The following is a 50,026-nucleotide window of genomic DNA, read 5'->3' as shown; positions in this document are numbered from 1 at the left end:
GTCGTTCGTGGTGAGCCACGGCTGGTTCATGCAATGAGCGAACTCCATAACGTGGATGGCGGGGCGCCGTCCACGCCCCCGAAGCGCGGCAAGGCCGCCGGGGCGACGCACACGCATCACGCGCGCTGCCTCGACTACGAAACCGTCGCGCTCGTACTGCAAGGCGGCGGCGCGCTGGGCGCGTATCAGGCCGGCGTGCTCGAGGGGCTGCACGAAGCGCGCATCCCGCTCAACTGGGTCGCGGGCATTTCGATCGGCGCGCTCAATACGGCCATCATTGCCGGGAACGAGCCGTCCATGCGGGTGCCGCGGCTGCGCGCGTTCTGGGAGACCATCTGCAAGCCGGGGTTCACGCCGGCGTTGCCCGTGACGTTCGAACAGATGCTGTTTGCGGCGTCCGACGCAACGCGCTCGATGCTGACGGCGCTCCAGGCGGCCAGCGCCGCCACGCAGGGCCAGCACGGCTTTTTCGCGCCGCGCGTGCCGATGCCGCTACCGTGGCAGGCGAACGTGCCCGAGCGCGTGAGCTGGTACGACACCACGCCGCTCAAGGCCACGCTCGAGCGGTTCTGCGATTTCGGACGGATCAATTCGGGCGAGACGCGGGTGTCGGTGGGCGCCGTGAACGTCGCGACCGGCAACTTCGTCTATTTCGACAACACGCGCACGACGCTGCGCGCCGAGCATTTCATCGCTTCGGGCGCGTTGCCGCCGGGTTTCGCGCCTGTGGAAATCGACGGCGAGTTCTACTGGGACGGCGGCGTGGTATCGAATACGCCTTTGAGTGAAGTTCTCGGCGCCTTGCCGCGCCGCGACACGCTCGTGTTCCAGGTCGATCTCTGGTCCGCGCGCGGGCCTGTGCCGCAGACGCTGGAAAACGTGGGCGTGCGCGTGAAGGACATTCAGTATTCGAGCCGCACGCGCCTCGTGACCGACATGCTGCAACGCGAACAGCGCTACCGGCACCTGTTGCGCGAATTGCTCCAGCGCGTGCCGCAAGCTGCGCGCGAAGGCGACCGTCTCTGCAAGGTTGCCGAGAATCTCGCTTGCAGCAAGCGCTATAACGTGTTGCAACTGATCTATCAGCAACAGAAGTTCGAGCGCGGCGACAAGGACTACCAGTTCGGCAGGACCACCATGCAGAGTCACTGGGATGCGGGGCTGAGCGACATTCGCCGCACGCTCGGCAACGACACCTGGCTCGATTTGCCCACCAATCAAACGGGCTTCGTCACGCACGACATTCATCGCGTCGGCGAATAAGGCGAACGGCGCCGGCGTTCCATGCCGCCTTATTGCGCTTGTTTGCGCTTATTGGTGGCTTATTTCACGGCCCCGAGCGCGAGCCCCTTGACCATATAGCGTTGCAGCCACGCGAACACCACGGAGACCGGCAGCGTGGCCGCGAGCGTGGCCGCCATCACGAGCTCCCATTCCACGGTGTATTTGCCGGCCACCATGTCGGTGACCTGCACGGTGAGGGTTTTGTTCTCGGGCGAGCGGATCAGCGTATAGACCACGGCAAACTCGTTCCACGCGCTGATGAACGTGAAGATCGCCGTCACCACCACGGCGGGCACCGCGAGCGGCAGAAACACGCGCAGCACGGCGCCGCTGCGGCTGCAGCCTTCGAGCCATGCGGACTCCTCAAGATCGCGCGGCACGGTCTGGAAATACGACGACAGCATCCACACCGCGAATGCAATATTGAACGCTGCATATGAGACGATCACGCCGAGCTTCGAATCGACGAGATTGCCGTCGCCATAAGGGATCATCGCGGCGAGCCGGAACAGGCCGACCACCAGCAGGATAGGCGAAAGCATCTGCGTGACGAGCAGGAACTGCCGGTAGAGCCCGCGTCCGCGAAACGGAAAGCGCGCGAGCGCGTAGGCGGCGGGCAGGCTCACGGCCAGCGCGAGCGCCGTGGAGAGGCACGAGATCACGATGCTGTTGCGCAGCGCGACGCCGAAGTTCGCGGCCTGCCACATGTCGACATAGTTCTCCCAGCGCCAGTGCATGGGCAGCCAGCGCGCCGGATAGACGAACACTTCCGAGGCGGGCTTGAACGAGGTGAAGAACATCACCGCGAACGGGAACAGCACGGCCACCACGAGCGGCGAAAGCGCGAGCCAGCACCAGATCGAACGTTTGAGCTTGCGGTTCATGCCAGGTCTCCTTCTGCGTTGCCACCGCGCTTTGCCTGCACACGCAGGTAGACCACCGAAAAGGCGAACAGGATCACGAGCATGATGAGCGAGACGGCGGCTGCTTCGCCGGGCCGGCCCAGGCGGAAGCCCAGCTCGTAGAGATAGGTCACGAGAATGTGCGTGCTGTCGTCGGGGCCGCCTTGCGTCATCACCCAGATGATGGGGAACGAGTTGAACACGTAGATCACGTTGAGCAGGATCGCCATGTTGATGAAGGGCTTGAGCAGCGGCAGCGTGAGCCGGCGGAACTGCTGCCAGGCGCTCGCGCCGTCGATGCGCGCGGCTTCGTAGATGTCGCCGGGCACCGAGGAGAGGCCGCCCAGCAGGATCGTCGTGGTGAACGGGATCGAGACGAGAATGCCCACGGCGATCTCGACCGGAAACGCGTATTGCGGCGTGGCGAGCCAGTGGATCGGCCCCGAGATCATGCCGAGGCGCTGCAGCGTGACGTTGACCATGCCGTAGTCGTCGTTGAAGGCCCAGCGCCAGACCACGGCGGTCATGGTGAGCGAGACCGACCACGGCAGCATGACGATCGTGCGGGCGATGCCGCGTCCGTAGAAGTCCTGATTGAGTATCAGTGCGACCGGCACTGAGATCAGCACGGTGCCCACCACGACGCAGAACGTCCAGATCAGCGTGTTCTGGAGCGCGCTCAGGAACACCGGGTCCGCGAACACGTTGTAGAAGTTCTGCAAGCCGCTGAAGCCGCGAATCTGGCCGAAGCGCGAAACATCGTGCAGCGACTGGTACACGATGTTGAAGATCGGATAGCTGATGATGAAAAGCGCCAGCACCAGGCTCGGCACGATCAGGAGCCAGGGGGCGCGGGGCACGGCGACGGCACGTTGTGAGCGGCTCATGCGGTTCGTTGGGCGGGTGGGTTCGGGCGTCACGCCCTTTGCCGGACCGGCTGGCGGCGTTTGCTTCAGAGGACCCAGAGTCATGGCGTGGCGCGTCCGGTATTGCGGGTTGTTGCGGGTTGTTGCGAGCCGTTGCATGGGCGAACCGGCGCGCCGCGTAGCGATTGCCAGGCTACGCCGCGCGCCGGTTCTTGCGGCGATCAGGCGCCCGGCGCGTTGCCGGGCTGCGCGCCGCGAGTTACTTGCCGAGCGACTTGTTGGCGTCGGCGGCGGCCTGGTTCAGCGCGTCGGCGGGCTTGGCCTTGCCGAGGTAGATCGCCTGCATCGCGTTGGTCACGGCCTTGGCAGTGTCTTCCCAGCCCGTCACGGTCGGCGCGAAGCGTGCATGCGGCAGCAGCGCGACGAACGCCTTGGTGTCCGGATCCTGGAACGCCGGGTCGGTGGCCTCGGCCTTGGTCGTCGGCAGGAAGCCTTCGGTGCTCGTGAACTCCACGCGCGGCTGCTTGGTGAACAGGAAGTCGAGGAACTTCCAGGCGCTCTTCTTCACCTTCGAGTTCTTGAACATCATGATCGAGTCCGTGACCGCATAGGTCGCCTGCGTCGTGCCCACCGGGATCGGATCGATGCCGTACTTGATGTTCGGCGCTTCCTTCTTGAGCTGCTTGGCGAGGAACGGCGCCGAGATCATCATCGCCACGCGGCCCTGCTTGAAGAGGTTCTGCACGTCTTCGCGGCTGTAGCCGGTCACGCCCGGCTCCGTGAGCCCTTCGTCGATCATGGTCTTGTAGAGCGTGGCGGCCTTCACGCCGGCCGGCGAATTGAACGCGGCCTTGCCGTCCTTGCCCACCACGTCGCCGCCGTTGGTCCACAGCGCATAGTAGAAGTACACGTCGGTTTCGATTTCCTTGCCCTGCAGACCGAAGCCCGCGATGCCCTTGGCCTTGAGCTTCTTCGAGGCGTCGATCACGTCGTTCCAGGTTTTCGGGCCGTTCGGATAGCCCACCGAAGCGAGCATGTCCTTGTTGTAGTAGAGCGCGCGCGCGGAAGCCGCGATCGGCAGGCCGTAGATCTTGCCGTTGATTTCGCCGGGCGCGAGGAACGGGCCGATGAAGCGGTTCTTGAAGTTCGCGTCCATGTAGGGATCGAGCGGCTCGGCGATATCGTCCTTCACGAAGTCGAGCAGCCAGCGCGTGCCGATGATCGCGAGGTCGGCGTTTGCGCCTCCCGAGATGTCCGTTTGCAGCTTCTGTTGCAGCGAGTCCCAGTTCACGTCTTCGATCTTGATCGTGGTGCCGGGATTGGCGGCCTCGAATTGCTTGGCCATTTTCTCGAAGTACGGCGCCGTGGCGTCGCTGTAGTGGGCGACGGTCACGCGGACGGTGTCGGCGTGCGCCGCGGCGGCCATGCCTGCCGCCGTGATCCCGACCGTGAGCGCGGCGGCGAGCTTGCCGAGCGTGATAGATGCACGTGCCTTAAACGCCATTCTCAGTCTCCTGTGTTGATGGGGAGCGGGTGCTTGAGCGCCTCGTCCCATCCCATGCGGGGTGGTTGCTGGTTGGTTTTTCGGTTCTTGCCGCCGCCGTGGACCCGGCATCGCGTGGTTCGTCGCGTCGTTCGTATTGCGTTGTTTGAAAAAATCCTACAGGATGAAAAAAGCGTTGTCACCTGGGAAACGCGAGATTGTTTTCTGCTCCTGAATTTGCCTAACATGCCGTAAAACATGGGGTAAATTGCGCGATCCACTATGTGGGACGCCTGCGTGTAAACCCGCGTTCGTTTGAACATCGAACGATATGAAACGTGTGATTGTTGGAAATTTACAGAGCCTTGAGCCGGACTGGCGGGGTTGGCCGGATCGCCGGCAAGCGCTTTGAACCGATATGCGGAGAGTTCGAACATGAGCCGGGTGGTGCTGGTGACGGGCGCGTGCGGCGGCATTGGCCGTGCGCTATGCAAGCGGTTTCACGAGGCGGGCGATACCGTGTTCGCGCTCGACCGCGACGCGTCGGGCGTGCAGGCGCTGGCCGATGAATTCGGCGCTGCGCGCCTCGAGGCGCTGGCCGCCGACGTGAGCGATCAGGTCGCGGTCGAAGCCGCGGTCGCGCGCGCCGTGGCCGCGCGCGGTCCGGTGGACGTGGCCGTGGCCAATGCGGGCGGCGCGCTCGGCACCACGCTCGCGCATACCGACGCCGCGAGCTGGCGCCGCGACATCGACCTGAACCTGAACGGCACTTACTACACGGTCGAGTCCGTGCGCGCCTCGATGATCGAGCGCGGGCGCGGCGTGCTCGTACTCGTTGGCTCGGTGAACGGGCTCGCCGCGCTCGGCCATCCCGCGTACAGTGCGGCGAAAGCGGGGCTCGTGAGCTACACGAAGGCGCTGGCGATGGAGCTCGGGCCGCACGGCATTCGCGCGAATATCGTTTGCCCCGGCACCGTGAAGACGCCCGCGTGGCACGCGCGCGTGACGCAGCATCCAAAGATATTCGAAGAACTAAAGAAATGGTATCCGCTCGGCGACGTGGCCACGCCCGAGGACATCGCCGACGCCGTGCAGTTTCTCGCCTCGCCGCAGGCGCGCGTGATTACCGGCGTGGCGCTGCCGGTGGACGCGGGCCTCATGGCCGGCAACCGGCTGATGGCGAACGAGCTCACGCTCGATCCGTTCTGAGGCGAGAGCGCAGAGCGCGCAGCGATAAAAGCACGAACCCACCCGCACGGCAAGCAACGACAGCACACGAGGACAGCATGGCAGCGGTACAACTGAACGGCATCTACAAGCGCTACGGCGACACCCAGGTCGTGCACGGCGTGGACCTCGACATCGCGGACGGCGAGTTCGTCGTGCTGGTCGGGCCTTCGGGTTGCGGCAAGACCACGCTGATGCGCATGATCGCGGGACTCGAAGACATCAGTGGCGGCGATCTCACCATTGGCGGCACGCGCGCGAATACGCTGCCGCCGCAGCAGCGCAACGTCTCGATGGTGTTCCAGAGCTACGCGCTCTACCCGCATCTCTCGGTCTACGACAACATCGCGTTCGGGCCGCGCATCCGCAAGGAGCGCGAAGCGGGCTTCAAGCCGCGCATCGAGGCCGCCGCGAAGATGCTGAATCTGTCGAGCTATCTCGACCGTCTGCCGCGCGCGCTTTCGGGCGGCCAGCGCCAGCGCGTCGCGATGGGCCGCGCCGTGGTGCGCGAGCCTTCGCTGTTCCTGTTCGACGAGCCGCTCTCGAATCTCGACGCCAAGCTGCGCGTGCAGATGCGCACGGAAATCAAGGCGCTGCATCAGCGCCTGCGCAACACGGTGGTCTACGTCACGCACGACCAGATCGAAGCGATGACCATGGCCGAGCGCATCGTCGTGATGAACGCGGGACGCATCGAGCAGATCGGCAAGCCGCTCGATCTCTACGACCGGCCGGGCAATCTGTTCGTGGCGAGCTTCCTGGGCTCGCCTTCGATGAATTTCGCCACGGGCAGCGTGATGAGCGACGCGCGCGGCACGGCGCTCGTGCTCGAAGACGGCGTGCGCATTGCGATTCCCGAGGGCCGCGCGCAGGCCGGCGCGCGCGTGACGCTGGGCATACGCCCCGAGCACATCGAAACGCAGGGCGGCGAGGTGCCGTTCAACGTCGAGGTCATCGAGCCGACTGGCGCGGAGACGCACTTGTACGGGAAAATAGGCGGCACCACATGGTGCGTCACGACGCGCGCGCGGCCCGGCATCGAACCGGGGCAGCGCATGACGCTGGGCCTGCCTCTCGCGCACCTGCATCTGTTCGATACCGAAAGCGGCAAGCGGCTCGATTGACGAAAAGGGTGCACGCGGGATCCATGCGGGCTGCGCGGGCGACCTTGCGATCCATGCACCTTCCACGGCTCATCCACGGACAACAGCTTGCCGGTCTCCAACCTGATCCATCACATCCGCAACGTAGCGGAGTCGCTGCGGCCCGCCGAACGCAAGGTCGCGGAGATGGTGCTCGCCGACATCGACTTCGCGATGCGCGCGAGCATCACCGAGCTCGCGCTGCGTGCCGAGGTGTCCGAGCCTTCGGTCACGCGCTTTTGCCGCGCGGTGGGTGCGCACGGCCTGCGCGACTTCAAGATGCGGCTTGCGCAGAGCGCGGCGGGCGGCCTGCCGTTCGCCGCGGCGCGGGAAGTCGCGAGCGGCGACACCACGCGCGTCGGCATGCTGCTCGACAGCGTGGCGGAGCAGGTGGTGCAGGGCGTGAAGCACGCGCGCGCCTCGCTCGATCCGGCCGTGTTCGAGGCGGCGGTGGCCGCGCTCGGCAGCGCGCGGCGCGTTTATTTCTTCGGCGTGGGGGCGGGCTCGGGGCTCGTGGCGCAGGACGCGGCGCTGCGCCTGCTGCGCCTGGACATTGCGGCGAGCGCGTTTATCGACGCGCAATTGCAGCGGCTCTATGCCGGTTTGCTCGAACCCGGCGACGTGGCGTTCGCGATCTCGCAGTCGGGCCGCAGCGTGGAGGTGAACGAGAGCATCCAGATCGCGAAGGAGCGCGGCGCGACCACCATCGCGCTCACGAATGCGGGCTCGCGGCTCGCATGGGTGGTCGACATCCCGCTGCTGTTGCGCGTGCCGGTGGCGGAAGAGCCGCAAGCGCCCGGCGTCTCGCGCATCGCGCATCTCGCGGTGATCGACGCGCTCGCGATGGGCGTGGCGCTCGGGCTTGGCCCGAAGGCGCTCCAGAAGATGCGCGATGCGCAGACGCGCAGCGGCGAAGAGGACATCGAAGTGAAGGAGTGAGCCGCACGCGGCTGATGGCTGTTTATCGCCGCCGCTTCGTGAGCTTCACCGGCATGGTGTCGGGCACCATCGTGAACGCCGAGACCTCGTTGATTTTCGCTGGATCGATGGCCATCTCGATCGAGAATTCGTTCATCAGCATCGAGAGCGCGAGACGCATTTCCACCGTCGCGAGATGGCGTCCCGGGCACACGCGCGGCCCCGCGCCGAACTGCAGATACGCACGCACGTCGTGCGCGCCGCCGTTGGACTCCTGCGCGCCGCCGCGTTCTCCCTTGTGCATCCAGCGCCAGGGATCGTAGCGCTGCGGATCGGCGAAATGCTTCGCGTCGATCATGGCGGGTCGCGCCACGAAGAACATGCGCGTGCCCTTGGGCAGCGCCACGCCGTCGAGCACCACGTCTTCGAGCGGCTCGAACGAATGCACGGCCGCCACGGGCCGCAGACGCGTCGCCTCGATGCAGATCGCCTCGAAGATATCGAGCTCCTTGAGCGTGGCGTAGTCGGGGCAGACGGGAGCCTCGCCGAGCACGCGGTGCGCTTGTTCGCCCAGATGCGTTTGCAGGTGCGCATCCGCCGCGAGACAGGGCAGCGTCCACGCGATCGAATCGGCGGTGGTGTCCTCGCCCGCGAGCAGGATCGTCAGGACGTTGGCACGGATCTGCGCGTCGGTGATCGGCGCGGCGCCCGGCTCCGCCTGGGCCTGCTGCTGTTGCACGAGCATCGCTTCGAGCAGGTTGCGCGGCGTTTCGGCGGCCTCGTCGCGCATGCGTTCGCGTGCGCGCGCCATCATCGCGTCGACATAGCGATGAACTTCGGATAACGAATGATCGAGCTTGCGGTCCGCGGGCAGCTTGAAGTAGCGCCAGTACGGAAAGAGCGCGTTGATGCGGCCCATCACGCTCGGCAGGATGCGCTCCAGATGCTCCTGGATCACGCCGTGATCGCGCTCGAGCGTGCGCGGGTCTTCGCCGAACGCGAGCGCGCTCGTCACGTCCACCGTGAAGCGCTTGAGGTCGTCGGTCATCTCGACGGTCTCGCCGCGCTCGGCCGCGCGCAGCCAGCGCGTGCGCAGCCGCGCCGTGATTTCGGCGAGCGTGGGATAGAACGCCTTGATGGTGGGAATCGAGAGCGCCTGCATCACGAGGCGGCGCTGCGGCTCCCATGCCGCGCCTTCCGCCGAAAAGAGCCCGTTGCAGCCCATTTCCTCGAGCACCGCCTCGACGGGCTGATAACGCCGGTAGCGGTGCGGACGCTCGCGCATGATCTGCTGGATCAGCTCGGGGTCGGTCCAGATCGTGATGGGGATGCTGCCTACCTGGAAACGATATGGAGTGCCAAGCTCCTCGGCCCAGCGTTCGAGGATCAGATGCAGCCGCGCGGGCGAGAGCTGCAGCAGATTGCCGACGAGCGGCAGGCCGCGCGGGCAGGGCAGGTCGGCGACCGAGCGCTGCGCCGCGTGGGAACCGGTGGAGGCCGTGCTCATGAGCGCTTCCTTTGGGGGCTGCGGGTTGGGTTGCGCGGGATTGCCTTGCTGCCGTGGCAGCCGATTATAGCGGCGCGGTTCCGGCCACGTAGCCGAAGCGGCGCGACAGACGCTCGGCCGCCGCGGTCAGCCGCTGCGCGCTGTCGCCGTGGTTCGCGGGGTCGAAGTTGCCGGACGGTCCCATCAGCGCGAGCACGAGGCACACCTTGCCGGTGTGATCGAACACGGGCGCGGCCACGGTGCTGATGCCGGGGATCGGATTGCCGAGCGCCGTGTCGAGCCGTTGCGCGCGGATCGCCGCGAGGCGTTCGGCGTAGCGCGGGTCGGAGGTTGCCTGTTGAGATGACGACGGCGCGCCGGCCAGGCGCAGGCCGTCTTGCGCGAGCAGCTCGGCGCGCACGTCGTCGTCGAGCCATGCGGCGAATACTCGGCCGATGGCCGTGTTCACGATCGACATGACCGTGCCCGGCCGCAGGCTCACGTGCAGGGGCCGCGGCGACTCTTCGAGGCGCACGACCGTGGGCCCGAGCGGCCCCGGCACCGCGAGCGCCACGCTCATGCCCGTGCTGGCGGCGAGATCGACCAGCTCGGCATCGGCTTCGCGCACGGGCGAGAGGCGCGCGAGCCCCAGCAAGCCCAGTTCGAGGCTCAAGGGGCCGGCTTCGTAGCGGCCCGCTTCGTCGCGCGCGAGCAGGCCCGTCTTCAGCAGGCTCACGAGGTGGGGGAAGGCCTTCGCGCTGGGCATGCCAGCCGCCGCCGCGAGGTCGCGCAGCGAGAGCGGCGTGCCGGCCGCGACGAGTGCGGCGAGCAGCTCGCCCGTGACGTCGAGCGCCTGGATGCCGCGCTGCGGCTTGTCGGCGGATTCCGGCTGCGCGGAAGGATCGGCGCGGGCTTCGTCCGTCTCGGCGGACGGGGTGCGGGCTCGGGGCATGGTGGCGGGTTCAGTTCTAATTTGACGCGGAGGACGCGGAAGAAGCAGGGAAGGCGGCCTCGGCGATCTCGCGCGCGGCTTCGCACAGCGCGCGCACGAGCGCGCCTGCCGGGCGCACGTCGAGCGTACCGCTCGCGCCGATGGCCGTGAGCGTGAGGCGCAGCGCGCGCTGCGCATCGAGCACCGGCACGCAGACGCTGCTCACGCCGGGGCTGGGCGCGTCGATGCCCGATTCGAAGCCGCGCGCGCGGATGGCGTCGAGCGTGGCCGCGAAGGCCGCGTCGCGTTCGGGCGCGGCGGCTTCGCTCGACGTCGCTGCGCTGGCGGCGCCGCTGTCCGCCGTGCCGCGCCAGACCGGCTGCGCCGTCTGGTTGGCCCACATCGCGCGCAGCGCGGCTTCGTCGAGGAACGCGCAGAACACGCGGCCCGTGGACGTGGCCGGCAGCGACATCACCGTGCCCACGTGCAGGTTCACGTGCAGCGGCAGGCTCGCGTGCTCGTAGCGCACGATGGTCGGCCCCTGCGGACCCGCGATGCAGAGCGCGACGCTGCAGTTGTGCGCCTGCGCGAGCGCCGCCGCGCGCGGCACGGCCTCGCGCAGCGCGGGCTCCTGCGCCAGATGCAAGAGGCCGAGGCGCAGCGCGAGCGGCCCCGCCTCGTAGCGCCCGGAAAGCGCGTCGCGCTTGATCAGGCCGAGCCGCGTGAGGCTCACCAGATAGGCGTGCGCCTGGCTCGACGCGATTTCGGCGCCCGCCGCGAGATCGCTGGGCGCGAGCGGCACGCGGGCGTCGGCGAGCACGCGCAACAGGCGCGCGCCCACTTCCACGCTCTGGATGCCGCGCTGCGTCTTCCCGGCGCCGGCGTCCGCATCGGGCGGGGTCGGCTGCGACGGCGTGGCGGCGCGCGCGTTGCGAGGAATCTTCACTCGTTGTCTCGGGCTGAAAAAGGGTCCATGTTAACCGAACGGCGCGCGAACACACGCCGCCTCGGTATTTGCATATGGCTAGTGTATTCGCTATTGACAAATAAAAACGGGCGGGCGATCATGGCCTCACCCCGGCAAAACAGCGGCTCATTCACAACCAGACGGGGCGAGACAAACCGGCGGGCGCCCCGCGCGCCCGGCCATCGGCGCCTGCTCGCGCAGGCGGTGCTGCCTCGCTCCGTTGTTCGTTCCCCAACCGATACGGAGACTCAGATGGCAAAGGCGTTCGCATCGCAGGCCGATCTCGAAGAGAAGCAGGTCACCTTCACGCAGCTCTCGGAAAACGCCTACGCGTACACCACGGAAGGCGACCCGAACTCGGGCGTCATCATCGGCGACGACGGCGTGCTGATCGTCGACACCACGGCCACGCCCGCGATGGCGCAGGACCTCATCGCGAAGATCCGCAGCGTCACGGACAAGCCCATCAAATACGTCGTGCTCTCGCACTATCACGCGGTGCGCGTGCTGGGCGCCTCGGCGTATTTCAACGAAGGCGCGCAGCAGATCATCGCGAGCCGCGGCACGTACGAAATGATCGTCGAGCGCGGCGAAGCCGACATGAAGTCGGAAATCGAGCGCTTCCCGCGCCTCTTTGCAGGCGTGGAGACGGTGCCGGGCCTCACGTGGCCCACGCTCGTGTTCGAGAAGGAAATCACGCTGTTCCTCGGCAAGCTCGAAGTGAAGATCGCGCACCTGGGCTCGGGCCACACGAAGGGCGACACCGTGGTGTGGCTGCCGCAGCAGAAGGTGCTGTTCTCGGGCGACCTCGTGGAATACGACGCGGCCTGCTATTGCGGCGACGCCCAGCTTGCCGAATGGCCTTCCACGCTCGAAGCGCTGCGCTCGCTCGGCGCCGAAAAGCTCGTGCCGGGCCGCGGCCCCGCGCTCGTCACGCCCGAAGAAGTGAACCAGGGCCTCGACTACACGAAGGACTTCGTGACGACGCTGCTCTCCCAGGGCCGCAAGGCGGTCGAGCAAAAGCTGGATCTCAAGCAGTCCATGGCGCTCACGCGCGAAGCGATGGACCCGAAGTTCGGCCACGTCTTCATCTACGAGCATTGCCTGCCGTTCGACGTGTCGCGCGCTTATGACGAGGCGAGCGGCATCACGCATCCGCGCATCTGGACCGCGCAGCGCGACAAGGACATGTGGGACGCGCTGCAGGATTGAAGCGGAGATTGGGCGGATCTTGAGGACCAGGTGGGTGGAGACAAAACAATGATCGATTATCAGACGCTGACCTTCGAATACACGCGTTGTAGCGAGCAACACCCGGACGCCGCCGCTGGCGTGCGTCCGGTCGTGGTGGTGGGCGCGGGGCCGGTGGGCCTCGCCACGGCGATCGACCTCGCGCAGCACGGCTTGCCCGTGGTGCTCGTGGACGACGATTGCACGCTCTCCACGGGCTCGCGCGCCATCTGCTTTTCGAAGCGCTCGCTCGATATCTTCGACCGGCTCGGCTGCGGCGAGCGCATGGTCGAGAAGGGCGTGAGCTGGAACGTGGGCAAGGTGTTCCGCAAGGACGAGCTGGTCTACACCTTCAACCTGCTGCCCGAAAGCGGCCACCATCGGCCTGCGTTCGTCAATCTTCAGCAGTACTACGTGGAAGGCTTCCTGCTCGAACGCGCGCAGGCATTGCCCAACCTCGAGATTCGCTGGAAGAGCAAGGTCACGGGCATCGCGCAGCGCGGCACGCCGGGCGCGGCGCAGGGCCCGGAAGCGGCGCACGTGGCGCTCGAGATCGAGACGCCCGACGGCCCGTACGAACTGCTCGCGCGCTACGTGGTGGCGGCGGACGGCTCGCGCAGCCCCGTGCGCAAGCTCATGGGTCTCGACAGTCACGGCCGCACCTTCAAGGACCGCTTCCTGATCGCCGACGTGAAGATGGAAGCCGACTTCCCCACCGAGCGCTGGTTCTGGTTCGACCCGCCGTTCCATCCGAACCAGTCGGTGCTGCTGCATCGCCAGCCCGACAACGTCTGGCGCATCGACTTCCAGCTCGGCTGGGACGCCGACCCGGTGCTCGAAAAAACGCCCGAACGCGTGATCCCGCGCGTGCGCGCATTGCTCGGCCCCGACGTGAAGTTCGAGCTGGAGTGGGTGAGCATCTACACGTTCTCGTGCCTGCGCATGGACAGCTTCCGCCACGGCAACGTGCTGTTCGCGGGCGACTCGGCGCACCTTGTTTCGCCGTTCGGCGCGCGCGGCGCGAACAGCGGCTTCCAGGACGGCGAAAACCTCGCATGGAAGCTCGCGATGGTGCTGGAGCAAAGCGCATCGGACGCGCTGCTCGACACCTATGCGAGCGAGCGCGAATACGCTGCCGACGAGAACCTGCGCAACTCCACGCGCTCGACCGATTTCATCACGCCGAAGAGCGCGGTGAGCCGCGTGTTCCGCGACGCCGTGCTGACGCTCGCACGCGAGCACGCGTTCGCACGGCAACTGGTGAATAGCGGACGGCTTTCGGTGCCTGCGGTGCTGCACGAGTCGACGCTCAATACTGCCGACGAAGACGCCTTCGCGGGCCAGATGGTGCCGGGCGCGTCGTGCGCCGACGCGCCCCTGGTCGACGCGCAGGGCGCGCCGCAATGGCTGCTCGCGCAACTCGACGGACGCTTCACGGGGCTGCTGTTCTGCCGCGCCGGCTCGGCGCTCGAAAGCGGGACGCGCGCGGCGCTCGACGCGCTGGCGCGAGGCCCGGTGCCGATGCACTTCGTGGCGGTGCTCGATGGCGAAGGCGCGGCGCCCGAAGGCTTGCCGCCGGGCACCGCGGTGATGCACGACGCCGAGGCCCTGGCCGCGCAACGCTACGGCGCGCAGGACGGCGCGTTCTATCTGATCCGGCCGGATCAGCACGTGTGCGCGCGCTGGCGTCATGCCGACGCGCCGCGCGTCGAGCACGCGCTCAAGCGGGCGCTGTGCGTGGCCGGTACGGCTTGATGCGGCGAAGCAAGGCGGCGCGCGCGATCTGCCGCCGCCTTCCGGTTTCATCGCGCGGACGAAAAGAATTCAGCCTTGCATGGAGACAACGATGCTCAACACCCAACCCAACCTCACCCGCCCCGACGACTTCTACGAGGCGCTCATCGACATGCATCGCGATCTGGACGACGCGCAGAGCCAGTCGGCCAATGCGCAATTGATCCTGCTGCTCGCGAATCACGTGGGCGAGCACGAGGCGCTGATGGATGCGATCCGCTTCGCGCGTGCGGGTGCGATCGCGCCGCCCACGAACGGAGCTGTCGGCAAGCTTGCCGCCTGAGCGCGAGCATGGCCGGGCGCATCGCGCGTCCGGCCATTAATCCGCACGGTTGTGCTTTGCGCAGGTTTCTCAGGCGCAATCGTTTGCGCTTGCCGATTTCGCCAGCAAACGCGCCGCGCGCATCGCATCGCGCGTAATCCCGCCTTCGGTCTGCCCGCGAGCGCTGCGCGCAGCAACGCACGCCGATTCAAGAACCCCCGTCCGCGAGCCGTAAACGGCATTGACGAGACCCCGTTCGACCGCGCCGGCGCGGGCCGGCCAGCTTACGGGATCGACAAAAAAGACATCCGCTTACGGGGTATTACCTTGAATCGCAGTCAAACATGGTCGCGCACCGCCGCGCCGGGCGAAGTGATCTATTCGGAGGGCTTCGCGGGCGAGCGCGTGCTCTTCGTCATCGCCGAAGGCAAAGTCGAAATCTCCACACGTTGCGACGAAAAGCGGGTCGTGACGGCTACGCTCGGCCGGGGCGAATTCTTCGGCGAAAGCACGCTGCTGGGCACCGAGCCGCGTCCGAGCACAGCCAAGGCGCTCACGTTCTGCCAGTTGACGGTCGTGCCCGCGAGCATCGTCGAGGACGAGCTCGAGCGCGTTTCGCCGCTCCTGCGCCATGTCGTGCGCACGATGATCCGCCGCACCAAGGCCAAGGACGATCTGCTCGCCACCTACACGCACGCCGACTTTCTGCCGGGCGTTCTCTCGTATGCCCACGTGCTCTCGCTGCTGGCCGGCGCCGAGCGCACCGAGCGCGCCGACGCGAAGGGCGGCTGGTCACGCCAGGGCAGCGCCGCGGGCGAGGTGAGCGTCGCGCTGGCCGAGGTGGTGCACAAGTGCCGCGCCGTGGCGGGACATTCGCGTCCGCACGTGATGGCCATGCTGCGCCGCATGGAAAAACTCAATCTCGTCGCGATCGAGTCGGGCCTCGTCTCGTCGCATCTGGCGGGCGGCGATGCCGGTGAAGGCGCGCTGGGCCGCCAGGTCGTCACGTTCGATCCCGTTCGTATCGTCGAGCGCGCCGCGATGGTGGCCGATCACGATCTCGACGTTTCGATCAACAGCGAACTCGAGCTGATCGAGCTCGCCGACCTCGAAGCGCTGATCGGCGTCGAGCGCAAGCTGCTGCTCAACAAGCTCTCGCACGACGAGATCGCCGACGAGCTGTTCGCGTTCAGGAAGTCGAAGGTGCTCAATTTCGTCGAGCAAAAGGGCGTGTCGTATTTCACGCGGCGCGTGAGCCGCGGCTCGGGCGAGCTCAACGCGCTCGACGACCTGCTCTTCGTCGATCAGCGCACGCTGTTCGAGGCCGTCAATGCGCTCGACAGCTATGACCTCGCCAAGCTGCTGGCCTCGCTCGAAGACAAGGCGGTTTCGGAGCGCTTGCTCTCGGTGATGTCGGAGGCGCGCAAGAACGAAGTTTCGTGGCTCATGCGGCGCGAAATCCAGGCCGATCCCGTGGAGATCGAGGCGATCGAGCAGCGCCTCATTGGCGCGGTGCGCGAGATCAAGGCGAAGGGCGCGCAATAAGGGAGGCGTATGGATTTGTCGACTTTGTTCGGAGTCCTGCTGGGTGGCGCCGCGATCGCGATCGGCTTTGCGCTCGAAGGCGGGCGGTTTGCCTCGCTGCTGCAGCCCGAGGCGCTGCTGGTCGTGCTGGGCGGCACGCTGGCGGCGGTGATGATCCAGAACACGTGGGCGCGCTTCTTCGACGCGATGCTGCGCCTGCGCACGGTGTTCGTGCGCGCGCAGCAGGTGGACGAAACGAGTCTTGCCGCCGTGCTGGAATGGGGCGATCAGGCCAAGCTCAACGGCATGCTCGCGTTCGAGTCGATGGACGGCAGCGGCATTCATCCGTTTGCGCGGCGCGGGCTCGAATTGCTGGCCAGCGGCGTCTCGACCGCCGTGCTCGAAGACGCGCTCCATCGCGAGCTGGAAGCGTATGGGCGCACGCATATGGCGGCCGCGCGCGTCTGGCAGCAGGCGGGCGGCTATGCGCCGACCTTCGGCATCCTCGGCTCGGTGCTGGGGCTCATTCAGGTGACCGCGCATCTGGTCGAGCCCTCGCAGCTCGGGCAGGGCATCGCCGTGGCGTTCGTCGCCACGCTCTATGGGCTTGCGCTGGCCAATCTCGTGTTCTTGCCGCTCTACGGCAAGATGCGCGCGCACATCGAAAGCGAGCTGCGGCTGCGCAAGCTCTATCTGGACGGCTTGCTCGCCATCTCGCGCAAGGAAACACCGCATACGATCGCGACGCGGCTCGCGGGCGAAGTCGGCGGGCGTAGCGCGGGCTCGCCGGGCGAGGCGAGTGCGTGGTCGCGGCAGGGCGCGCAGGCCAATGCGTCGGTTAACTGAGACGCCGGTGCGCATTCAAACATGAAGACTTCATCGGAAAGCCGGGCGGCGCACGAGATGCTGGTGAACGCCTTTGACCGCGACCACGACGACGAAGGCGGCGAGCACTCCGGCCGCTGGCTGCTCTCCTACGCGGACCTCATCACCACGATGATGGTGCTGTTTCTCGCGCTCTACGCGATGCAGCTCGCGAAGCACCGCGAACAGGCGATCCGCACGCAGTCGCTGGCGGCGGCGCCGGCGTCGGTTGCCCGCGCGCCGGCCGCGCGGCCGCGGGCTGCCGAAAGCGCCCTGCTGGCGTCGCTCGACCCACTGCGCGAGCGCGGCGAGATCACGATCGTGCCCGCCGCGCATGGCCTGGAGATCGGCATCAACGCGAAGCTGCTGTTCAACGCCGGGGACGCGACGCTGCTGCCCGATTCGTTCGGTGTGCTAAGCCGTGTCGCGCGCGTGCTGGCGCAGGTGCCTGACGGCAACATCCTTGTCGAAGGCCACACCGACAGCACGCCGATCTCGAATGCGCGCTATGCCTCGAACTGGGAGCTTTCTTCGGCGCGCGCGGGCGCCGTCGTGCGCTATCTGGTGGAACGGGGCGTCGAGCCGCATCGCCTCGCGGCGATCGGCCGGGCCGACAACTTCCCGCTCGTTGCCGGCACCGACCCTGCAAGCCGCGCGCTCAACCGGCGCGTGACGATTGTGGTGCAGTATTGATGGGTACGGACACGGCAGATTGGCAACTTGAATTGTTGAAAATTGATGCTCTTTGATGAGTTGCGTTCCAGACTTTCGAGCCAGTCGCTATGATTGAGGCCGTTACCGGTCAGGCACAGTGTCAAATTTGCACTCGACTGAGACTCCCGGCGCGCCACAACTGAGGCATAGCAACCAACGAGGACAATCATGGCGGACGTTACCCGCCGCCGTACAGGCGAGCTTTTACGCGAATTGTTTGCGATCCTTCTTGCTCATCCGGAGGGCCTGGCAGCGCGCACGGCGCTTCTGTCTCTGGAGCAAAACGTAACGCTTACGGATTACGAAACAGGTGAGTACGATTCCGGCGGACGCCGGTTCGAAAAGATCGTCCGCTTCGCTACGGTCGATTGTGTCAAGGCCGGTTGGCTCGTAAAGAACAAAGGTATCTGGCTTGTGACGGAAGAGGGACGGGACGCCTACGAGAATCTGAGAGATTCCGAGACCTTCTATCGTCGCGCGGTAAAGCTTTATCAGGAGTGGAAAGCAACTCAACCGGATTCTGAGCCCAATACTCCTGAAGAACCAGAAGACAATTCGAGCGGCAAGGCTGCGAGCATCACGCTGGAAGAGGCAGAAGAACAAGCGTGGGATGAGATTGCTCAGTACCTCCATCAAATGAATCCATACGACTTCCAGTCGCTCGTTGCAGACTTGCTGCGGGCGATGGGGTACTACGTTGACTGGGAAGCGCCTCCCGGCAAGGATGGTGGGCTCGATATTCTCGCTTGGCCCGATCCCTTGGGCACCAAGCCGCCGCGCATAAAAGTACAGGTGAAACGGCAGATATCGGCCGTGACAGTAGAGGGCGTGCGCTCGTTCCTTGCGGTCCTCGGCGACGAGGATGTGGGGCTATTTGTCGCCTTGGGAGGATTCACGCGCGATGCCGTGGAAACGGCGCGAAATCAGGAGAGGCGCAGACTGACCCTTATCGATATTCGAAAGCTTCATGAGCTTTGGGTCACATACTACAAAAATCTAAGCGACGAGGCACGTCGACGCATGCCGTTGCGCCCTGTGTATTTTCTGTCGCCCGAAGGCTGAGATTGATATTTCCCGACGCGCTTTTTGGCTTTTTCGCCCGCAGCGCCAAGGAAATGCGATGCACGGAGGGACATACGTCTTGATTTTCTCACCGCGCATCGCATACGCACATTACTTCACCACATCCCCCTCGCGATGCACGGGCTGCGTCTCCTTCAACTGCTTTGCGAGCCGCGACGCCTGCAGATAGCCCGGATTCGCGGGCCGCTTCAGGTAGCGCCCCGCGCCGCGCCGCGCGCGCAGATCGCCGTCCGCCCACACGAGCTCCCCTTGCGAAACGGTATGCGTGGGCACGCCGCGCACCGTCATGCCTTCGAACACGTTGAAGTCCACGTTCTGATGATGCGTCTTCACTGAGATCGTGCGCGTGCCCTGCGGGTCCCAGACCACGAGATCGGCGTCGGCGCCCACGGCCACCGCGCCCTTGCGCGGATAGAGGTTGAAGATCTGCGCCGCGTTCGTGGACGTCACGCGCACGAACTCGTTCGGCGTGAGCCGTCCCGTGTTCACGCCCTGATCCCATAGCACGGCCATGCGATCCTCCACGCCGCCGCATCCGTTAGGAATCCGTGTGAAATCGTTGCGGCCCATGGCTTTCTGCGAGGCGCAGAACACGCAGTGATCGGTGGCCGTGGTGTGCAGGAGGCCGCCTTGCAGCCCACGCCAGAGCGCGTCGCGATGCTCCTTGGTGCGGAACGGCGGGCTCATTACGTGCGCGGCGGCACGCGTCCAGTCGGGGTCGCGGTACACCGCCTCGTCGATCACGAGATGGCCCGCGAGCACTTCGCCAAAGACACGCTGGCCCTCGGAGCGCGCCCGCGTAATGGCTTCGAGCGCGTCCTTCGCGGAGACGTGCACGATATACACGGGCACGCCCAGCACCTGGGCGATGCGGATCGCGCGGTTCGCGGCTTCGCCTTCGACCTCGGGCGGGCGCGAAAGCGGATGCGCCTCTGGCCCGGTGAAGCCGCGCGCGAGCAACTGCCGTTGCAACTGGAACACGAGCTCGCCGTTTTCGGCGTGCACGGTGGGCAGCGCGCCCAGTTCGAGCGAGCGCGCGAAGCTGTTCACGAGGATCTCGTCGTCGGCCATGATGGCGTTCTTGTACGCCATGAAGTGCTTGAAGCTCGACACGCCGTGGTCCTGCACGAGCAGCCCCATGTCGCGATGCACGCTCTCGTCCCACCACGTCACGGCCACGTGAAAGCCGTAGTCGGCGGCGGCCTTCTCGGCCCAGCCGCGCCACTCGCGGAACGCGTCCATGAGCGGCTGCTTCGGGTTCGGAATCACGAAGTCGATGATCGACGTCGTGCCGCCCGCGAGACCCGCGGCCGTGCCGCTAAAGAAGTCGTCGCTCGCCGTCGTGCCCATGAAGGGCAGCTCCATGTGCGTGTGCGGGTCGATGCCGCCCGGCATCACGTATTGGCCGCCCGCGTCCACTACGGCGGCGCCCGCGGGCGCGTCGAGATTCTCGCCGATCGCCTCGATAATGCCGTTCTCGCAGAGCACGTCCGCGCGATAGCTCTTGTCCGCGTCGACGACGGTGCCGCCTCGAATCAGGATCGCCATGATGCAATGTCTCCTTCGGTTACATGTCTGGATGTTCGTGTGTGCTTATGCACTCGCGATGCTCGGCCTGCGGCTCTTGCCCAGCTTCATCAGCACGCCGTAGACAAGAGCCGCAATCGCGAGCCCCACGAACCACGCATAGGTATAGAGTCCTTTGAACGCGTCGGGCACCGAGGGAAACGCATTCGGAAACGCCACGTTCAGGAAGCCCGGCAGATTCGGCAGCACGCCCGCCGCCAGCGCGATCACGGCGGCGATGTTCCAGCCGTTCGAGTAAGCATATTCGCCGTTTTCCTCGAACAGTTGTTCGGTGTCGAGGCGTGTGCCGCGAATCAGGAAATAGTCGACCATGAGAATGCCCGCCACCGGACCGAGCAGCGCCGAATAGCCCACCAGCCACGTGAAGATATAGCCCTGCGTGGTGGCCAGAATCTTCCACGGCATCATCACGATGGCGATGGTCGCCGTGATCAGGCCGCCCGCCTTGTATGAGATGCCCTTGGGCCAGAGGCTCGAAAAATCGTAGGCGGGCCCGACCAGATTCGCCGCGAGATTGCAGCACATGGTGTCGAGCGTGAGGATTACGAGCGCGATGCCCACGCCGATGCCTTCCATGCGGCTCGTCACGTCGATGGGGTCCCAGATCGCCTTGCCGTAGATCACCACGGTGGCCGAGGTGACCACGACCGAGACCACCGAGAGCAGCGCCATCGGGATCGGCAGGCCGAGCGCCTGGCCCACGAGTTGATCCTTCTGCGTCTTCGCGAAGCGCGTGAAGTCGGGAATGTTGAGCGCGAGCGTGGCCCAGAAACCGACCATCGCCGTAAGGCCAGGCCAGAAGGTGGCCCAGAACAGCCCGGCCTTCTTGCCGCCGGGCGCAAACTGCGAGGGCTGCGAAAGCATCGAGCCCACGCCGCCCGCCTTCGAGCAGGCCCACCAGACCAGCGCCACGCACATCACGACCTTGATGGGCGCCGACCAGCTTTCGAGCCAGCGGATCGAGTCGGTGCCGTGCAGGATGAAGTAGAGCTGCAGCGCCCAGAAGATCAGGAAGCACGCGCCCTGGGCGATTGAAATGCCGAGAAACGGCAGCGCGTCGCCCACCAGCGCGTTATGCGTGAGGATATTGGCGAGCGTGTAGATCGCGCTGCCGCCGAGCCACGACTGAATGCCGTACCAGCCGCAGGCCACGATGGCGCGCAGCATCGCGGGCAGCTTCGCGCCCTGGGTGCCGAACGACGAGCGCACGAGCACCGCATAGGGAATGCCGTATTTCGCGCCCGCGTGGCCGATCAGCAGCATCGGCACGAGCACGATCACGTTGCCGAGCAGCACCGTGATCACGGCCTGCCACGGCGACATGCCCTGCTCGGTGAGCCCGGCCGCGAGCATGTACGAGGCGATGTTCATCACCATGCCCACCCATAGCGCGGCGAAGTGATACCAGCGCCAGGTGCGCTGCGCGGCGCCCGTGGGCGCGAGGTCGTCGTTGTATAGCTCGCTGGCGCTGCGGCGCGCGTGCGCGTCGCTGTCTACACCACCGCTTGCTGCTGGCTGGCTCATGGTGCGGGTTCTCCGTGACTGCTCGTTGTGGGTGGGTTCGAAAGGCTCAGGCCGCCTTCGGATCGGCCACGCTGGCCGGATTGTTCGGATGCGTGGTCCAGTTCGCGTAACGGGCCGAGTCGACGCGCTCCATCGTGATGCATTGGTCGACCGGGCAGACATGCATGCATAAATTGCACCCGACGCAGTTCGCATCGATCACTTCGAAGTGACGCTTGCCGTCGCGCGTCGCCGTGATCGCCTGGTGCGAGGTGTCTTCGCAGGCGATATGGCACAGGCCGCACTGGATGCAGCGCTCCTGATCGATGCGCGCCTTGATGTCGTAGTTCAGATTCAGGTATTGCCAGTCCGTGACGTTCTGTACGGCGCGGCCGCGAATCGCATCGAGATTCGCGTAGCCCTTGTCGTCCATCCAGTTCGAGAGCCCATCGATCATGTCGTTGACGATTCGGAATCCGTAATGCATTGCGGCAGTGCATACCTGCACGCTTCCCGCGCCCAGCACCATGAATTCGGCCGCGTCGCGCCAGTCGGAAATGCCGCCGATGCCCGAGATCGGCAGGCCCTGGGTTTGCGGGTCGCGGGCGATTTCGGCCACCATGTGCAGCGCGATCGGCTTCGCGGCGGGGCCGCAGTAGCCGCCGTGCGTGCCCTTGCCGTCCACGGTGGGCAGCGGTGCCATGACGTCGAGGTCCACGCCCACGATCGAGTTGATGGTGTTGATGAGCGAGACGCCGTCCGCGCCGCCCTTGTACGCGGCGCGCGCGCCGTGGCGGATATCGGTCACGTTGGGCGTGAGCTTCACGAGGCAGGGCAGGCGCGTGCCTTCCTTCACCCAGCGCGTGACCATCTCGATGTATTCGGGCACCTGGCCCACCGCCGCGCCCATGCCGCGCTCGCTCATGCCGTGCGGGCAGCCGAAGTTCAGTTCGACGGCGTCGGCGCCGGTGTCCTCGACCAGCGGCAGGATCCATTTCCAGTCGTGCTCGTTGCAAGGCACCATCAGCGAAACGATCAGCGCGCGATCGGGCCAGTCGCGCTTCACCTGCGCGATCTCCTTGAGGTTCACGTCGAGCGGCCGGTCGGTGATGAGCTCGATGTTGTTCAGCCCCGCGATGCGCTGGCCGCGCCAGGTGGTGGCGCCGTAGCGCGAGCTCACGTTCACCACGTGCGGGTCGAGCCCGAGCGTCTTCCAGACCACGCCGCCCCAGCCTGCCTCGAAGGCGCGATTCACGTTCCAGGCCTTGTCGGTGGGCGGCGCGGAAGCGAGCCAGAACGGGTTGGGCGATTCAATACCGGCAATCGTGCAGCGTAGATCGGCCATGATGCGGCTCCTTGTCGATCCGGAGTGAGCGCTTTAGCGCTTGCTCAGGTCCCCATGCAAAGCATGGGGCGTTCGTTTTATCGGGTGTACGCGTGGTGCTCGCGCGGCTCATGCCGCTTTCGCCGCCTGCGCGGCGAGGTAGCGGTCGATCGCGCGCGCGGCGAGCTTGCCGTCCTGCACGGCCTGCACGGTGAGATCGGTGGCGCCGTGGCCCGCGCAATCGCCGCCCGCCCAGACGTCCTCGAGCGAGGTTGCGCCATCGGCATCCACGGCGATGCGCACGCCGCCATGGGTCAATTGCAACGCTTCGAGCCCTGCGGGCAGCAGTTTCTGGCCGATCGCCTTGAGCACCATGTCCGCCTCGATGCGCTCGATTTCGCCGGTGCCTTGCAGCGCGCCGTTTGCGTCGAGCGCCGTGCGCTCGAATTCGACGGCCTCGACTCGGCCCGCGCCCACGATCCGCAGCGGCTTCATCCACTCGACGATCGTCACTCCCTGAGTGCGCGCGAACTCCTGCTCGGCCCACGTGGCGCTCATCTGCGCGCCGCCGCGCCGGTACGCGAGCGTGACGTGCTCGGCGCCGAGCTTGCGGCTTTGCACGGCGGCGTCGATGGCGGTGTTGCCGCCGCCGATCACCACGATGCGGCGGCCCACGGGCAGCGTGGCGAGGTCGCTCGCCTCGCGCAGCCGGGCGATGAAATCGACGGCGTCGCGCACGCCTTCGAGCGCCTCGCCTTCGATGCGAAGCGCCTGCGTGCCGCCCAGGCCGATGCCGATGAACACCGCATCGTAGCGCTCGCGCAACGCATTGAGCGTGAAATCGCGGCCCAGTTGCTTGCCTGTTTCGATCGAGATGCCGCCGATGGAGAGCAGCCACTCGACTTCGCGCTGGGCGAAATCGTCGACGGTCTTGTACGCGGCAATGCCATATTCGTTGAGCCCGCCGGGCTTCTCGCGCGCATCGAACACCGTAACGGTGTGCCCGGCCAGCGCGAGCGTATGCGCGCACGCGAGACCCGCGGGGCCGGCGCCGACCACGGCCACGCGACGCCCCGTTTCGCTCGTGCGTTTGAAGAGCGGCGCCGCGCCAACAGCCTCGCGCGCCATCTGGTAGTCGGTGGCATGGCGCTGCAGCGCGCCGATCCGAACCGGTTCGCCATCCTGATGATTTCGTACGCAGGCGCCTTCGCAGAGGATTTCGGTGGGGCACACGCGCGAGCACATGCCGCCGAGCGGATTGGCGCTCAGGATGTCGCGCGCCGCGCCCTTGAGATTGCCGTTGCCGATCTTGCGGATGAAGCTCGGGATATCGATGCCGGTGGGGCAGGCCGCGACGCAGGGCGCGTCGTAGCAGTAATGGCAGCGGTCGGCGGCCACCACGGCGGCGTCGGCGGAAAGGGGCGGCGAGACATCGGCGAAATTGCAGCCGAGTTCCTCTGCGCTAAGGCGTCCTGCGGCGATGCCGTGCGTGGCACGCGAGTTCGAGTGGGACATCCGGATGCTCCTTGCGAGGCAAAACACGGGTCCGCCGGCTGCGCGCGGGACGCGGCAGCCGGTACGTGGGGAAACAGCGGGTTGGCTACACGGCTCTATGGCCGCTCGCGTTGCTCGTGTTGCGTCAGCCGCGTTATCCAGGCTCGCAGGCGCGTTCGAGCATCGCGTGCAGCAACACGTTCGCGCCGGCCTCGATCCATTCCTGGGTCGCGTCCTCCACTTCGTTGTGGCTGATGCCGTCGATGCACGGCACGAACACCATCGAAGTGGGCGCGACCGTCGCGAGATAGCACGCGTCGTGGCCCGCGCCCGAGACGATGTCGCGGTTCGAATAGCCGAAGCGCTCCGCCGCCGCGCGCACGGACTTCACGCAAGCCTGGTCGAACGGCACCGGCGCGTAATAGAAAATCTGCTCGAGCTGGGCCTCGAGCTTGCCTTGCTCCGCGATTTTCGCGATGCCTTCGCGCAGCTCGGCGTCCATCTTTGCGAGCACGTCGTCTTCCGGATGGCGGAAGTCGATCGTGAAGAACACGCGGCCCGGAATCACGTTGCGCGAGTTCGGATGCACCTGCATCATGCCGACCGTCGCGCACGCGAGCGGCGCATGGCGCAGACCGATTTCGTTGACGAGCTGCACCACGCGCGAGGCGCCGAGCAACGCGTCGCGGCGGCGCGGCATGGGCGTGGGGCCCGCGTGCGCCTCCTGGCCCGTGAACACGACTTCGTACCAGCGCTGGCCTTGCGCATCGGTCACGACGCCTATGGTCTTGTGCTCCGCCTCGAGTATCGGCCCCTGTTCGATGTGCAGTTCGAACGCCGCATGAATCTTGCGGCCGCCGCACGGCAGCTCGCCCGCATAGCCAATGCGCTGCAGCTCTTCGCCGATGGTCTTGCCGTCCACGTCCTTGCGCGAGAGACCGTAATCGAGCGTGAACACGCCCGCGAATACGCCGGACGCCACCATGGCGGGCGCGAAACGCGAGCCTTCCTCGTTGGTCCAGATCACCGTCTCGATGGGGTGCTCGGTCTGGATGCCATGGTCGTTGAGCGAGCGGATCACCTCGAGCCCGCCGAGCACGCCGTAGATACCATCGAAGCGGCCGCCCGTGGGCTGCGAATCGGCGTGCGAGCCGGTCATCACCGGCGCCAGGTCGTTGTTGCGGCCCGCGCGGCGCATGAAGACATTGCCCATCTGATCGATGCTCACCGTGCAGCCCGCTTCCTTCGCCCACTTCACGATGAGGTCGCGGCCCTCTTTGTCGAGGTCGGTGAGCGCGAGACGGCAGACGCCGCCTTTCGCGGTCGCGCCTATCTTCGCCATCTCCATGAGGCTGTCCCAGAGACGCTGACCGTTCACGTGAATCGCGGTGGTCAGCGCGGCTTCGCTTACTGTGTTCATGCGTGCTCTCCTGTTGAGCATTCGTGCCATCGTCTGGGGCGCATTGCGCTACAAAGGTGCATGCGTCTCGCCGGTGGGTCCACGCCGTTGAACTGCGCTAGTCGAATCCTGTCCGATTGGACAGGTTGTAGCCGATAAACTTCGGGAATTCAATGCGGTGTTACGAGCGAAAAGCGTGCCATCGATGTTGCAGTGCGCGAAAGCGCACGCACGGCACGCAGGTTTACCCGAGCGTTGGTCATGGGCATGCGCACGGTGTGCTTACGCCATGACTACAATGAAACCGGTGTTGCGCAGCGGACGATGTGCGCGACGCCTTTTTATCCTTGAGCGGACCGAATGCCATGCGCGACGACGACACGAACACGCCAGCCGCGAACCTTGCAATGCGCACGAGCGCAAGTGCGCGCGATGACGCTGGTGCAACGCACAAGCCGCGCCGGAAGGCGTCGATTCGCGCATCGAACGAAACGCATCTGCTCGCGTGCGCGGAGGCGGTTTTCGCGGAACGCGGCTTCGAGGGCGCGAGCACGGCGCTGATCGCCGAGCGTGCCGGCTTGCCCAAGGCGAATCTGCATTACTACTTCCCTACGAAGCTCGCGCTCTACTGGCGCGTGCTCGACGATCTGTTCGAGGAATGGAACGCCGCTGCCGACACCTTCGACGCGAGCGACGACCCGGTCGTCGCCATAGGCGGCTACGTGCGCGCGAAGATGGAGCTCTCGCGGCGCCGGCCACTGGGCTCGAAGGTGTGGGCGAACGAGATCATCAGCGGCGCCACGCACATGCAGGACATTCTTCTGAAGCGCGTGAAGCCGTGGATGGAATCGCGCGTGCAACTGATCGAGCGCTGGATCGACGAAGGGCTGCTCGCGCCGGTGGAACCGAAAACGCTGCTCTTCATGATCTGGGCGACCACGCAGCATTACGCGGATTTCGAAGCGCAGATTCGCGCGCTCGCGGGCAAGCGCGCGCTGTCCGCGGCGAGCTTCGAGGCCACGACCGAAGAGGTCGTGAAGATGATTTTGCGTGCAAGCGGGGCGCGCTCGCCGGACGCGCAGGCCGAGTCACATGAATAATATGGATGACTAAATAATAGGCGGCCGTATTCGGCTGAGACCCATTACACAATCAGCGCTGCAGATAACGTTGCGGTTCACGTGCCGCAAGGCCTGAGTTGGCTCAAACAAGCTAGGGCCAACGAAGCGTGGGCTAAAAAATAGAAGGCTCAAAGCCGATGCCAGCGCCCCATGCCGAGCAACGCGACGTGGCCTTTGAGCGTCGTGCCAGTAGCCTGCAATTTCCCCGCTGCCGCCGAATTTTTCAGATTTTTCCGATGCACGCTCCTCGCCGGGTTGCGAATACTAAGCGTTCGTTCCATTGATGAACGAGCAAACTGAGGGAAACCATTATGTATCGCAAACTTCTAGCGCTGGCTCTGGCGGCCGGTCTTCTCGGTCCGGCGGCATACGGTGCCGACTCCACGCCTGCCTGGGCTAGCGACCCATCATTCCTCGCCTGGAATAACCAATTGTCAAAGGCGTTCAAAGCCAATCCGAACTATCACAGCCCGCCGATCAATACCAATGACCAGGTGCAGGAGTTCGCCAACTGGATGTACGAGCTCTATAGCAAGAAACTCACGCCGCAGCAGTTCAAGGAACAGATGGCCAAGGAGTATCCGGGCTACGACAAAGAGGTGAATTTCATTATTTCCAGGCTTCCGGCAGGCAAGAGCAGCGGTAACTGAGCCGGGCGCTCAGCCAAGGCCGATCGCGCCGCGCTCGCAGAGGGCGGCGCGACGCACATCTCGAACCGCCTCGTCGATACCGCGTGCGTCACACCTGCATCGACGCCACGTCCTTCATGCAGCGCAATGCGAACATCGAGCGGCTATGCCGGATGCTCGAAATGCGATAGAGCTTTTCGCGCAGGAAACGCTCGTAGCCCGCCGTGCCGTCCACGGCCACCTTGATCCAGTAATCGTATTCGCCGGAGACGAGATACGCCTCCAGCACCTCGGGCAGTGCCGCGAGCTCCGCGCCGAAGCGCGCGAGCGCGTCGTCTTCGTGGCGGTCAAGCGTGACTTCGAGAATCACGATATCGGCGAAACCCAGCTTGCGCTGGTTCACGAGCGCGACATAGCCGTCGATGTAGCCGTCGGCTTCGAGCTGGCGCGTGCGGTTCCAGCACGCCGTGGTCGACATGCCCACCTGCTCGGCCAGCTCGGCATTGGAAAGGCGGGCGTTTTGCTGGAGCGCGCGCAGGATCTTGCGGTCCTGGTTGTCGAGCATTTTGGGCGGGCGTTCGCGGGTGCTCATGATGAATGGAATTCTCTACAGGGAATGGCCATTCTAGCGGAAGAAGAATCCGCAACGAGGGGCCTTTTACCCGAAAACAGGAAGCCTTTACAGGCCCATCCCCGGTATATTTTCCACATGCCTTCTTGCCCGGCACGACCCACGCGGCCACCTCCCCGCGCTGGGGTGCGCCGCCGCAGCCACGAGCCGCGGTGGACCCGTCAGAGCCGGTTTTCCGTTGCACCCTGCGGCGGCCATCGGGCGTTGCGCGCGTTCATCACGCAGCCAGCGACGTCCGATCGGGCAGATGGCATTTGAAACCGCGCCTCAAGCGCGGTTTTTTGTTGCCGGTTTTTGATCCTCAAGCGCCGTCCGTCACCACGTTTTCGCCCGAACTCCCAGAAATGCCGCTCCAGCTGTATTTGTCGTTTCTCGCCGCCGCACTGGTCCTCGTTTATACCCCCGGTCCCGTCAACGTACTCACGATGAGCCACGCGCTGCATGCCGGCTGGCGCCGCGCGCTGCCTTGCGTCTGGGGCGGCACGCTCGCGGTTTTGCTGCAGCTCGTCTTCACGGCGCTCTGCCTGAATTCGCTGTTGCTCATTAGTGAGCACTCACTCACCGGGCTGCGCTGGGTGGGCGCGGCCTATCTCGTCTGGCTCGGCTGCAAGCAATGGCGCAGCCGCACGCTCGGGGGCGAGTCCGGCGCCGAGCCTGCGGAGCAGGCGCTCACTTCCCGGCGCGATTTGTTCTGGCGCGGGTTTGCCACCTCGGGGCTCAATCCCAAGACCTTGCTGTTCTTTCCGTCGTTCTTTCCGCAGTTCATCAGCGCGGATGCGTCCTGGAGCGCGAACCGGCAGTACCTCGCGCTGGCGGCGACGTTCGCGCTGCTGTTCGCGGGCGGCGTAGCGTCGATGGCGCTGTTCTCGCACCGGTTGCGCCATGTGCTGCAGCGGCCCCGGCGCCTGCGCGCGGTCAACCGGCTGATGGGCAGCCTGCTGGTGGGCATGGGCGCGATGATGGCGGGCTTGCGCTAGGCGAGCCGCGCGTCCGGCTCGTGGGGCTTGCAGAGGATGCCCGAGCAGGCATCCGTACCGTGTGTGCTGGCGCTGCCGAGGGTGTGCGCGGGTGGGCGCTTACTTAGTGCGTCGCGGCTGCGGCCGGTGCGGAATTCGAGGCGGGCGCGTTGGCCGCTCCCGACGCGGAGGCCGCCGCTACGTTTTGCGTACCGCCGGCGGGTGCCGGTGAGGAAGTGCCCGTGCCCGAATTCGCAACGCTCGCGGGCGCCGCTGCAATGGTGACGGGGGCGGCAGCCGATGCCGCAGCGGGCTGCGCGGCCACCTGAACCGCGGCAGCGCCAGAGGCCGGTGCGGCCGCTTGAGTCGTGGCAGCGCCCGAGGCCGGCGCAGCCGCTTGAGTTGCGGAAGCGCCCGCGGCCGGTGCGGCCGCTTGAGTTGTGGTAGCGCTCGAGGCCGGCGCGGCAGCCGCACCCGACTGCGCGGCACGATTGGCTTCGGCAGGCGCGCTCGCGGCGGCGGGCGTCGACGCCGGGCTCATCGCCGCTGCGGGTGCCGATGCAGCCGGCGCCGGCAAGACCGGCGTGAGCAGCGTCGCCTCCGAGGCGGGCGACGCAGGGAAGACTGCGTGCACGCCGCTAGCCGCGGCAGCGGGCACCGCCGCTTGCGTACCTTGCACGGGCGTCGCGGGTGCCACAGTGGTGTGCAGCACTGCCACCCCAGTGGCCGCAGCGGCTGCCGCAGGTGCGGCGGAAGCACCCGGGGCGGCCGTGTTCATCAGCGCCGGGTCCGGCTCCAGCGGTGGCGGCAACGGCAGCGGCGTGGACTTGATATCGCCGCTGCCCGGCACGGGCTGGCTGCGCGCGACCGTATTCAGATAGCGCCCCACGAGATCGAAGAAGCGCTTGTAGAACGCGTCCGACTGAATCGTCTCGCTCGAGACCTTGACCATTTCGTCGCTGTTCGAATGGATCGGCAAAGAGACCGACCCGAGAATCGACAGCCCCACGCTCGCCGACGTCGCGCTCTTCTTGAGCGCATAGCCGTTCTGCACGGCGTTCACGTACACCATGCTCGTGTTCGTCGCGTCGGCGGGGGTGCAGACCACGTGCACTTCCACGACGATGTGCTGGTCGATCGTCGGCTGGAAGTTCTTGGTGGCGTCGACGGTGTCGTTGTGCGTCATCGTCGTCATGTAGCCCTGGCTCAGCAGCGCGCGGCGCGATGCCTCGCAGGCATCGGTGCTCGCGTAGTTGAAGCCGTGCGAGAACGGGCTCGTGGCGCTGGTCAGCAACTGGTCGTCCTGAAACCCAGGCGTGGTCGACGAGCAGGCGCTGAGGCCAACGGCAAACGGAATCAGCAGGAATGGGGCAACTCTTGAAAAACGGGGCATGGTGCGTACTGGCGAGCCGGCGAATGGGCCGGCAAAACGGAGGACGGCATGCATTGTAGTTCGGTTCGGGTGCGCGTGACCGAACGCTTGTTTCACCCCGACCCCGCAATCGCGCAATGGCGCGCCTGGTCAGGCACGGCCGGTCAGGCACGGCCGGTCAGGCACGGCCGGTCAGGCTTCGCGCGATCCACGAAAAAAAACAGGCTTTCGCGTATTGCGAAAGCCTGTTTCGATTTGCCGCTCGCTCCACTCGCGCGCTGCGCGAGCGAATGCCGGTACGCGTAGCGCGTTTTACACGGCCATTTCGGGCGGCGCGCGGCGGAAGCAGCGCGTGATCCAGCCGAGATACGCGAGGCCGAGCACGAACCAGATCACGCCGAGCACGATCGCGGTTTTCTCGAGACTGCACAGCAGCCAGATGTCGGTGACGGCGCCGATGAGCGGGAACACGAGGCCGCCCACGAAGCCGAAGCCGCGCGTGCCGGCCGCGCCATTGAAGTATTGGCGGATCACGCAGAGGTTCACCGAGGTGAACGCGAGGAACGCGCCGAAGTTGATGAACGAAGTGGACGTGGCCACGTCGAGCTTCAGCGCGATCAGGCCGACGATACCGGCGATCGCAATGTTGATCGCGGGCGTGCGGAAACGCGGGTGGATATAGCCGAAGATCGACTTGGGCAGCACTTCGTCGCGGCCCATCGCGTAGAGCAGGCGTCCCACGCTCGCTTGCGCCGAGATGCCGGAGGCGAACTGCGCGAGGATCAGGCCGGCGAGGAAGATCGTCACGAAGATGTCGCCGCCCACTTTGCGCGCGATTTCGAACGCGGCCGAATCGGGGTCCTTGAACACGGCGCCCGGATGCGCGAGCTGCAGCGTGTACGCGGCGATCACGAAGATCGCGCCGCCCACCAGCGCGATCAGCACGATGGCGCGCGGGATGTTCTTTTCCGGCTCGATGGTTTCTTCGGTGAGCGTGGAAACGGCGTCGAAGCCGAGATACGAATACGCGGCGATAGCGGCGCCGGCCATCGTGGCCGAGAGCGGCACGTGCGGCTGGAAGAACGGCTGCGCCGTGATGAGGCCGCCGGGGCCGGCTGCTGCTTCGGCATAGTGCAGGCACAGCACGACGAACATCGCGGTGATGCCGAGCTGCACGATCATCAGGACGATGTTGAAGCGCGCGGCCAGCTCGATGCCGATGATGTTCAGTCCGCTCGTGAGCACGATGAACGCGATGATCCAGATCCACGCGGGCACGTGCGGGAACGCCGCGCCGAGATAGGCCGCGCCGATCAGCCAGATCACCATCGGCAGGAAGAAGTAGTCGAGCAGCGTGGCCCAGCCGATCATGAAGCCCATGTGCGCGTTGAAGCTCTTGCGCGTGTAGGTGTAGGCGGAGCCTGCCACGGGGAACAGGCGCGCGAGCTTGCCGTAGCTGAGCGCCGTGAACACGATCGCGATGAGCGCGATGAGATAGGCGAGCGCGGCGGTGTCCTGGCTCGCGCCGGCGAGCACGCCGTAAGTGCCGTAGACGATCAGCGGCGCCATGTAGGCGAGGCCGAACAGCAGCACCGAAGGCAAGCCGAGCGTGCGTTTGAGATGCGGTTCGCGCGAGCTGCTTGTCGCGCTTGTACCGTTCGTGCCGCGTTCGGCCGGCGTTGAGGAAGGCTTCATGATGCAGTTGTCTCCTGAGTGCTGCGGGTTGGGTCTGCGCGGATTGGCAACGCCCGCCTTGTGGCGTGGCCGTGCGAAGTCCGCGCGCGAGCGTGCGGTCCGGTTCCAAACGCGGGGGCAGCGCGCCTCGTGAGCGTCGATCGTTTGTTGTTATGAGCGCGAGTGCAGCCCGCTCCGGCGGGGTGGCCGGGGCTGCGTCGCGCAATTAGCGGGTTGCGCGCTCGCGGATCTTGAGCGAGCGGCGCCCTTGCGCGTCGTTTTCATCGGCTAGATTCAGCGCGACGCGCGCATCGTGCAGATAGCTGTAGTGCTCGCGGCTTTGCGCGAGCAGCGCGCGGTCAGCCGTGACGGGCAGCACCGCGTCTTCGTTCCTGAGCTCGGCCAGCACGTCGCCGAACGGGCTGATCAGCGCGGATTCGCCGGGGAACGTGAGGTTGTCGTCGCCGTCGCCGGTGCGGTTCACGAGCGCCGCGAACATCTGGTTCTCCATCGCGCGCGCGACAATGGCGCGGCGGTGCACGGGACCGAACGGATCCATGTTGCCGTTGGTGACGACCAGCATCTCGGCGCCGAGCATGCCGAGCGCACGCGCGCCTTCGGGAAACTCGATGTCGTAGCAGATCAGCATGCCGACAGTCATGCCCTTGAATTCGCAGACCTCGAAGCGGTCGCCGGCCGTGAAGACACCGACGTCGGTGGCCCACAGGTGCGTCTTGCGATAGCGCAGCGCAATCTCGCCGCGCTCGTCGACGAGGACCGTCGTGTTGTAGAAGCGCTCGCCGTCGCGCTCGGCGAGTCCCACGGCCACGGCCATGTTGGCGTGGCGCGCGGCGTCGCGCACGGCGGAAAGCGAGGGGCCGGAGAGCGTCTCGGCCACGTCGCGCACGTTCTCGCGCGTGGGAAAACCGGTGAGCGTGGCTTCGGGGAACACCATCAGGTCGGTGCCCGCGCGGCGCTGGCCGATGGCGTCGAGCGTGCGCGCCAGATTGGGCGCGACGACGCCGTCGACGATGGGGATCTGCGCGAGTTCGAGTTGCATGCCTGTCTCCTTGCTCCGGTTCCGCGACGCGTTGCGCCGGTCCGTTGTACTTCGATGTTTCGGGCTCGCGGGCGATCTGGCTGGATTTTTGGCCGCGCGAGCGTCAGGAGCGGCTATTATCACCACGTTATTTTTGTCCGGAAATTACCCTGCAGGGTTACCCTGACCGGAGGCACCATGGAACCCGACTGGCAGGACCGCGCATTCCATCACCATATCGCGACGCTCATCGACGCCCTCGACGGCCCCGACTTCTGGACCCGCATGACGCGCGTGATCGAGCGGTTCGTCGCCTTCGACAACTGGGTGGCGCTCGTCTTCATACGCGATCGCGCGCCGCTCGTGTGCGCCGAGTCGCCGATGCCCGACGGCACCGTGGATCTGCTGTTCCGCGCGTATCTGGAGGGGATGTACCAGCTCGATCCGTTCTACATCAACGCGTGCGAAAAGCCGCGCGCGGGGCTCGTCACGCTTGCCGAAGTCGCGCCCGACAACTTCCGCATGACGGACTACTACCAGCGCTATTTCAAGAGCAACATCATCGGCGACGAAGTGCAGTTCAATCATCCGCTCGACGCGCGCCGCACGCTGATTTTCTCGCTGGGCGCAAAGCACCATTACACCGAGCGCGATATTGCGACGTTCGCGATGTTCGCGCCGTGGGTGATGGCGCTGATGCGGCAGCGGCTGCCCCATGAGCCGCTCGCGGCGCCGGACGCGGCCGACGTGCTGGCGGGTGTGCCGCAGTCCGAAGCGATTGTGACGAGCGAGGCCGGGCCTTCCGCCCGCGACGCGGACTACGCGAGCCGCTTCGAAGCGGTGGCGCGGCAAAGCGGCCGCTCGCCGCTCACGGCGCGCGAGATCGAGGTGGTGCGCCAGAGCCTTTCCGGCTTTTCGACGCGCGCGATTGCCGAGCGGCTCGAAATCTCGTTCGAGACCGTGCGCGCGCACAAGAAGCACATTTATGCGAAACTCGGCGTTAGTTCGCAGTCTGAACTATTTGCGCTGTTCTACGAGCGGCACGGGCGCGATGCGACGTGAACGTGCTAGCGCATGCAGTGTGCGCGCATGGGCGCGGCGCTCGTGCGAGACCGGTGCGTCAGAACTCGACCAGCGCGAAATCTTCCTTGCCCACGTCGCAGAGCGGGCAGCGCCAGTCGTCGGGCACGTCGGCCCAGCGCGTGCCGGGGGCGAGGCCATCGTCGGGGGCGCCGGCTGCTTCGTCGTACACCCAGCCGCAGATCACGCAGACCCATTGCTTGAGGCCGTTGTCGACGGAGGTGGACGGTGCCGGGCTTGCAGCGGCGCCGGGCGCGGTGCTGGCATTAGCCGATGATTCGCGCGGCGTGTCGAGCGCCACGACGAGCGGCGCCGAGGTGGTCTCGCGCGCGGCGAGCTTGGTTTGCAGCGTGTCGAGCAGCGCGGCGGCTTCTTCTGCCGTGAGGTCGATCCAGTAGGGATCGCCTGCGCCGTCGTTCAGGCGCTCGGGTGAGAACTGGATTTCGAGGGCGACGCCTTTCTTGTACATAAGCGAAAACGGGCTAGAGCGGGCGCGCGGCGCGGCGCTCAGACGAACTGTCTGAGCAGCAGCGAGACCGCGATGCCGCCGAAGGCGATCAGCGCGAGCATCTGCAGGAGCGAGATGGACTTGCGCGAGGAAGCGTTCGAGGTGGCGGCGACGGATTGACGGTTCGTGTTCATGGACGTGCGGTTCAGGTGCGATGCGTTTCGTGCGCCTATCGTGGGTCCCAAACGGGGCCTGAGCGGGCCCCAGGCAGGGCCGGGCGCGGGGCGACGAGTTTCGCATGTTTTTCGCGTCCGCGGGGCGTTTGGCACCGTTTGAGCACCGACCGCGCGCACTGGCCGCACCCTCCGATGCGCTAGCTCAGGCGGGTGGCCTGTGGAAGCATCGTTTGCACGGCGGCCCTGATTATCGCCGCTAATGCGCCATTTATTGCGCAGCGTGGGGAGATGGATTATTTCGTGGGGGTTGGGAGCGACAGGGCGTAGGGCCGTTCAATACGACCGATGGCGTCGAGAATGTGTTGCAGGTAGTCGGGGAGGTGGAGCTTGTCTCGACTCATACGGGCTTCGCTTCGGCAATAACCGTCGCACGAAAGGATTCGGGCAAGGCCTTGGGAGTCAGCACGTCGACCTCCACGCCGAGCAACTGGACCAAGGTGTCCTGAATGATGCCAATATCGAGCAACGACGTTTCCGGCGTCGGGTCGACCAGAATGTCCAGGTCGCTGCCGTCCTTGTCGTCGCCGTGCGCGACCGAGCCGAACACGCGCGGATTCATCGCCTTGTTGGCCTTCACGATTTCGCGAATTTCAGAGCGATGCGCATTCAGGGCGGCGGAAGGTCTCACGGAAGTCTCTCGTCGGGTAGCGGTCATTCGAAGCGCGTACGGGATACGATGATAGCGCACATTCTTGCCCCCATTGATCGCCTCAAACATGCAGCCAGCGCCGCTCGAAATACGAAAACAACCAGCACACGGGCAGCGCGCAAGCCATGCCGATCGCCACCTCCGCCACCCGGAAAAGCGCCACGTCCCACACGGGGCCGTGAGTGGGCACGAGCAGCACGATGGTGGTGGTGATCGCGCCAAGCCGCGCCGCGGTGCTCACACGCAGGCACCAGCATGCGACGATCACGACGGCCACCGCCACGAGATACGCGGCCGTGTTCTCCGGCCCGAGTGTGGCCGCCGCGAAGCCCACGATGCCGCCCGCGATCGCGCCGATGAACTGGTCGCGCGACTGCGAGAGCGTATCGGCGTAATCGTGCTGCGTGACGGCGATGGCTGTGATCGCCGCCCAGAACGCTTGCTCGGTATGCAGCGCGCGGCCGATGCTATAGGAGAGCCCCGCGCCGCAGACGGCGCGCAGCGCCATCAGCGCCCCCTGCGCGGCGCGGCTCTTGAGCGGCAGGAGCTTGAGCGCGCTCAGCGCGGACTGCTGTAGCGAAGAGAGATAGGCGAACAGGTTTTCTTGCGGATCGTGCATCGGCTGTGATCGGTTGAAGCAGAGTTGAAAGCGAATTCGAAAGCAGGCGGCCAAGGCGGGCGCGAGCCGTCAAGCATATCAAGTCCGCGTGCCGCCTTTGTACGCCGTGCTTTGTCCGCTATTCGCCCGCCATCGCCCGCTATTTGTCCCGCTACGCGCACAACTCGTCGAGGCAGGCGCCGAACGCGCCGATCAGGCGCTCGACCTCGGCTTCGGTCGTCTCGGGGCACACGAGCATCATGTTGTGGAATGGCGTGATGAGCACGCCGCGGTTGAGCAGATACAGGTGGATGACGTGCTCAAGTTCGTCGTCCATCGCGGCGCGCGCTTCGCTGCCATTACGTGGCGGCGTGGCGCAGAACTGGAATTCGCTGCGCGCGCCCACGCGCGTCACGCACCACGGCAACGCATGGCGCGCGATCGTAGCCGTGAGGCCCTGCGCGAGACGCCCAGCGAGCGCGAACATATGCGCATAGGCCGCCTCGGTCATGACTGCGTCGAGCGTCGCGCGCATCGCGCTCATCGAGAGCGCGTTCGCCGTGAGCGTCGTGCCGATGCCAGAATGGCCCGGCGGCGCGTCGAGCTTCGCCTGTTGCGCGCGCGCCGCGAGTTCGGCGGAAAAGCCATACACGGCGCACGGCACGCCGCCGCCCACGGGCTTGCCGAGCACGAACAGGTCGGGTTCGATGCCGTGCTCGCGCGCGTAGCCGCGCGGGCCGCTGCTGATCGTGTGGGTTTCGTCGATCAAAAGCAGCGTGCCGTGGCGCTTCATGAGTGCCTGCGCCTCGCGCCAGAAGCCGGGCTCGGGCAGCACCATGCCCACGTTGGTCATGGCGGGCTCGGCGAGCACGCAGGCCACCTGGCCATCGGCGAGCGCGCGGGCGAGCGCGTCGAGGTCGTTGAACTCCACCACGCGCGTATGTGGCAGCAGGTCGTGCACCTGGCCGAGCAGGCTCGCGCGCTGCGTGGGCCGGCCATCGACGAGATCCACGAACACGTCGTCCACGGTGCCGTGGTAGCAGCCGTTGAACACGACGATCGTGTCGCGCCCGGTGGCCGCGCGCGCCCAGCGCAGCGCGAAGCGGTTCGCATCGCTCGCGGTCATTGCGAACTGCCAGTACGGCAGGCCGAAGCGTTGCGCGAGCGCCGCGCCCACCGCCACTGCGTCCTCGCCCGGCAGCATGGTCGTGAAGCCGCGCTGCGCCTGGTGGGCGAGCGCCTGCGCGACGGCGGGCGGCGCGTGGCCGAACATCGCGCCCGTGTCGCCGAGACAGAAGTCGACATAGCGATGCCCGTCCACGTCGGTGAAGGCCGCGCCGCGCGCGGCATCCACGTAGAGCGAGAACGGCGTGGACCAGTCGTTCATCCAGTGCAGCGGCACGCCGAACAGCAGATGCTGCGCGGCTTGCGTGGAGAGGGCTTGCGATTTCGGGCGCGCGGCGACAAAGGCGTCGCGCTCGCGTGCCAGGATGCGCTGCGCGCGCTCCCGGTTCACGCCTGGGCGGTCTTGCATGGGTGTTTCCTTTTGTGCTGGCTCTGTCTGATGGGTTGCTCACGCGCCGCGCTATCGGGCGCGAACGGCGTGCCAATCACGCACGAGCCGTGTACGGATCCGGATCGATCCTCGCATGCGCATGCGCCGAAGTAAATTCGGACATATGGCATAGGCCGTACGTCACAGATCCTGCTTCGCGAACCGCCCGGCGCGGCGCGAAGCGACACACAAAAGGACGCCAAAGAGACGCCAAAAAGCGCGACGCCTCGAAGGCCATCGCGCTTTTCCGCACTGCGCCTTGATGGCGCGCCTGCGTTACTTCCTGTCGATCGAGAACTTGCCCGGACCCGCCACGGCGAGTGCGATCAGGCCGCCCGCGATGCTGACGTTCTTGTAGAAGTTGATCATGTTGGCCATCTGGTCCATGCCGGTCATGGTCCAGAAGCGGTGGCCGATGAGCGCGGTGCCGATGGTATAGATCGCGAGCAGCACGGCGAGCGGACGCGTAAAGAAGCCGAGGACGATCAGAATGCCCACCACGAATTCCATGACGACGGCGATGATCGCCGAGAGCATGGGCGCGGGTGCGCCCACGTGCGCCATGTATTCGACGGTGCCGGAAAATCCGGTGAGCTTGGACCAGCCGAACATCACGAACAGCGTGGCCAGCAAGATGCGGGAGACGAGCAGGGCGACGTCGTTGCCCTGGCCGAAGAGGTTGTATCGCATGTTATTTCTCCAATACGTTGCTGCAGTTTGTTGGTTTTATTGCATCTGTCGGCAGTGCGGCCCGCTTGTTTCTGGAGTGTGCGGGACCGCGCCGGGCCGCCGGCGCCCGTCGAACGAAAGACGGACGCCAGGGCCCCGGTTACGACCAAAGCTCCGACACCTCGATATTACGCAGATCGAACACCAATACCTCGGCATCGTGTCCGTCGGTGAAGCTCAGCTCGCGCTCCGTGCGGATGCGCGCGCCGTCGCCTTCGCCCAGCTCCACGCCGTTGACCTTCACGCTGCCGCGCGCCACGTGCACATAGGCGTAACGGTCCGCGCCGATCGCGATCTTCGCGCTCTCCGCGCCATCGAAGCGGCCGGCGTAGACCCGCGCGTCCTGGCGCAGTTCGAGCGAGTCGGCGGCGCCGTCCGGCGAGAGGATCAGGCGCAGCTGGCCGCGCTTTTCCGCGTCCGGGATGTTCTTCTGCTGATAGCGCGGCTGCGCGCCCTTCACGTTCGGCGCAATCCAGATCTGCAGGAAATGCACCGGCTGTTCGGCCGAGTGGTTGAACTCGCTGTGCGCGACGCCCGTGCCGGCGCTCATCAGTTGCACGTCGCCGGGGACGATCACCGAGCCGGTGCCCATCGAGTCCTTGTGCTCCAGGCCGCCTTCCAGCACGTACGAGAAGATTTCCATGTCGCGGTGCGGGTGCTTGCCGAAGCCGCGCGCCGGGGCGACGCGGTCGTCGTTGATCACGAGCAGGTCCGAGAAGCCGATCTGCTGCGGATCGTAGTAGTTGGCGAACGAAAACGTGTGGCGCGAGCTGAGCCAGCCGTGTTCGGCGCGGCCGCGTTGATCTGCCTTGCGAAGTTCGATCATGTTCGTTTCTCCGTGTGTTCCGATATCCGGTTGCGATGAACGTCAGTTTAGGTCAACCAGTGTGATGCGTAACGCCGTAGAATACGACTCACTGTCATGTAAAAGTGGACAATAACCATGCAGCTCGACGACATGCGCATCTTCGTGAACACCGTGGATGCGGGCAGTTTCACGGCCGCGGCAAACCGCCTGCGGCTCTCGAAGCAGTTCGTGAGCCGCCGCGTGGCCGCGCTCGAAGCGGATCTCGGCGCGCGCCTGCTCGTGCGCAACACGCGCAAGCTGGCGGTGACGGATCTGGGCCAGGAGTTTTACGAGCGCGCGAAGCGCATCCTCGCCGACGTCGCCGACACCGAGCAGGCCATGTCGGCGCGCCGCTCGGAGCCGCGCGGCCTGCTCAAGGTGAGCGCGCCGATGTCGTTCGGCATGGCCCATCTCTCGCCGCTCGTGGCCGAATTCCTGCGCGCGCACCCCGACGTGCATTTCGATATGGACCTGAGCGACCGCAACGTCGACGTGATCGGCGAGGGCTTCGACATGGCGCTGCGCATCGGGCGGCTCGCCGACTCCACGCTGATCGCCCAGAAGCTCGCGGACGTGCACATGATCGCCTGCTGCAGCCCCGGCTACCGGCGCCGCCACCGCGCGCCGCAAATGCCCGCCGATCTGGCGCAGCACGCCTGCCTGCCATATGGACAGGAGGGGCGCGCGCCGTGGGAATTCGTCGTCGACGGGGTACGTACGCCGTTCGAGGTGCACGGGCCGCTGCGGGCCAACAACGGCGAGGTGCTGCGCGATGCGGCCGTGGCGGGCCTTGGCATCTGCTATCTGCCGGATTTCATCGTGGCGGGATCGGTCGATGCGGGGCTGCTCGTCGAAGTGCTCGAGCCGTTCATTCCGCCGGCCCATGCGCTCCATGCGCTGTATCCGCAGCATCGTGAAGCTTCCGTGACCATACGCGCGTTCACGCAATTTCTGCGCGAACGTCTGCTTTCTCGTGCGGCGACGGCGCGTGGCGGCGCGCTTTGATGCGGATGGTCTGCGGGCATGTGCGCAAGCCTTGAGTTTTGGCTGTTGCACCCGCATCTAAATAATCGTCGCCGCGGCGGCGCCACGTGGGCGGATTGCCTCGGTCGACGGAACCTCGTGGGCGGCTCGTAATCACAGCAGGTTTGGGCGAGATGCGGCCGGCCGTATCGAGCGCATGAGGCGTAATGTCGCAATTTCGTTGTATGCTCACCGCCCCGAGGATTGTTCGGGCCGCTTGACGCGGACGCGGGACGCCGGGCTGGCGGGCTTCGAAGCGCCGTCCAGGATCGCCGGTGGGGGCCTATGAAGGATGCCTATGAGGTCCGATAGACATAGTTTATTTCGGCGATCAACGTAATCAATTTTTCAAATGGTCGTGGTTCCCGTAACCTACGTCCATACCTTTTCCAACCCAGAGCGAGGAAACAACTGATGTCTCTCATCAACACGCAAGTCAAGCCGTTCAAGGCCACCGCATTCCACAATGGCAAGTTCGTTCCGGTCTCTGAAGAAAACTTCAAGGGCAAGTGGTCGGTGGTCGTGTTCTACCCGGCCGACTTCACTTTCGTGTGCCCGACCGAACTCGGCGACCTGGCTGACCAATACGCGGAATTCCAGAAGCTGGGCGTTGAAATCTACGGTGTTTCGACCGATACGCACTTCACGCACAAGGCATGGCACGACACCTCGGACACGATCGCCAAGATCAAGTACCCGCTCGTCGGCGACCCGACTGGCGCGATCACGCGTAACTTCGACGTGATGATCGAAGAAGAAGGCCTGGCACTGCGCGGCACGTTCGTGATCAACCCGCAAGGCGAGATCAAGCTGTGCGAAATCCACGACAATGGCATCGGCCGTGACGCCAAGGAACTGCTGCGCAAGGTTCAGGCTGCCCAGTACGTTGCGGCTCACCCGGGCGAAGTGTGCCCCGCCAAGTGGACGCCGGGCGCAGAAACGCTCAAGCCGTCGCTCGACCTCGTCGGCAAGATCTAAGCGTCGTGGTTTGAATGCGATCGCCCTGATCGCATGACGCTGAAGTCCCACTGAGCTGTACCTCCGGGCCGCGCCCTCGCGGCTTGCGGCCCGGAAGCCTTGCTGCAAGGCCCAAAAGGCTTTCGTAACAGCGGGCATTACTTAGGATTCCCCTGCTTCTTCTCCGCCGGAACACGCCATGCTCGACGCAAATCTCAAGACCCAACTGAAAAGCTACCTCGAAAAAGTCACGCAGTCGATCGAGATCGTCGCCTACCTGGACGACGGCGAGAAGTCGCAAGAACTACAGCAACTGCTGCAGGACATCGCATCGCTCTCGGATCGCATCACGCTCGAAGAACGCCGTGGCGCCGCTATTGGCGACGCGCGTACCCCTTCGTTCGAGATCAAGCGCGCGAACGCTGACGTCAAGGTGACGTTCGCGGGTATTCCGATGGGCCATGAATTCACGTCGCTCGTGCTCGCGCTGCTGCAGGTGGGCGGCCACCCGGTCAAGCTCGAAAGCGACACGATCGAACAGGTGAAGGCGCTCGACGGCGTGTTCGCGTTCGAAGTCTATATGTCGCTGTCGTGCCAGAACTGCCCGGAAGTCGTGCAGTCGATCAACGCGATGGCCGCGCTCAACCCGAACGTGCAGATCGTCACGATTGATGGTGCGCTGTTCCAGGACGAAGTCGAGAAGCGCAAGATCATGGCCGTGCCGACGATCTTCCTGAATGGCGAAGTGTTCGGCCAGGGCCGCATGGGCGTCGAGGAAATTCTCGCGAAGCTCGACACCGGCGCGTCGGCGCGTGCCGCCGAGAAGCTGAACCAGAAGGACGTGTTCGACATGCTGATCGTCGGCGGCGGCCCCGCAGGCGCCGCGGCTGCGATCTATGCGGCGCGCAAGGGCATCCGCACGGGCGTGCTCGCCGAGCGCTTCGGCGGCCAGGTGCTCGATACGATGTCGATCGAGAACTTCGTCTCGGTGCAGGAAACGGAAGGGCCGAAGTTCGCGACGGCGCTCGAGCAGCACGTGCGCGCCTATGACGTCGACATCATGAACCTGCAGCGCGCCGATGCGCTCACGGCCGTGGGCAACGGCTTCGAGGTGCGCACGGCAAGCGGCGCGACGCTGCGCGCAAAGAGCGTGGTGCTGGCCACGGGTGCGCGCTGGCGCAACGTGGACGTGCCGGGCGAGCAGGAATACCGCAACAAGGGCGTGGCGTATTGCCCGCACTGTGACGGCCCGCTCTTCAAGGGCAAGCGCGTCGCCGTGATCGGCGGCGGCAACTCGGGCGTCGAGGCGGCCATCGACCTCGCGGGCATCGTGAGCCACGTGACGCTGCTCGAATTCGGCGCGCAACTGCGTGCCGACGAAGTGCTGCAACGTAAGCTGCGCAGCCTGCCGAACGTCACGGTGCACGTGAACGCGCAGACCACGGAAATCAGCGGCGACGGCCAGAAGGTCACGGGCCTCGCGTATCTGGAGCGCACCACGGGCGAGAAGCATCACGTGGAGCTCGAAGGCGTGTTCGTGCAGATCGGTCTCGTGCCGAATACCGAATTCCTCAAGGGCACGATTGCGCTCTCGAAGCACGGCGAGATCGAAGTGGACGCGAAGGGCCAGACTTCGGTGCCGGGCGTGTTCGCCGCGGGCGACGTGACGACCGTGCCGTTCAAGCAGATCGTGATTGCCGTGGGCGAAGGCGCGAAGGCTTCGCTCGGCGCGTTCGACTACCTGATCCGCTCGTCGGTGGAGCAGGAAGAAGACGCGAAGGTGGCGGCCGTGGAGGCTTGAGCGCCCAGGTCAGGCAAGTTGTTTTGGTTTTAAGGACGCCGGCTTTTAGCCGGCGTTTTTTTCGTCTGTATTTTGTCTATCGATCTCGCCTCACCCCCGCGCCGCAATCTCCTTCTTCCACCCCGCGATGATCTTCGCCGCGAGCGCGTTATAGTCGCCGTCGAAGTGATGGCTGCCGTTCGTCTTCACGAGCTCGATGCCGGTGTTCGCGAGCGCCGGGCACAGCGTGTCTTTTTCATCGGCGCCATAGACGCATTGGACGATTGCCGGCGGCACCTTCGCGAGTTCCGGACGCACCTGCAGCGCCTTGTCGCTCGCGGGCATGCCGAGCCAGCCCGTTACACGGACCTGGAAATCGGCGTCGGGCGCGAAGCCGAGCAGCGACATGTACGACACTTTCTCGCGCAGCGCATCGGGCAGACGGTTGTAGGCGAACGGCATCACGTCCGCGCCGAACGAGTAGCCCACGAGCGCGATGTGCTTCGCGTGCCAGCGCGCGGCATAGGTGTTGAGCACGCGTGCGAGATCGTGACTCGTCTGCGCAGGCGTCTTCTCGCTCCAGAAGTAGCGCAGCGCATCCCAGCCGATCACCGAAATACCCTGCTTTTGCAGCGCTTCCGCGATCGTCTTGTCGAGGTCGCGCCAGCCGCCGTCGCCGGAAATCACCACCGCGAGCATGTCGGTCGGATGCGCGGCGGGCAGCTCGACGAGCGGCAGATCCGAGACGTCTTCCTCGCTTTCCATTTGCACGCGCAGATGCGGCGCGGTGAGCGCGACGAGCTTGTCCGCGTCGGCGACGTTGGCGGCAAACGTTCGCGGTGTCGCGTCGGTGGTTGCGGTCGATGCCGGTTTGGTTGCGCTAGCAACCGTCGTCACGCCTTGCTCGAAGAAACCCGGCAAGCCCTTGCCGCGCGAGAGCGTCGGGTCGGCGGGGCAGGGGGCGAAGCGCGCATCGAGCTTCGCGGCAGGATCGAGCGACACGGCGCCCGCCATCGTGTTCGCAGGCGCTTGCGAGAGCATGCGCTGCGCGATGAGCGCGCCTTCGCCGCTGCCGATCGCGATCGGCGCGAAGTACTGGTTCGACGCCTGCTGGCGTTCGATCTGATGACTGAGGGCTTCGGCGTCGCTGTAGAGCTTGTGGCAGGTCTCGTTCTTTACCGCGGCGAGATTGGCCGCGTAGCGCGCCGTATCCACGCCCACGACCAGCGCGCCGTGTTGCGCGAGGGCGTCGGCGCGCGTCTGATCGGCGGCGTTCCAGTGCGCGCCCGCCGAGAACAGCACGGCGAAGCCGCGCATCGCGCCGGCCGGCTTCGTCACGGCAACGTCGCCGTAGCGGCCGCCCGCGACGTGCGCAGGCGCGGCAGGCGAAGGCGCCGTAACGTGCGGCTGGGACGTTTGGGGCGACTGGTTTGCGTGAGCCTGAACCGCGCAGAGCGCGAGCAAGGCGGCGCCCGCCGCGACGCCGGCACGGCGCGGCAGCGAGAGAGTACGAAGAATCATGAGCGCCAGCCTCCTGCCAGCAACGAAAGGTCCGCGAGGGTGATGAAGACGCTGATCGAGCCCGACGCGGCCAGATAACGCGGCTCCCAGCGCGGCGCGAATTTGTTCTTGAAGCCGCGCAGCCCACGGAAGTTGTAGAACTTGCCGCCGAAGCGCCAGATCAGCCCGGCGAGGCGGTGCCACGACGACGCGAGCGGCGTCGGCCCCATGCCCGCGAGCGGCGCCATGCCGAGCGAAAGCGATTGATAGCCCGCGGCCTTCAGATGCAGCGCGAGTTGCGTGAACAGATACTCCATCGCATAGGGCGAGGCGCCAGGCAGATGGCGCATGACGCCGACCGTCGCATCGGTGTTCAGGTCCGTCGTCATGAAGGTGACGAAGGCGAGCGGCGTATCGTTCTGGCGCACGAGCAGCACGTGCTGCGCGGCGAGATAGTCGTCGTCGAAGGCGGCCACCGAGAAGCTCTTCTCGCGCACGTCGCGCTCTTCGAGCCACGCGTCGGAGATCGAGCGCAGCACCGGCAGGCGGTCGGTCATCTGCGCCGGGTCGATGTGCTCGAAGGTGAAGCCGTCGCGTTCGCCGCGCTTGAGCGCATAGCGCAGATGCGCGCGCTGCGGGCCCTTGAGATCGAACTCCTGGAGCATCACGCGCGCTTCCTCGCCGAGCTTCATCAGCGTGAGGCCGGCGTCGAGATAGAGCGGCAGGGCGTCGGCGCGCACCTGATAGAACGCGGCGCGGCCGCTGTGCGCGTGCGCGAGCGAGACGAATTCGCGGATCAGCGCGGGCCATTCGTCGCGCGGGCCCACGGGGTCGTGCAGCGCGGCCCACGTGCGTCCGCGCTTCGCGTACATGAGGAACGCGTTGCGCGACGACGAGAACAGGAAGCTCTTGTCGCCCATGAGCGCGAGGCCCGCATCGCTGCGCTCCTGCGCGCGCACGATGCGCGCGGCTTCGGCCAGATCTTCGCTCGCGGGGATCACGAAGCGGCCCGCGGCCGGACGCAACAACTGGTACGACGCGAGCGCCGCCGCGAACACGCCGGCGCCGAGCGTTGCGCGCAGCGCGCGCGGCGCGCGTTCGTCGAACGCGAATTGCCACCACAGATGCTGCGAGTATTCGACGTCGCGGAACGCGAAGAACAGCACCCACACGGCGAGCGCGATCACGCAGCCGACCGAGGCGAGCCACGCGGGCGTGAAGGGCTCGGCGAACAGCGACGAATGACGATTGAAGCGGCGGCGCGTGGCGAGCAGCAGCGCGATCAGCACGCACAGCACGCCCGCTTCGACGAACGCGAGGCCCTTGGTGAGCGAGAGCGCGAGGTTGGCCACGGCGAGCGCGAGGGCGAGCCACCAGGCGGCGTCGAGGCGGCGCAACAGGCCGCGCGCGACGAACAGCAGCAGCACGCCGAACAGGCTGCCGAGCAGTTGCGAGCTTTCGAGCACCCAGAGCGGGATGAAGTTTTGCAGCAGCTCGATGCGATGGGTGAACGCGGGCGTGGCGCCCGAGATCACGAGCATGCTGCCGGTCACGAAGGTGACGATGGCGAGAAACAGCGGCGCGAGCTGCGTGACGCCATCGACGCCGCGTCGCGCGAAGTTCGTGTTGAGCGGATTCTTGAGCGCGCGGCCTTCGAAGACGGCGAGCAGCGCGGCCGAGAGCGCGAGCGGCGCGCCGAAATAGATCGCGCGATAGGCGAGCAGCGCGGCGAACACCTTGGGGGCCGGCACGCTCGAGCCGAGCGCGAACACCATCGCCGCCTCGAATACGCCGATGCCGCCGGGCGTATGGCCGATCAGGCCGAGCAGCATGGCGGCGGTGTAAACGGTGAGGAAGTCGGCGAAACCGATGTGCGGGTGCGGCATCACCGACCAGAGCGCGAGGCCGGCGCCGGCCACATCGAGCGCCGCGAGCAGCAATTGCGCGACGAGGTCGCGCCGCGCGGGCACCGCGAAGCGCAGCCAGGCGCGCTTGAACGGCTCGATCTCGCGCGCCTCGCCGGGGCAGGCCGCGACGAGCGCGGCGCCGAGCGCGAGCACGACGCCGCCGATCCAGCGCAGCGCCGTGGGCGAAAGGTGCAGCAGGCCCGAGAGCGTATCGGCGGCGCCCACCATGCCGAGCGCGGTCATGAGCGCGAGGGCGAGCGCGAGCGTGACGCTCGTGAACACGGTCATGCGGCCGATCTGCGCGGCGGTGACGCCCGCGCTGCCGTAGACGCGGCAACGCACGGCGCCGCCCGTGAGCGCGCCGAAGCCCGTGACGTTGCCGAGCGCCGAGCCGGCGATGGCGCCCACCCATAGTGCGCCGCGCGAGACGCGCGCGCCGAGGTAGCGCACGCCGACGGCGTCGCGCCCGACGAGCGCGACGAAGCTGACGGCGGTGGCGCCGAGCGCACCTGTCCATTGCGCGGGGCTCAGATGCCAGAGCTGGCGGATCACGGAGCGGTAGTCGACGGAGCGCGAGAGGTGCTGAAACACCAGCAGCAAGAGCGCGCAGATGCCGATGGCGAGGGCCGGTGCGACGAAGCGCTGCAGGCGCAAGGCGCGCACTCGGCGGCGCAACGCCACAGCGGCGGCGCGCGCAGTGCGCGAAGAGGGCAATTCAAGCATGGGTTGGCCTGGCGATTCCCGGATGTCGCTCTGGCGCCGTGGCGGGCGTCCCTTGGGGCGGCATCGAATGTTGTTGGTCACGTGGGTCCGGCGGCTGCGCGGCCGGGGGCGGCACGCAGCGCAAAGGGGCGCAGCGGCGGCCATGGCGGCTGGCCTTCACGGCCGGCCAAAACGTAAGCGTTTGGTAAATGACTGGTAAAGCAGCAAACGCGCGGAGAGGTCCAGCGGTTGACCGGGTCTCGGAAGAAACGTCAGACGAAACCGCAAACCAATCGCGGACAAGCCGCAAAGGGGACCGGATGAATGCGCAAAAGAGAAGCAAAAGCGCAAGCCCGGATTTTACTTTGTGGCACCCATGCTTTTATCTGAGGAATGGAGGCGCAAGCCGTGCAAACCCGCTGAATCTCAGGCGCCAAGGACGCGGACGCAGGCGCCGCAACGGGCCTTGGGTTTCGATTGCTTCACGGTGTGATGGAATGATTGACGGCCGCGCGCGACCCTTTCCGAAACCGCTGTTACCAATTCGATACACACTTTTTAATTCTTTTACTTCGTCGGGCCGTGGAGGTAGGCTGATTCGGTCACGTGCTGTTTGACTGCGGAAGTTCGACTGCGCCAGGAGAATGACGTGAAGAGACTCGCCCTGACTTCGCTTTCGTTAGTCGCGCTCGGTGCTGCCGGCGCGGCGCATGCACAGACCAGTGTCACGCTGTACGGCACCATCGATACCTCCATCACCTACGTCAACCACGCGAACGGCAATAAAAATCTCTGGGCGCTCGGCAACAGCAGCGACGGCAATCTCTCGGGCTCGCGCTGGGGCCTGAAAGGCGCTGAAGACCTGGGCGGCGGGCTCAAGGCCATCTTCCAGCTGGAAAGCGGCTTTAATCCGTCGACGGGCTCATCGGCCCAGGGCGGCCGGCTATTCGGCCGCCAGGCCTACGTCGGGCTGACCGCGGAGCAGTACGGCTCGCTCACGCTCGGACGCCAATACGACCCGCTGATCGATCTCGTGCAGGGCATCACCGAGGACAACTACCTCGGCTCGGTCTTCGCGACGCCCGGCGACGTCGACAATTACGACAACAGCTTCCGCGTCAACAACGCGGTCAAGTACACCACGCCGGTCTGGAACGGCCTGCAGGCCGCCGCCATGTATTCGTTCGGCGGCATCGCGGGCTCCACGGGCTCCGAGCAGTCGTACTCGGCGGCCGTCGCCTACAACAACGGGCCGATCTCGCTGGCGGGCGGCTACTTCTACGCGGCCAACAGCCAGGCCGGCATCGGCATTCGCTCGACCGGCTGGAGCAGCACGTCGGATGGCACCTTCGACGGTCCCATCAACAGCGGCTATGCGAGCGCTCACTCACTTTCCATCGCGCGCGCGGCGGCGCAATACTCGCTCGGGCAGTTCACGCTCGGCCTCGGCTACAGCAATTCCCAATACGCACCGGATGCGAGTTCGGTATTCCGCAGCACCGAGAAGTACAACACGGGCCAGGGCTTCGTGAACTACCAACTGAGCCCGGTGCTTCTGCTCGGCCTCGGCTACACCTACACGCACGCCAATGGCGACGCGAGCGCGAATTACCATCAGGTGTCGATCGGTGCCGATTACAGCCTCTCGAAGCGCACCGATGTCTATATGACCGCGGGCTGGCAGCACGCGAGCGGCGAACAAGGCGATGGCACGGGCGGCTCGATGCCGGCCGAGGCGTCGATCGGCTCGTACGGCTACAACGGAACGGCGACGCAGACCATGTTCAATCTGGGCCTGCGGCACAAGTTCTGAGCTTGGGTCGATTCACGAAAGCCGGACGCGGCGCGTCCGGCTTTTTGCATGCTTGCTCGGTCAGGGCGGGGTGGCAGGTTTGAAGCGGTGCCTGCCTGTGCTCGGCGCCCTCGATGGCAGCGCTGGCCGCAACAGCTAACGCGCGAGGCGCACCGTGAGCAACGCCAACCGGCTGACGCAACGCGCGACGGCGCGCCGTAGCGATGCAAACGGCGGCTGCCACGCACAGGTGAGCGTCACACGTGCGGCGATGCCCCCGGTCCTGCCGTCGGCGCTGATCCAGAGACGTTCACCGCGGTAGACGCGCAGCATTTCGCCGGGATCCAGCCAATGGTCGTAGGGCGAGCGCGCACGCGTGAGCCAGATGCGCGCGCCGTAGACGCGCAGCGTGCTGTCGGCGCGCACGCGCCAGGTGAACGTCCCAGTCGCGGGCAAGGCAAAGTGGATCGACAGGGCCGGCAGCGCGCCGTCGTGCGCGAGAGTACCGAAGGCGTCGTCCTGATCGGCCTGCTGTGAAGCGAAATCCATCGTGTTCTCCAATATCGGGAGCCGACGGACGGGGCGCTGCCACCACAAAAAACAAAAGCCCCGTCGATGCCGGCGGGGCTGTGTGATTTGCGTAAGGACAGACTGGACTACCCGGATTGCTCGTACGCACACATTCCCCGTGCCACGCCTTTCGGCGTATGCCACGGGTGATTCATCATGCTTGTGTGGATGGAGGATGTGCGCATGCGTCGAGTGTGCGGGGGGGGGGGGGGGGGGGGCGGGGTCAAAAAGTTTTGCAGGACGCGTC

The 50,026-nt window shown here is 66.0% G+C and carries 44 protein-coding genes; 19 read left to right on the top strand and 25 right to left on the bottom strand.

Translation table 11 applies throughout. The features are described from left to right. Positions 1-33: 33 nt before the first annotated feature. A complete protein-coding gene (locus tag U5775_RS34390; protein ID WP_322062593.1) occupies positions 34-1,263 on the top strand; it encodes a patatin-like phospholipase family protein in 1,230 nt (409 codons plus the stop codon). Between the two features lie 59 nt (positions 1,264-1,322). Here the strand turns inward: U5775_RS34390 and U5775_RS34385 are convergent, their stop codons facing one another. The 3 genes from U5775_RS34385 to U5775_RS34375 all read right to left on the bottom strand — a co-directional run bounded on the left by U5775_RS34385 (position 1,323) and on the right by U5775_RS34375 (position 4,556). Beyond that, positions 1,323-2,168, bottom strand: coding sequence for a carbohydrate ABC transporter permease (locus tag U5775_RS34385; protein WP_322062590.1), 846 nt, complete (start codon positions 2,166-2,168; stop codon positions 1,323-1,325). Then, entirely contained in the window at positions 2,165-3,073 is a 909-nt protein-coding gene (locus U5775_RS34380) for a sugar ABC transporter permease (protein WP_322062589.1), read from the bottom strand. The genes U5775_RS34385 and U5775_RS34380 overlap by 4 nt, the downstream gene beginning before the upstream one ends. A 238-nt stretch (positions 3,074-3,311) precedes the next feature. Beyond that, positions 3,312-4,556 carry a sugar ABC transporter substrate-binding protein gene (locus U5775_RS34375; protein WP_322062588.1) on the bottom strand — a complete coding sequence of 415 codons (1,245 nt, stop codon included), beginning with the start codon at positions 4,554-4,556 and terminating at the stop codon, positions 3,312-3,314. A 414-nt stretch (positions 4,557-4,970) separates the two neighbouring features. Here U5775_RS34375 and U5775_RS34370 point away from each other — a divergent pair, with 414 nt between their 5' ends. The 3 genes from U5775_RS34370 (at position 4,971) to U5775_RS34360 (ending at position 7,843) form a co-directional block, all read left to right on the top strand. Further along, positions 4,971-5,744, top strand: a complete 774-nt coding sequence (locus U5775_RS34370; RefSeq protein WP_322062587.1) for an SDR family oxidoreductase — start codon at positions 4,971-4,973, stop codon at positions 5,742-5,744. Positions 5,745-5,821: 77 nt separating this feature from the next. After that, positions 5,822-6,886, top strand: coding sequence for a sn-glycerol-3-phosphate ABC transporter ATP-binding protein UgpC (locus tag U5775_RS34365; RefSeq protein WP_322062586.1), 1,065 nt, complete (start codon positions 5,822-5,824; stop codon positions 6,884-6,886). 87 nt (positions 6,887-6,973) lie between these two features. Next, the gene (locus U5775_RS34360) at positions 6,974-7,843 is read left to right on the top strand and encodes a MurR/RpiR family transcriptional regulator (protein WP_322062585.1); all 870 of its coding nucleotides are present in this window, start codon (positions 6,974-6,976) and stop codon (positions 7,841-7,843) included. Positions 7,844-7,865: 22 nt separating this feature from the next. Here U5775_RS34360 and U5775_RS34355 read toward each other — a convergent pair whose 3' ends face one another. From U5775_RS34355 to U5775_RS34345, 3 genes are all read right to left on the bottom strand, one after another. Next, positions 7,866-9,329, bottom strand: a complete 1,464-nt coding sequence (locus U5775_RS34355; protein WP_322062584.1) for a cytochrome P450 — start codon at positions 9,327-9,329, stop codon at positions 7,866-7,868. A gap of 64 nt (positions 9,330-9,393) precedes the next feature. Next, positions 9,394-10,260 carry an IclR family transcriptional regulator gene (locus tag U5775_RS34350; RefSeq protein ID WP_322062583.1) on the bottom strand — a complete coding sequence of 289 codons (867 nt, stop codon included), beginning with the start codon at positions 10,258-10,260 and terminating at the stop codon, positions 9,394-9,396. Between the two features lie 16 nt (positions 10,261-10,276). Then, positions 10,277-11,179, bottom strand: a complete 903-nt coding sequence (locus U5775_RS34345; RefSeq protein WP_322062592.1) for an IclR family transcriptional regulator — start codon at positions 11,177-11,179, stop codon at positions 10,277-10,279. A 279-nt stretch (positions 11,180-11,458) separates the two neighbouring features. Between U5775_RS34345 and U5775_RS34340 the strand changes: the two genes are divergently transcribed. The 7 genes from U5775_RS34340 to U5775_RS34310 all read left to right on the top strand — a co-directional run bounded on the left by U5775_RS34340 (position 11,459) and on the right by U5775_RS34310 (position 18,656). Beyond that, the gene (locus U5775_RS34340) at positions 11,459-12,418 is read left to right on the top strand and encodes an MBL fold metallo-hydrolase (protein ID WP_322062582.1); all 960 of its coding nucleotides are present in this window, start codon (positions 11,459-11,461) and stop codon (positions 12,416-12,418) included. A gap of 48 nt (positions 12,419-12,466) precedes the next feature. Continuing rightward, entirely contained in the window at positions 12,467-14,191 is a 1,725-nt protein-coding gene (locus tag U5775_RS34335) for an FAD-dependent oxidoreductase (RefSeq protein ID WP_322062581.1), read from the top strand. Positions 14,192-14,282: 91 nt separating this feature from the next. Continuing rightward, entirely contained in the window at positions 14,283-14,513 is a 231-nt protein-coding gene (locus U5775_RS34330; RefSeq protein ID WP_322062580.1) for a DUF2783 domain-containing protein, read from the top strand. 306 nt (positions 14,514-14,819) lie between these two features. Next, positions 14,820-16,037, top strand: coding sequence for a cyclic nucleotide-binding domain-containing protein (locus U5775_RS34325; protein ID WP_322062579.1), 1,218 nt, complete (start codon positions 14,820-14,822; stop codon positions 16,035-16,037). A gap of 9 nt (positions 16,038-16,046) precedes the next feature. Next, on the top strand, positions 16,047-16,862 hold the full coding sequence (locus U5775_RS34320; protein ID WP_322062578.1) for a flagellar motor protein: 816 nt from the start codon (positions 16,047-16,049) through the stop codon (positions 16,860-16,862). A 21-nt stretch (positions 16,863-16,883) separates the two neighbouring features. Beyond that, positions 16,884-17,573, top strand: a complete 690-nt coding sequence (locus U5775_RS34315; RefSeq protein ID WP_322062577.1) for a flagellar motor protein MotB — start codon at positions 16,884-16,886, stop codon at positions 17,571-17,573. Between the two features lie 189 nt (positions 17,574-17,762). After that, entirely contained in the window at positions 17,763-18,656 is an 894-nt protein-coding gene (locus U5775_RS34310; RefSeq protein WP_322062576.1) for a restriction endonuclease, read from the top strand. Between the two features lie 111 nt (positions 18,657-18,767). On the opposite strand, the gene hydA is transcribed toward U5775_RS34310, so the two are convergent. The 5 genes from hydA to U5775_RS34285 form a co-directional block, all read right to left on the bottom strand. Next, positions 18,768-20,225, bottom strand: coding sequence for a dihydropyrimidinase (hydA, locus tag U5775_RS34305; protein WP_322062575.1), 1,458 nt, complete (start codon positions 20,223-20,225; stop codon positions 18,768-18,770). 45 nt (positions 20,226-20,270) lie between these two features. Continuing rightward, the gene (locus U5775_RS34300) at positions 20,271-21,788 is read right to left on the bottom strand and encodes an NCS1 family nucleobase:cation symporter-1 (RefSeq protein ID WP_322062574.1); all 1,518 of its coding nucleotides are present in this window, start codon (positions 21,786-21,788) and stop codon (positions 20,271-20,273) included. Positions 21,789-21,834: 46 nt separating this feature from the next. Next, positions 21,835-23,112, bottom strand: coding sequence for an NAD-dependent dihydropyrimidine dehydrogenase subunit PreA (gene preA, locus U5775_RS34295; protein ID WP_322062573.1), 1,278 nt, complete (start codon positions 23,110-23,112; stop codon positions 21,835-21,837). 108 nt (positions 23,113-23,220) lie between these two features. Continuing rightward, complete coding sequence (locus U5775_RS34290; protein WP_322062572.1) at positions 23,221-24,606, bottom strand: NAD(P)-dependent oxidoreductase; 1,386 nt, start codon at positions 24,604-24,606, stop codon at positions 23,221-23,223. Between the two features lie 133 nt (positions 24,607-24,739). Beyond that, complete coding sequence (locus tag U5775_RS34285; RefSeq protein WP_322062571.1) at positions 24,740-26,005, bottom strand: Zn-dependent hydrolase; 1,266 nt, start codon at positions 26,003-26,005, stop codon at positions 24,740-24,742. A gap of 386 nt (positions 26,006-26,391) precedes the next feature. On the opposite strand from U5775_RS34285, the gene U5775_RS34280 reads away from it, so the two are divergent. Both U5775_RS34280 and U5775_RS34275 read left to right on the top strand, forming a co-directional pair. After that, complete coding sequence (locus U5775_RS34280) at positions 26,392-27,084, top strand: TetR/AcrR family transcriptional regulator (RefSeq protein WP_322062591.1); 693 nt, start codon at positions 26,392-26,394, stop codon at positions 27,082-27,084. Positions 27,085-27,416: 332 nt separating this feature from the next. Further along, complete coding sequence (locus tag U5775_RS34275) at positions 27,417-27,755, top strand: hypothetical protein (protein ID WP_322062570.1); 339 nt, start codon at positions 27,417-27,419, stop codon at positions 27,753-27,755. An 88-nt stretch (positions 27,756-27,843) separates the two neighbouring features. Here the strand turns inward: U5775_RS34275 and U5775_RS34270 are convergent, their stop codons facing one another. Beyond that, entirely contained in the window at positions 27,844-28,326 is a 483-nt protein-coding gene (locus U5775_RS34270; RefSeq protein ID WP_322062569.1) for an Lrp/AsnC family transcriptional regulator, read from the bottom strand. 383 nt (positions 28,327-28,709) lie between these two features. Here U5775_RS34270 and U5775_RS34265 point away from each other — a divergent pair, with 383 nt between their 5' ends. Beyond that, entirely contained in the window at positions 28,710-29,342 is a 633-nt protein-coding gene (locus U5775_RS34265) for a LysE family translocator (RefSeq protein WP_322062568.1), read from the top strand. Between the two features lie 103 nt (positions 29,343-29,445). On the opposite strand, the gene U5775_RS34260 is transcribed toward U5775_RS34265, so the two are convergent. The 3 genes from U5775_RS34260 to U5775_RS34250 all read right to left on the bottom strand — a co-directional run bounded on the left by U5775_RS34260 (position 29,446) and on the right by U5775_RS34250 (position 33,427). Then, positions 29,446-30,714 carry a DUF2242 domain-containing protein gene (locus U5775_RS34260; RefSeq protein WP_322062567.1) on the bottom strand — a complete coding sequence of 423 codons (1,269 nt, stop codon included), beginning with the start codon at positions 30,712-30,714 and terminating at the stop codon, positions 29,446-29,448. Positions 30,715-31,005: 291 nt separating this feature from the next. Continuing rightward, positions 31,006-32,388 carry an APC family permease gene (locus U5775_RS34255; RefSeq protein ID WP_322062566.1) on the bottom strand — a complete coding sequence of 461 codons (1,383 nt, stop codon included), beginning with the start codon at positions 32,386-32,388 and terminating at the stop codon, positions 31,006-31,008. Positions 32,389-32,593: 205 nt separating this feature from the next. Further along, positions 32,594-33,427 (bottom strand): carbon-nitrogen hydrolase family protein, encoded by an 834-nt coding sequence (locus U5775_RS34250; RefSeq protein ID WP_322062565.1) that lies wholly within the window; start codon positions 33,425-33,427, stop codon positions 32,594-32,596. Between the two features lie 177 nt (positions 33,428-33,604). On the opposite strand from U5775_RS34250, the gene U5775_RS34245 reads away from it, so the two are divergent. Next, positions 33,605-34,468, top strand: coding sequence for a helix-turn-helix transcriptional regulator (locus tag U5775_RS34245; protein WP_322062564.1), 864 nt, complete (start codon positions 33,605-33,607; stop codon positions 34,466-34,468). A 58-nt stretch (positions 34,469-34,526) separates the two neighbouring features. Here the strand turns inward: U5775_RS34245 and U5775_RS34240 are convergent, their stop codons facing one another. The 7 genes from U5775_RS34240 to U5775_RS34210 all read right to left on the bottom strand — a co-directional run bounded on the left by U5775_RS34240 (position 34,527) and on the right by U5775_RS34210 (position 39,527). After that, positions 34,527-34,955: a rubredoxin gene (locus U5775_RS34240; protein WP_322062563.1), complete on the bottom strand. Its 429-nt coding sequence runs from the start codon at positions 34,953-34,955 to the stop codon at positions 34,527-34,529. 38 nt (positions 34,956-34,993) lie between these two features. Beyond that, a complete protein-coding gene (locus U5775_RS34235; RefSeq protein ID WP_322062562.1) occupies positions 34,994-35,128 on the bottom strand; it encodes a hypothetical protein in 135 nt (44 codons plus the stop codon). A 379-nt stretch (positions 35,129-35,507) separates the two neighbouring features. After that, positions 35,508-35,888 (bottom strand): nucleotidyltransferase family protein, encoded by a 381-nt coding sequence (locus tag U5775_RS34230; protein WP_322062561.1) that lies wholly within the window; start codon positions 35,886-35,888, stop codon positions 35,508-35,510. Then, positions 35,881-36,438: an FUSC family protein gene (locus U5775_RS34225; RefSeq protein WP_322062560.1), complete on the bottom strand. Its 558-nt coding sequence runs from the start codon at positions 36,436-36,438 to the stop codon at positions 35,881-35,883. The genes U5775_RS34230 and U5775_RS34225 overlap by 8 nt, the downstream gene beginning before the upstream one ends. A 151-nt stretch (positions 36,439-36,589) precedes the next feature. Then, entirely contained in the window at positions 36,590-37,951 is a 1,362-nt protein-coding gene (locus U5775_RS34220) for an aspartate aminotransferase family protein (RefSeq protein WP_322062559.1), read from the bottom strand. Positions 37,952-38,248: 297 nt separating this feature from the next. Next, a complete protein-coding gene (locus tag U5775_RS34215) occupies positions 38,249-38,662 on the bottom strand; it encodes a DoxX family protein (RefSeq protein ID WP_322062558.1) in 414 nt (137 codons plus the stop codon). A gap of 139 nt (positions 38,663-38,801) precedes the next feature. Continuing rightward, positions 38,802-39,527, bottom strand: a complete 726-nt coding sequence (locus U5775_RS34210) for a pirin family protein (protein WP_322062557.1) — start codon at positions 39,525-39,527, stop codon at positions 38,802-38,804. A gap of 117 nt (positions 39,528-39,644) precedes the next feature. On the opposite strand from U5775_RS34210, the gene U5775_RS34205 reads away from it, so the two are divergent. The 3 genes from U5775_RS34205 (at position 39,645) to ahpF (ending at position 43,329) form a co-directional block, all read left to right on the top strand. Then, the gene (locus U5775_RS34205) at positions 39,645-40,553 is read left to right on the top strand and encodes a LysR family transcriptional regulator (protein ID WP_322062556.1); all 909 of its coding nucleotides are present in this window, start codon (positions 39,645-39,647) and stop codon (positions 40,551-40,553) included. A gap of 432 nt (positions 40,554-40,985) precedes the next feature. Further along, positions 40,986-41,549, top strand: a complete 564-nt coding sequence (gene ahpC, locus U5775_RS34200) for an alkyl hydroperoxide reductase subunit C (RefSeq protein WP_322062555.1) — start codon at positions 40,986-40,988, stop codon at positions 41,547-41,549. Positions 41,550-41,727: 178 nt separating this feature from the next. After that, positions 41,728-43,329 carry an alkyl hydroperoxide reductase subunit F gene (gene ahpF / locus U5775_RS34195; RefSeq protein WP_322062554.1) on the top strand — a complete coding sequence of 534 codons (1,602 nt, stop codon included), beginning with the start codon at positions 41,728-41,730 and terminating at the stop codon, positions 43,327-43,329. Positions 43,330-43,419: 90 nt separating this feature from the next. Here ahpF and U5775_RS34190 read toward each other — a convergent pair whose 3' ends face one another. Together U5775_RS34190 and mprF are read right to left on the bottom strand one after the other, a co-directional pair. Continuing rightward, positions 43,420-44,829: a virulence factor family protein gene (locus tag U5775_RS34190; RefSeq protein WP_322062553.1), complete on the bottom strand. Its 1,410-nt coding sequence runs from the start codon at positions 44,827-44,829 to the stop codon at positions 43,420-43,422. Beyond that, positions 44,826-47,438: a bifunctional lysylphosphatidylglycerol flippase/synthetase MprF gene (mprF, locus tag U5775_RS34185; protein WP_322062552.1), complete on the bottom strand. Its 2,613-nt coding sequence runs from the start codon at positions 47,436-47,438 to the stop codon at positions 44,826-44,828. The genes U5775_RS34190 and mprF overlap by 4 nt, the downstream gene beginning before the upstream one ends. A 628-nt stretch (positions 47,439-48,066) precedes the next feature. Between mprF and U5775_RS34180 the strand changes: the two genes are divergently transcribed. Then, positions 48,067-49,230, top strand: a complete 1,164-nt coding sequence (locus tag U5775_RS34180) for a porin (protein ID WP_322062551.1) — start codon at positions 48,067-48,069, stop codon at positions 49,228-49,230. 135 nt (positions 49,231-49,365) lie between these two features. Here the strand turns inward: U5775_RS34180 and U5775_RS34175 are convergent, their stop codons facing one another. Next, positions 49,366-49,758 carry a DUF2917 domain-containing protein gene (locus U5775_RS34175; protein WP_322062550.1) on the bottom strand — a complete coding sequence of 131 codons (393 nt, stop codon included), beginning with the start codon at positions 49,756-49,758 and terminating at the stop codon, positions 49,366-49,368. Between the last annotated feature and the right edge of the window lie 268 nt (positions 49,759-50,026).

The organism is Paraburkholderia sp. J63, from assembly GCF_905220245.1.
Taxonomy (GTDB): Bacteria; Pseudomonadota; Gammaproteobacteria; order Burkholderiales; family Burkholderiaceae; genus Paraburkholderia.
This window is presented reverse-complemented; position numbering and strand designations above follow the sequence as displayed.

Bases quoted from the DNA above. Each gene is read 5' to 3' on its own strand.
- U5775_RS34390 (WP_322062593.1), top strand. From the start codon at position 34: ATGAGCGAACTCCATAACGTGGATGGCGGGGCGCCGTCCACGCCCCCG.
- U5775_RS34385 (WP_322062590.1), bottom strand. From the start codon at position 2,168: ATGAACCGCAAGCTCAAACGTTCGATCTGGTGCTGGCTCGCGCTTTCG.
- U5775_RS34380 (WP_322062589.1), bottom strand. From the start codon at position 3,073: ATGAGCCGCTCACAACGTGCCGTCGCCGTGCCCCGCGCCCCCTGGCTC.
- U5775_RS34375 (WP_322062588.1), bottom strand. From the start codon at position 4,556: ATGGCGTTTAAGGCACGTGCATCTATCACGCTCGGCAAGCTCGCCGCC.
- U5775_RS34370 (WP_322062587.1), top strand. From the start codon at position 4,971: ATGAGCCGGGTGGTGCTGGTGACGGGCGCGTGCGGCGGCATTGGCCGT.
- U5775_RS34365 (WP_322062586.1), top strand. From the start codon at position 5,822: ATGGCAGCGGTACAACTGAACGGCATCTACAAGCGCTACGGCGACACC.
- U5775_RS34355 (WP_322062584.1), bottom strand. From the start codon at position 9,329: ATGAGCACGGCCTCCACCGGTTCCCACGCGGCGCAGCGCTCGGTCGCC.
- U5775_RS34350 (WP_322062583.1), bottom strand. From the start codon at position 10,260: ATGCCCCGAGCCCGCACCCCGTCCGCCGAGACGGACGAAGCCCGCGCC.
- U5775_RS34340 (WP_322062582.1), top strand. From the start codon at position 11,459: ATGGCAAAGGCGTTCGCATCGCAGGCCGATCTCGAAGAGAAGCAGGTC.
- U5775_RS34335 (WP_322062581.1), top strand. From the start codon at position 12,467: ATGATCGATTATCAGACGCTGACCTTCGAATACACGCGTTGTAGCGAG.
- U5775_RS34330 (WP_322062580.1), top strand. From the start codon at position 14,283: ATGCTCAACACCCAACCCAACCTCACCCGCCCCGACGACTTCTACGAG.
- U5775_RS34320 (WP_322062578.1), top strand. From the start codon at position 16,047: ATGGATTTGTCGACTTTGTTCGGAGTCCTGCTGGGTGGCGCCGCGATC.
- U5775_RS34315 (WP_322062577.1), top strand. From the start codon at position 16,884: ATGAAGACTTCATCGGAAAGCCGGGCGGCGCACGAGATGCTGGTGAAC.
- U5775_RS34310 (WP_322062576.1), top strand. From the start codon at position 17,763: ATGGCGGACGTTACCCGCCGCCGTACAGGCGAGCTTTTACGCGAATTG.
- hydA (WP_322062575.1), bottom strand. From the start codon at position 20,225: ATGGCGATCCTGATTCGAGGCGGCACCGTCGTCGACGCGGACAAGAGC.
- U5775_RS34300 (WP_322062574.1), bottom strand. From the start codon at position 21,788: ATGAGCCAGCCAGCAGCAAGCGGTGGTGTAGACAGCGACGCGCACGCG.
- preA (WP_322062573.1), bottom strand. From the start codon at position 23,112: ATGGCCGATCTACGCTGCACGATTGCCGGTATTGAATCGCCCAACCCG.
- U5775_RS34290 (WP_322062572.1), bottom strand. From the start codon at position 24,606: ATGTCCCACTCGAACTCGCGTGCCACGCACGGCATCGCCGCAGGACGC.
- U5775_RS34285 (WP_322062571.1), bottom strand. From the start codon at position 26,005: ATGAACACAGTAAGCGAAGCCGCGCTGACCACCGCGATTCACGTGAAC.
- U5775_RS34280 (WP_322062591.1), top strand. From the start codon at position 26,392: ATGCGCACGAGCGCAAGTGCGCGCGATGACGCTGGTGCAACGCACAAG.
- U5775_RS34275 (WP_322062570.1), top strand. From the start codon at position 27,417: ATGTATCGCAAACTTCTAGCGCTGGCTCTGGCGGCCGGTCTTCTCGGT.
- U5775_RS34270 (WP_322062569.1), bottom strand. From the start codon at position 28,326: ATGAGCACCCGCGAACGCCCGCCCAAAATGCTCGACAACCAGGACCGC.
- U5775_RS34265 (WP_322062568.1), top strand. From the start codon at position 28,710: ATGCCGCTCCAGCTGTATTTGTCGTTTCTCGCCGCCGCACTGGTCCTC.
- U5775_RS34260 (WP_322062567.1), bottom strand. From the start codon at position 30,714: ATGCCCCGTTTTTCAAGAGTTGCCCCATTCCTGCTGATTCCGTTTGCC.
- U5775_RS34255 (WP_322062566.1), bottom strand. From the start codon at position 32,388: ATGAAGCCTTCCTCAACGCCGGCCGAACGCGGCACGAACGGTACAAGC.
- U5775_RS34250 (WP_322062565.1), bottom strand. From the start codon at position 33,427: ATGCAACTCGAACTCGCGCAGATCCCCATCGTCGACGGCGTCGTCGCG.
- U5775_RS34245 (WP_322062564.1), top strand. From the start codon at position 33,605: ATGGAACCCGACTGGCAGGACCGCGCATTCCATCACCATATCGCGACG.
- U5775_RS34240 (WP_322062563.1), bottom strand. From the start codon at position 34,955: ATGTACAAGAAAGGCGTCGCCCTCGAAATCCAGTTCTCACCCGAGCGC.
- U5775_RS34235 (WP_322062562.1), bottom strand. From the start codon at position 35,128: ATGAACACGAACCGTCAATCCGTCGCCGCCACCTCGAACGCTTCCTCG.
- U5775_RS34230 (WP_322062561.1), bottom strand. From the start codon at position 35,888: ATGTTTGAGGCGATCAATGGGGGCAAGAATGTGCGCTATCATCGTATC.
- U5775_RS34225 (WP_322062560.1), bottom strand. From the start codon at position 36,438: ATGCACGATCCGCAAGAAAACCTGTTCGCCTATCTCTCTTCGCTACAG.
- U5775_RS34220 (WP_322062559.1), bottom strand. From the start codon at position 37,951: ATGCAAGACCGCCCAGGCGTGAACCGGGAGCGCGCGCAGCGCATCCTG.
- U5775_RS34215 (WP_322062558.1), bottom strand. From the start codon at position 38,662: ATGCGATACAACCTCTTCGGCCAGGGCAACGACGTCGCCCTGCTCGTC.
- U5775_RS34210 (WP_322062557.1), bottom strand. From the start codon at position 39,527: ATGATCGAACTTCGCAAGGCAGATCAACGCGGCCGCGCCGAACACGGC.
- U5775_RS34205 (WP_322062556.1), top strand. From the start codon at position 39,645: ATGCAGCTCGACGACATGCGCATCTTCGTGAACACCGTGGATGCGGGC.
- ahpC (WP_322062555.1), top strand. From the start codon at position 40,986: ATGTCTCTCATCAACACGCAAGTCAAGCCGTTCAAGGCCACCGCATTC.
- ahpF (WP_322062554.1), top strand. From the start codon at position 41,728: ATGCTCGACGCAAATCTCAAGACCCAACTGAAAAGCTACCTCGAAAAA.
- U5775_RS34190 (WP_322062553.1), bottom strand. From the start codon at position 44,829: ATGATTCTTCGTACTCTCTCGCTGCCGCGCCGTGCCGGCGTCGCGGCG.
- mprF (WP_322062552.1), bottom strand. From the start codon at position 47,438: ATGCTTGAATTGCCCTCTTCGCGCACTGCGCGCGCCGCCGCTGTGGCG.
- U5775_RS34175 (WP_322062550.1), bottom strand. From the start codon at position 49,758: ATGGATTTCGCTTCACAGCAGGCCGATCAGGACGACGCCTTCGGTACT.